Source organism: Kurthia zopfii, assembly GCF_003143955.1.
Lineage (GTDB): Bacteria > Bacillota > Bacilli > Bacillales_A > Planococcaceae > Kurthia > Kurthia zopfii.
The window spans coordinates 1-57,671 of sequence record NZ_QFVS01000012.1 but is presented as its reverse complement, the minus strand read 5'-3'; the positions used below and the strand labels follow the sequence as shown (position 1 = coordinate 57,671).

Annotated in this window: 52 protein-coding genes (1 of these 52 running past the window's edge); 47 read left to right on the top strand and 5 right to left on the bottom strand. The window is 35.3% G+C overall.

All coding sequences use genetic code 11. The features are described from left to right. Nucleotides 1–633, bottom strand: the 5' end (the start) of a protein-coding gene (gene brnQ, locus DF281_RS06340; protein WP_109349416.1) for a branched-chain amino acid transport system II carrier protein. 687 nt of this gene lie to the left of the window's left edge; 633 of the gene's 1,320 nt are visible here — the first part of the coding sequence; its start codon is at nucleotides 631–633; the stop codon falls past the left edge of the window. Nucleotides 634–934: 301 nt separating this feature from the next. Between brnQ and DF281_RS06335 the strand changes: the two genes are divergently transcribed. Both DF281_RS06335 and DF281_RS06330 read left to right on the top strand, forming a co-directional pair. Next, complete coding sequence (locus DF281_RS06335; RefSeq protein ID WP_109349415.1) at nucleotides 935–2,611, top strand: methyl-accepting chemotaxis protein; 1,677 nt, start codon at nucleotides 935–937, stop codon at nucleotides 2,609–2,611. Nucleotides 2,612–2,861: 250 nt separating this feature from the next. Continuing rightward, nucleotides 2,862–3,899 carry a glycosyltransferase family 4 protein gene (locus DF281_RS06330; RefSeq protein WP_109349414.1) on the top strand — a complete coding sequence of 346 codons (1,038 nt, stop codon included), beginning with the start codon at nucleotides 2,862–2,864 and terminating at the stop codon, nucleotides 3,897–3,899. A 405-nt stretch (nucleotides 3,900–4,304) separates the two neighbouring features. Here DF281_RS06330 and DF281_RS06320 read toward each other — a convergent pair whose 3' ends face one another. Both DF281_RS06320 and DF281_RS06315 read right to left on the bottom strand, forming a co-directional pair. After that, a complete protein-coding gene (locus tag DF281_RS06320) occupies nucleotides 4,305–5,456 on the bottom strand; it encodes an LCP family protein (protein WP_109349412.1) in 1,152 nt (383 codons plus the stop codon). A 139-nt stretch (nucleotides 5,457–5,595) separates the two neighbouring features. Continuing rightward, nucleotides 5,596–6,228: a YigZ family protein gene (locus DF281_RS06315; protein ID WP_109349411.1), complete on the bottom strand. Its 633-nt coding sequence runs from the start codon at nucleotides 6,226–6,228 to the stop codon at nucleotides 5,596–5,598. A 191-nt stretch (nucleotides 6,229–6,419) separates the two neighbouring features. On the opposite strand from DF281_RS06315, the gene DF281_RS06310 reads away from it, so the two are divergent. The 36 genes from DF281_RS06310 to fliT all read left to right on the top strand — a co-directional run bounded on the left by DF281_RS06310 (nucleotide 6,420) and on the right by fliT (nucleotide 38,635). Beyond that, on the top strand, nucleotides 6,420–7,568 hold the full coding sequence (locus tag DF281_RS06310; RefSeq protein WP_109349410.1) for a sensor histidine kinase: 1,149 nt from the start codon (nucleotides 6,420–6,422) through the stop codon (nucleotides 7,566–7,568). A 36-nt stretch (nucleotides 7,569–7,604) separates the two neighbouring features. Next, nucleotides 7,605–8,279 carry a response regulator gene (locus DF281_RS06305; protein ID WP_109349409.1) on the top strand — a complete coding sequence of 225 codons (675 nt, stop codon included), beginning with the start codon at nucleotides 7,605–7,607 and terminating at the stop codon, nucleotides 8,277–8,279. A gap of 233 nt (nucleotides 8,280–8,512) precedes the next feature. Continuing rightward, nucleotides 8,513–9,175, top strand: a complete 663-nt coding sequence (locus tag DF281_RS06300; protein WP_109349408.1) for a nuclear transport factor 2 family protein — start codon at nucleotides 8,513–8,515, stop codon at nucleotides 9,173–9,175. 130 nt (nucleotides 9,176–9,305) lie between these two features. Next, complete coding sequence (locus DF281_RS06295) at nucleotides 9,306–10,154, top strand: DegV family protein (RefSeq protein WP_109349407.1); 849 nt, start codon at nucleotides 9,306–9,308, stop codon at nucleotides 10,152–10,154. 132 nt (nucleotides 10,155–10,286) lie between these two features. After that, on the top strand, nucleotides 10,287–11,657 hold the full coding sequence (locus DF281_RS06290; RefSeq protein WP_240605518.1) for an ATP-dependent helicase ComFA: 1,371 nt from the start codon (nucleotides 10,287–10,289) through the stop codon (nucleotides 11,655–11,657). Then, the gene (locus DF281_RS06285; RefSeq protein WP_109349406.1) at nucleotides 11,654–12,241 is read left to right on the top strand and encodes a ComF family protein; all 588 of its coding nucleotides are present in this window, start codon (nucleotides 11,654–11,656) and stop codon (nucleotides 12,239–12,241) included. Before DF281_RS06290 ends, DF281_RS06285 begins: the two co-directional genes overlap by 4 nt. Before the next feature lie 69 nt (nucleotides 12,242–12,310). Further along, entirely contained in the window at nucleotides 12,311–12,724 is a 414-nt protein-coding gene (locus tag DF281_RS06280; RefSeq protein ID WP_109349405.1) for a TIGR03826 family flagellar region protein, read from the top strand. Nucleotides 12,725–12,897: 173 nt separating this feature from the next. Beyond that, on the top strand, nucleotides 12,898–13,161 hold the full coding sequence (gene flgM / locus DF281_RS06275) for a flagellar biosynthesis anti-sigma factor FlgM (RefSeq protein WP_109349404.1): 264 nt from the start codon (nucleotides 12,898–12,900) through the stop codon (nucleotides 13,159–13,161). A gap of 16 nt (nucleotides 13,162–13,177) precedes the next feature. Further along, complete coding sequence (locus DF281_RS06270) at nucleotides 13,178–13,666, top strand: flagellar protein FlgN (RefSeq protein WP_109349403.1); 489 nt, start codon at nucleotides 13,178–13,180, stop codon at nucleotides 13,664–13,666. A gap of 158 nt (nucleotides 13,667–13,824) precedes the next feature. After that, nucleotides 13,825–15,444, top strand: a complete 1,620-nt coding sequence (flgK, locus tag DF281_RS06265; protein WP_109349402.1) for a flagellar hook-associated protein FlgK — start codon at nucleotides 13,825–13,827, stop codon at nucleotides 15,442–15,444. Nucleotides 15,445–15,455: 11 nt separating this feature from the next. Next, nucleotides 15,456–16,340: a flagellar hook-associated protein FlgL gene (gene flgL, locus DF281_RS06260; RefSeq protein WP_109349401.1), complete on the top strand. Its 885-nt coding sequence runs from the start codon at nucleotides 15,456–15,458 to the stop codon at nucleotides 16,338–16,340. 69 nt (nucleotides 16,341–16,409) lie between these two features. Further along, nucleotides 16,410–16,976 (top strand): DUF6470 family protein, encoded by a 567-nt coding sequence (locus DF281_RS06255; protein ID WP_109349400.1) that lies wholly within the window; start codon nucleotides 16,410–16,412, stop codon nucleotides 16,974–16,976. Nucleotides 16,977–16,979: 3 nt separating this feature from the next. Next, complete coding sequence (fliW, locus tag DF281_RS06250; protein WP_109349399.1) at nucleotides 16,980–17,423, top strand: flagellar assembly protein FliW; 444 nt, start codon at nucleotides 16,980–16,982, stop codon at nucleotides 17,421–17,423. Then, nucleotides 17,423–17,641: a carbon storage regulator CsrA gene (gene csrA, locus DF281_RS06245; RefSeq protein WP_109349398.1), complete on the top strand. Its 219-nt coding sequence runs from the start codon at nucleotides 17,423–17,425 to the stop codon at nucleotides 17,639–17,641. The genes fliW and csrA overlap by 1 nt, the downstream gene beginning before the upstream one ends. Before the next feature lie 109 nt (nucleotides 17,642–17,750). Next, nucleotides 17,751–18,653, top strand: coding sequence for a flagellin Hag (gene hag / locus DF281_RS06240; RefSeq protein WP_109349397.1), 903 nt, complete (start codon nucleotides 17,751–17,753; stop codon nucleotides 18,651–18,653). 199 nt (nucleotides 18,654–18,852) lie between these two features. Beyond that, a complete protein-coding gene (hag, locus tag DF281_RS06235; protein WP_109349396.1) occupies nucleotides 18,853–19,755 on the top strand; it encodes a flagellin Hag in 903 nt (300 codons plus the stop codon). Nucleotides 19,756–19,906: 151 nt separating this feature from the next. Further along, complete coding sequence (locus DF281_RS06230) at nucleotides 19,907–21,640, top strand: motility associated factor glycosyltransferase family protein (protein ID WP_166636090.1); 1,734 nt, start codon at nucleotides 19,907–19,909, stop codon at nucleotides 21,638–21,640. Beyond that, on the top strand, nucleotides 21,615–21,953 hold the full coding sequence (locus DF281_RS06225) for a DUF8042 domain-containing protein (RefSeq protein ID WP_109349394.1): 339 nt from the start codon (nucleotides 21,615–21,617) through the stop codon (nucleotides 21,951–21,953). Before DF281_RS06230 ends, DF281_RS06225 begins: the two co-directional genes overlap by 26 nt. Before the next feature lie 18 nt (nucleotides 21,954–21,971). Then, nucleotides 21,972–22,949: a UDP-N-acetylglucosamine 4,6-dehydratase (inverting) gene (pseB, locus tag DF281_RS06220; protein ID WP_109349393.1), complete on the top strand. Its 978-nt coding sequence runs from the start codon at nucleotides 21,972–21,974 to the stop codon at nucleotides 22,947–22,949. 13 nt (nucleotides 22,950–22,962) lie between these two features. Further along, nucleotides 22,963–23,496, top strand: coding sequence for a UDP-4-amino-4,6-dideoxy-N-acetyl-beta-L-altrosamine N-acetyltransferase (pseH, locus tag DF281_RS06215; protein ID WP_109349392.1), 534 nt, complete (start codon nucleotides 22,963–22,965; stop codon nucleotides 23,494–23,496). A 22-nt stretch (nucleotides 23,497–23,518) separates the two neighbouring features. Next, the gene (locus DF281_RS06210; RefSeq protein WP_109349391.1) at nucleotides 23,519–24,274 is read left to right on the top strand and encodes an SDR family NAD(P)-dependent oxidoreductase; all 756 of its coding nucleotides are present in this window, start codon (nucleotides 23,519–23,521) and stop codon (nucleotides 24,272–24,274) included. Further along, a complete protein-coding gene (locus DF281_RS06205) occupies nucleotides 24,264–25,085 on the top strand; it encodes a transketolase (protein WP_166636091.1) in 822 nt (273 codons plus the stop codon). The genes DF281_RS06210 and DF281_RS06205 overlap by 11 nt, the downstream gene beginning before the upstream one ends. Beyond that, nucleotides 25,078–26,052, top strand: a complete 975-nt coding sequence (locus DF281_RS06200; protein WP_109349389.1) for a transketolase family protein — start codon at nucleotides 25,078–25,080, stop codon at nucleotides 26,050–26,052. Before DF281_RS06205 ends, DF281_RS06200 begins: the two co-directional genes overlap by 8 nt. Before the next feature lie 10 nt (nucleotides 26,053–26,062). Next, complete coding sequence (locus tag DF281_RS06195; RefSeq protein WP_109349388.1) at nucleotides 26,063–26,290, top strand: acyl carrier protein; 228 nt, start codon at nucleotides 26,063–26,065, stop codon at nucleotides 26,288–26,290. Nucleotides 26,291–26,344: 54 nt separating this feature from the next. Then, complete coding sequence (locus DF281_RS06190; RefSeq protein ID WP_109349387.1) at nucleotides 26,345–27,670, top strand: AMP-binding protein; 1,326 nt, start codon at nucleotides 26,345–26,347, stop codon at nucleotides 27,668–27,670. Then, nucleotides 27,667–28,722 (top strand): LuxE/PaaK family acyltransferase, encoded by a 1,056-nt coding sequence (locus tag DF281_RS06185; RefSeq protein WP_109349386.1) that lies wholly within the window; start codon nucleotides 27,667–27,669, stop codon nucleotides 28,720–28,722. The genes DF281_RS06190 and DF281_RS06185 overlap by 4 nt, the downstream gene beginning before the upstream one ends. A gap of 1 nt (nucleotide 28,723) precedes the next feature. Beyond that, nucleotides 28,724–29,899, top strand: coding sequence for an acyl-CoA reductase (locus tag DF281_RS06180; protein WP_109349385.1), 1,176 nt, complete (start codon nucleotides 28,724–28,726; stop codon nucleotides 29,897–29,899). A gap of 192 nt (nucleotides 29,900–30,091) precedes the next feature. Beyond that, nucleotides 30,092–30,814 (top strand): cytidylyltransferase domain-containing protein, encoded by a 723-nt coding sequence (locus DF281_RS06175; protein ID WP_109349384.1) that lies wholly within the window; start codon nucleotides 30,092–30,094, stop codon nucleotides 30,812–30,814. Next, nucleotides 30,815–31,792 carry a UDP-2,4-diacetamido-2,4,6-trideoxy-beta-L-altropyranose hydrolase gene (gene pseG, locus DF281_RS06170; RefSeq protein WP_109349383.1) on the top strand — a complete coding sequence of 326 codons (978 nt, stop codon included), beginning with the start codon at nucleotides 30,815–30,817 and terminating at the stop codon, nucleotides 31,790–31,792. Further along, complete coding sequence (gene pseI, locus DF281_RS06165) at nucleotides 31,792–32,835, top strand: pseudaminic acid synthase (protein ID WP_172461951.1); 1,044 nt, start codon at nucleotides 31,792–31,794, stop codon at nucleotides 32,833–32,835. The genes pseG and pseI overlap by 1 nt, the downstream gene beginning before the upstream one ends. Next, entirely contained in the window at nucleotides 32,835–33,968 is a 1,134-nt protein-coding gene (gene pseC / locus DF281_RS06160) for a UDP-4-amino-4,6-dideoxy-N-acetyl-beta-L-altrosamine transaminase (protein ID WP_109349381.1), read from the top strand. Before pseI ends, pseC begins: the two co-directional genes overlap by 1 nt. Nucleotides 33,969–34,032: 64 nt before the next feature. Further along, complete coding sequence (locus DF281_RS06155) at nucleotides 34,033–35,217, top strand: motility associated factor glycosyltransferase family protein (protein WP_166636092.1); 1,185 nt, start codon at nucleotides 34,033–34,035, stop codon at nucleotides 35,215–35,217. Between the two features lie 54 nt (nucleotides 35,218–35,271). Further along, nucleotides 35,272–35,637 (top strand): flagellar protein FlaG, encoded by a 366-nt coding sequence (locus tag DF281_RS06150; protein ID WP_109349379.1) that lies wholly within the window; start codon nucleotides 35,272–35,274, stop codon nucleotides 35,635–35,637. An 11-nt stretch (nucleotides 35,638–35,648) separates the two neighbouring features. Continuing rightward, on the top strand, nucleotides 35,649–37,856 hold the full coding sequence (gene fliD / locus DF281_RS06145) for a flagellar filament capping protein FliD (RefSeq protein WP_109349378.1): 2,208 nt from the start codon (nucleotides 35,649–35,651) through the stop codon (nucleotides 37,854–37,856). 24 nt (nucleotides 37,857–37,880) lie between these two features. Next, a complete protein-coding gene (fliS, locus tag DF281_RS06140; RefSeq protein ID WP_109349377.1) occupies nucleotides 37,881–38,279 on the top strand; it encodes a flagellar export chaperone FliS in 399 nt (132 codons plus the stop codon). Then, on the top strand, nucleotides 38,279–38,635 hold the full coding sequence (gene fliT, locus DF281_RS06135) for a flagellar protein FliT (RefSeq protein WP_109349376.1): 357 nt from the start codon (nucleotides 38,279–38,281) through the stop codon (nucleotides 38,633–38,635). Before fliS ends, fliT begins: the two co-directional genes overlap by 1 nt. Before the next feature lie 44 nt (nucleotides 38,636–38,679). Here the strand turns inward: fliT and fliB are convergent, their stop codons facing one another. After that, nucleotides 38,680–39,864 (bottom strand): flagellin lysine-N-methylase, encoded by a 1,185-nt coding sequence (gene fliB, locus DF281_RS06130; RefSeq protein WP_109349375.1) that lies wholly within the window; start codon nucleotides 39,862–39,864, stop codon nucleotides 38,680–38,682. Between the two features lie 151 nt (nucleotides 39,865–40,015). Between fliB and DF281_RS06125 the strand changes: the two genes are divergently transcribed. From DF281_RS06125 to prfB, 5 genes are all read left to right on the top strand, one after another. Then, nucleotides 40,016–44,767, top strand: coding sequence for a hypothetical protein (locus DF281_RS06125; protein ID WP_109349374.1), 4,752 nt, complete (start codon nucleotides 40,016–40,018; stop codon nucleotides 44,765–44,767). A gap of 147 nt (nucleotides 44,768–44,914) precedes the next feature. Beyond that, nucleotides 44,915–45,283: a PilZ domain-containing protein gene (locus tag DF281_RS06120; RefSeq protein WP_166636093.1), complete on the top strand. Its 369-nt coding sequence runs from the start codon at nucleotides 44,915–44,917 to the stop codon at nucleotides 45,281–45,283. A 131-nt stretch (nucleotides 45,284–45,414) separates the two neighbouring features. Then, on the top strand, nucleotides 45,415–45,972 hold the full coding sequence (gene hpf / locus DF281_RS06115) for a ribosome hibernation-promoting factor, HPF/YfiA family (RefSeq protein ID WP_109349372.1): 558 nt from the start codon (nucleotides 45,415–45,417) through the stop codon (nucleotides 45,970–45,972). Nucleotides 45,973–46,398: 426 nt separating this feature from the next. Next, nucleotides 46,399–48,915 carry a preprotein translocase subunit SecA gene (secA, locus tag DF281_RS06110; protein WP_109349371.1) on the top strand — a complete coding sequence of 839 codons (2,517 nt, stop codon included), beginning with the start codon at nucleotides 46,399–46,401 and terminating at the stop codon, nucleotides 48,913–48,915. 75 nt (nucleotides 48,916–48,990) lie between these two features. Continuing rightward, nucleotides 48,991–50,095, top strand: a protein-coding gene (prfB, locus tag DF281_RS06105; RefSeq protein ID WP_109349370.1) for a peptide chain release factor 2 whose coding sequence is annotated in 2 segments (ribosomal slippage) — nucleotides 48,991–49,065 and nucleotides 49,067–50,095 — 1,104 coding nt in all. Because the reading frame shifts where the segments join, the coding sequence is not laid out codon by codon here. Nucleotides 50,096–50,144: 49 nt separating this feature from the next. Here prfB and DF281_RS06100 read toward each other — a convergent pair. Further along, entirely contained in the window at nucleotides 50,145–50,702 is a 558-nt protein-coding gene (locus DF281_RS06100; RefSeq protein ID WP_109349369.1) for a competence protein ComK, read from the bottom strand. A 222-nt stretch (nucleotides 50,703–50,924) separates the two neighbouring features. Here DF281_RS06100 and DF281_RS06095 point away from each other — a divergent pair, with 222 nt between their 5' ends. The 4 genes from DF281_RS06095 (at nucleotide 50,925) to DF281_RS06080 (ending at nucleotide 57,359) form a co-directional block, all read left to right on the top strand. Next, entirely contained in the window at nucleotides 50,925–51,167 is a 243-nt protein-coding gene (locus DF281_RS06095; protein ID WP_109349368.1) for an IDEAL domain-containing protein, read from the top strand. A 143-nt stretch (nucleotides 51,168–51,310) separates the two neighbouring features. Further along, entirely contained in the window at nucleotides 51,311–53,293 is a 1,983-nt protein-coding gene (gene uvrB / locus DF281_RS06090; RefSeq protein WP_109349367.1) for an excinuclease ABC subunit UvrB, read from the top strand. Between the two features lie 7 nt (nucleotides 53,294–53,300). Further along, nucleotides 53,301–56,168 (top strand): excinuclease ABC subunit UvrA, encoded by a 2,868-nt coding sequence (gene uvrA / locus DF281_RS06085; RefSeq protein WP_109349366.1) that lies wholly within the window; start codon nucleotides 53,301–53,303, stop codon nucleotides 56,166–56,168. Nucleotides 56,169–56,231: 63 nt separating this feature from the next. Beyond that, entirely contained in the window at nucleotides 56,232–57,359 is a 1,128-nt protein-coding gene (locus DF281_RS06080) for a DUF4097 family beta strand repeat-containing protein (RefSeq protein WP_109349365.1), read from the top strand. Nucleotides 57,360–57,671 lie beyond the last annotated feature (312 nt).

Sequence of the window (57,671 nt, the reverse complement as noted above, 5' to 3'; positions counted from 1 at the left end):
CCCGAATACTAGTGCAGCAAGGAAATCCATTGTTAAGTAACCTTGTTTGAAACCTTCACCGAATGGGTTTGAAATGTAGTTTTCGATTGCTTTACCCGGTCCGTCCATTGGTGTAACGAATGCTTTTACTGCTAATGCGCCGATTACGATTAATAATGCTGGTGTTAAAACTTTACCAACTGTATCGATTAGGCGACTTGGCTTCAATGCGAAGAATAGCGTGATGCCGAAGAATACGATTGAGAATGCGATTAGCGGCCATGCAGAGTTTGCTGTGGCTTCTGATAAGTAAGGTTTAACGCCAAGTTCAAATGATACTGTACCTGTACGAGGCATTGCGAAGAATGGCCCGATTGCTAAGTACACGATTGCTGTGAAGATGACGCCGAATTTAGGGCTTACACGACCAGCCATATCTTGCAGCTCTCCACCTGATTTTGCGACAGTAATGACACCTAAAAGAGGTAATCCTACACCGGTGATTAAAAATGCGATCATCGCGATGACAAAATGTTCACCCGATTTTTGACCTAGTTCTGGAGGAAAGATGATGTTACCGGCTCCTAAAAATAGCGCGAATAACATGAAACCTACTGAAATTTTCCCCATTAATGATAGTGATTGATTTGGCATAGAAACACTCCTTTTTATTTTTTAATTAAATATTCAAAAGATTTTTGTTTTTTCTGAAAATTCAAATTACAAGAAAAAAACTAACTTCAACATCTTAACATGAAAAAGACTTAAAAGGAATAAACAATTTCGAAAATGAGTGGCATTTAGGTGTTATTGACAGAATTGTGTATTTGAAATAGAAATAATACGTATTAATAGCGTAATGTAAGTTGCGTGTAAAGGCTATGTTAAAGTCTTGTAATGACAAACTTAATCTAAAATACCTATGTTAAAGTAGGGCTTGCGGAGGTGTTTGAAATTGAAACTATGGTTAAAATTACCAATTTATCGGAAGTATTTAGTTACTGTGGGCATCACAATTGTTCTTTTTGCAGTAATGACGATTATGCTCATGTTCCAGCTTGTCGAAAATAAGAAATGGTCGAGTGAACTGGATCGCCTTTCTCAAGAAGTGAATTTATTAGAAGGTTTATCACAGGGCTACGCCAATTTGTATATCGCCATCAATCACTATGTCGGTGATCCGATGCATAATTTCGATGAGGATTACCAACAGGTGAAAGGGGAGTTGGAAAAGCAGACGAAAAGCATTCAGACGATTCCTCAAAAAGAGATGAAGGATGTTTTGACTTCAATGGATACTTCATATGAAGCGAAATTGAAAAGTTCAATTGAAAGAAAGGATAATATCGCAAAAAGAAGGCAGTTAAATGCGGTATATCATACATATAACGAGTTTGAAGGCAAAATTCGTAAGGAAAATGACAAATTATCAAATGAGCGAGCTGAAATAGTACAGAAAATGCAGCAAGCACAAAATTATACATTCATCATGTTGAGCGCTTCATTCCTTTTTGCATGTACGATTTCATGCATTTTACTAATGATGACGAATCGACAAATTAGAAGACAATTGAAGAAACTCGCTTATTCTGCGAGACAGATTTCTGAAGGGAATTTGCAAATTGCGGATATCGAAGTCGAGACGAAGGATGAGATTGGTGAAGTGACAGTGGCGATGAATGATATGAAATCACAGTTGAAATCGACGATCATTATGATTCAAAAAGGGGCGCAACTCATCTCAAATAATACGAAAACTTTGAAGGAATCTTCGGAGCAATCGTATGTTGGCGCGGAAAAGATGGAGGAGCAATTATCGGCTGTCTTGGCGGAATCGCAGGAACAGCAGGCGACTTCAGAAGGGATTGTGCAATTTGTTCAACGTTTTTCGGAAAGCTTGGAAGATATGATTATTCGTCTGGAACAAGTAGCGGCGCATAGTAATGTCACGGTCGATCATGCGAAGAAAAGCAATCAATCCATGAGCGAATCGGTGAACTCGATGCTGCGTCTTCAATCATTTATCGGAGAAGCGGATCGTGAGCGCAATGAATTGCAAGAACGTCTAAATGAAATTGTTCGTGTATCCAATTTAGTGAAGGGTATTTCCCGTCAAACGCATCTGCTCGCTCTAAATGCCGAAATTGAAGCAGCAAGAGCTGGAGAGAGTGGCAAAGGTTTCGCAGTAGTGGCGACAGAGGTACGTAATTTAGCTGAGGAAGTGAATAAGGCGGCACAGCATATCCAGAATGTATCAGGGGAGATACAGGCGCAAGGGGAGCGTATGGAAGGCTCATTTGACCAGAGTCTACATTGTTCAAATGAAACGATGGATGCAGTGAAAAATACAGCGAGTGCGATGAAGCAAATTGTATCGCAACTTAGCGAAGCGCAAATTCAGTTTTCTGCGATTGAAAATCAGGTGCGAAGAATTGAAGTAGAAAAAGATGAAACGACAACATTGATTGAACAACTCGGGCATACAATCAATCAAAGTACAGTGAAAATTGAAGATACGAATCAACTTGTGCAAATGAATAAACTGGCGAGTGAATATATTTTGCAAGATGTAGAAATGGTTTACAAAAAAGTAGATGAGATGCAAGGGTCGACGAAGCGTTTCACTGTGTAAGTTTAGTAGTAGCGTAATTTAGGTATATAAGGAAGTAGATGAATAGCAAATTTTGGGCGGAACGGAGTGAAATTTCACTAGTTTCGTCTTTACTTTATAAAGATTGAAACTTTTCAAGTATAACAATCGTCATAAGTCGGACAAGATTATACTGCATACTATTTCATTTATATGAATACGTGCTATAATACAGTGTGATTTATTATAAAATATAAAAGATTTTTTACATCATATATTAAGGAGGAAAGGTATGAGCTACCTCGCTTTAATCGGAGCATTTATCGCATCGGTACTATTAACTCCTCTTGTTAAAAAACTTGCATATCGTGTGGGAGCTGTAGACCGACCGAATCAAAGGAAGGTGCATGCGAAAATCATGCCTCGACTAGGTGGCTTGGCCATTTTCCTCGCATTTTTAATAGGAGTATTAATTTATAGACCTGAAAATCAAGCGATTATTCCAATAATCATCGCCAGTTTCATCATCATTTTAACGGGTGTATTGGATGATATGCTTGAAATTTCAGCTAAAGCAAAATTTTTAGGGCAAACTGTTGCAGCAGCGATTGTTATTTTCTTCGGAGATATTACGATTGCTTCAATCAACTTACCATTTGGTGGCGTACTTGATTTTGGTTATTTAAGTATCCCGCTTACATTAATTTGGATTGTCGGCATCACAAATGCAATCAACTTAATTGATGGTTTAGATGGTTTAGCAGCAGGTGTTTCAACGATTGCATTAATTACGCTTTCTGCAATGGCGTTCATTATGAATGATGGGTTTGTATTGATGATGGCGTTAATTTTAGCAGCGAGTTCATTTGGCTTCCTATTTTATAATTTCCATCCCGCGAAAATTTTCATGGGTGATACAGGGGCATTATTTTTAGGATTTATTATTTCCGTACTCGCATTACTCGGCTTTAAAAACGTCACTTTCGTATCTTTAGTTATTCCAGTCATAATGCTTGGTGTTCCGATTTCAGATACTTTCTTCGCCATCGTGCGTCGATTATTAAACAAGCAACCGCCGTTCCAACCGGATAAATCGCATTTACATCACCGTTTGATCAGCATTGGTTTCACGCATAAGCAGACGGTTACGATTATTTATGGTTTAGCAGCGATGTTCGGCTTGGCTGCCATTATTTTCTCAATGGCGAAGATTTGGGGCGCTATTCTACTGGCGATTGTCCTACTACTTGTCATCGAATTATTCGTTGAAGTGATTGGATTGGCAGGGTCGAAATACAGACCATTGCTCAATCTTGTTAAAAAAAAATGAAAAATGACGACGATTGATTGAACTACCTCTGCAATGTGATGGAAACATCTAAATTGCAGAGGTTTTTTGTTTTTCAGATACTGCTGGTTAAATTTTCGTTTAGGGCGATGCTTTTCGGAAGGAGTCATGGCCATTCTTTCATTTCTTGAAAAATTTGAAATGCAAAGGCAATCAATTACATCAATTTTTGTTTCCAATATTTTTTGAAGAATGGAATTTATTCTCTAGTTGACCAAAACCAATCAATGGATAGAATGTTGGCAAATTAGTAACCGTTTGGGCGTACCCGCGAAAAGCGTCGCCCAAAATGAGATTATTCGTTATTTCTAAAAGAAAGTATATAAATATAAAAAACGACCACAAAAAAAGGAAACCACCTAAGTGATTTCCTTTGATTGAGCCGAATTATTTATTGTTATCAGAGAATTGTTCTGAGCTGAAGTCTTCTCCGTTATTGCTTTTGCCACTGAAGTTAGTCGAAGCATTGCTTGGCTTTTCATTTTTCGGTGTTGCAGCATCTGTTGAAGCCTTACCTTTTGCCGCTGCATTCGCATCAGAATTTAAAGTTTGATCCTGTGGTAACCCCAATTGTTTTTGAAGTTGCTGACGAACCGATAAGACACTATCATCATTTAATTTGAAGTAGTAAACACCAGTAGACATATCATCTTGCCCTTCAAGAGCTAGTGAAGTCATTTTTGGCATGCCACCCTTCAAGTAAGAGAAGAATGATTTCATCTCGCTAAATGACATATTCGTTGTCATATTGTCGCCAATTGCAGTTAAAAGTGAATCATATTTTGTAAATGATGAGAAGTCAGTTGCTTTACTTGCGATTGCTTTAATGATCATCTGTTGACGTTCGCCACGTTTGAAATCATTATCGTAGTGACGCGTACGAGCAAGTGCTAATGCTTCACTACCATTTACAGTTTGAACACCTTTTTTCAAGTTGATTGTTCGTTTATCATTTTCATCTAATTCTTTTAAATCATAAGGAACATCTACTTCAATCCCATCAAGAGCATCAACGATTTGAATGAACGCATCGAAGTTTAACTCGTAATAGTAATCGACTGGTACATTTAATAATTTCTCAACCGTGTCGATAGTAGATTTAACGCCTGATGGTGCAGTATGAGCATGCGTGATTTTATCTTGGTAACCAAACTCAGGGATGTACACATATGAGTCACGCGGGATACTAAGAAGTTTTACACTCTTATCTTTATTGTTTAGCGTCGCAAGCATTAAAGAATCGGAACGTGAATTACCGTTACCTTGACCCCTTTTTGCGCTATCATCAACGCCGACGAAAAGGATGGAAATATTATCTTCAAGTGGTTTAACCTTTTCTTCGCGAAGGTCGGATTTTAAATGACCATTCGCATCATAAGCTTTATCAGCTGCTTGTTTGCCCACATAGTATAAGTAGAATAAGTACGAACCGGCTGCTAAAAGAATAATGAGGAAAATCGTAAGGAATATTTTCAGTCCTTTACCGGATTTCTTTTTTCTTTTCTTCCTATGGGTGCTAGGTATTTTTTGTTCTGGCATAGTTTTTCTCCTTTAAATTGAACTGGGAAACAGAAATTATATACATTAGACGATAGAGTTTTTTAAATAGTTTCTTATGTTTTGAAAAAAACACAATATTCATGATTATACTATGTGAAAATGAGTGCGTAAAATCATATTATTTTTCGAATTCTAAAAAATGATATTTTTCGACAGTAATTGTCGACTGTCCGCTTGTTAAATTTGTAATCCATTCAGAAAAACGTTCTACTGATTCGCGTTCAACATTTACTGAAAAATCAACGCCTTCTAAATATTCAATGCGATCCAGTAAGTAGTCAGAATTTCGAATTTCATGCTCAAGTTTACCGAGTAAAGTGTAGTCTACAGAAATTTTTATTAAGGCATGCAGTCGACATTCGACAATGCCGGCTGCCTCGATGCCAAGTGTAGTCGCTTTGCCGTATGCTCGCACTAAGCCACCAGCACCAAGTTTAATACCGCCAAAGTAGCGTGTCACAACAACGACAATATCTTTCAAACCTTGTTTTTTCAATACTTCTAACATAGGTACACCAGCTGTGCCGCTCGGTTCACCATCATCGTTGGCCTTTTGGATTTGATCATGTTCACCAATAAGGTAGGCGGAACAATTATGTGTCGCGCTACTATGTTCTTTTTTAATTTTTAAAATAAAGTCAAGCGCTTCGTCTTCAGATTCTGCTCTCGAGCAATGTGCGATGAACCTGGATTTCGAAATGATTAGTTCGTTTGTCCCTGTTGAAGGAATTGTTAGATAATTTTCTCTCATTAGTATCCTCTCCTTAGTAAAAAAATAATGCGATTAATGAAAAAAGTTCAATTAGAATCAATTTTTCTGTATTGTTTTGACACAAAACTGTTATAATTAAATTAGACACAGCAAATATTTATAAATATAATGTATTAATCCTGATTGGAACTATGGAATCTAATGTAACAAAAATTGTAAGGGGTATGTGTATGCCAAAAGATAAGTTCGATATAAAGTCCCTTGATTTAGTCTTTAATCGAATGGTAAAAACGATAGATGAATCAAAACATGATATTTTTACAATCAGTGAACAAAGTCGAAAAACATTTGAAGAAATGAAACTCGAATTAGAGGATATTCGTCATAAAATAAAGAATATCATAATAGAGAGCGATTTATTAGAGAAAGACTCTAAAATATCGCGACAGAAATTAGCAGAAGTATCACGTAATTTCATGGTTCATACTGAGCAAGAGGTAAAAGAAGCATATGAGCAAGCAAATCAAATTCAAATTAAGCACACACTCGTTCAATCAAATGAAAAAGCATTAAGAGAGCGACGCGATGACTTAGAGCGCAGAATGAAAAATTTGCTTGAAACAATAGAAAAAGCAGATCATCTTGTCAACCAAGTGAATGTTGTTTTAAACTATTTAACATATGATTTAAAACATGTAGGGCCTGCGTTGGAAAACGCAAAGATCAAAGAAGATTTCACTATTAAAATTATTGAAGCGACCGAAGAAGAACGGAAACGTATTTCTCGCGAGATTCATGATGGACCTGCACAAATGTTAGCTAATGTATTGTTACGTACTGATTTGATAAATCGCACATATGATGAGAAAGGTGTCGAACAAGCACTTCAAGAGATTTTATCTTTAAAAGGGATGGTTCGAGATGCTTTACATGAAGTGAGAAGAATTATTTATGATTTACGACCTATGGCATTAGATGATTTAGGCATTGTTCCAACTTTAAGGAAATATTTGCACTCAGTTGAAGATTACAACCAGGATACGACCATTCAATTTAACTCATTAGGCGAACCAATTCGATTAAAAACGAATTATGAAATTGCTGTTTTCAGACTCGTACAAGAGTGTGTAAATAACGCAATCAAGCATGGGAAAGCTACTGAAATTGTAGTTACTTTTATTTGGAAAAAAGGTCAAGTAGTCATGTCTATAAAAGACAACGGCATTGGCTTTGATCCTGGAGTGAGTAAGGAAGGTTCGTTCGGGTTAGTAGGTATGCACGAGCGTGTTGAGCTATTAAATGGTAAGATGGAATTAAATTCAACTGTTCATCAAGGTACAGTTGTGCTTGTCACAATTCCAATTACTGAAATAAAATAACAAATAGAAAAAGATTTTTTCTAGGAGGAATATCAAATGACAAAAATTATTATCGTAGACGACCACCAACTTTTCCGTGAAGGTGTAAAACGAATTTTAGATTTCGAAAACTCGTTTGAAGTTGTCGCTGAAGGCGATGATGGCATCGATACAGTACGTCTTTATGAAGAATATTCACCAGATGTCGTATTAATGGACATCAATATGCCTCAAATGAATGGCGTAGAAGCTACAGAACAATTAATCGAGAAATACCCAGAAGCAAAAGTAATTATGCTTTCAATCCATGATGACGAATCTTACGTATCTCACGCACTTAAATCAGGTGCATTAGGCTACATGCTTAAAGAGATGGATGCAGATGAAATCGTTAACGCAATTAAAATTGTTGCTGCTGGTGGTTCTTATTTACATCCAAAAGTTACACGTAATTTAGTAGCGGAATACCGCCGTCTAAGCGAACGTGAAAATAAAGGGAATTTCCATCAAACAGAAATTCGCCGTCCATTCCACTTATTAACGAAGCGTGAATGTGAAGTACTTCAATTACTTACAGATGGTCAAAGTAACCGTGCAATCGGAGAATCTTTATTCATCTCTGAAAAAACAGTTAAAAACCATGTATCAAGCATCCTTCAAAAAATGAACGTAAATGACCGTACACAAGCGGTTGTTACTGCAATTAAAAATGGTTGGGTTGAAGTCCGCTAATGATTTTTTTTGTCGGTTGATGTGACAATCTCTGAAAATTTTTCATGCTTCACTTATGTTGATCATAGGTGAAGCTTTTTTTTATGATAATAAGGAAATCAATCACCTCAACATTTACATAGTGCCGAATCTTTTTAGTAACCTTTTTGAATGAAAGTCGTTATAGTAAGTATGAAGAAATATTCGAGTGAGAAAATATTCCATGCTACAATGGGCGAGGGGGGGTTTGGGGAATGTCATTAACGAAATTAATTTTTACCTCTGTGTGTGTTTTATTGTTATCAGCTTGTGGGAATAATGTAGCTTCCGAAGATCAAAATAAGGGTTCTGTAAGTGATGGTGAGAAATCATCTACGAAACAAGTAGTAGAAAATACGGATATAAGTAAGACAGTTGAAGAAGCACAGAGACAACCTTCTTCGGCAAAACCAGAAGCTCAACAAGCGCAAAGTATTCAAGGGGATTCGAAAGATGATGAAGCTGGATATTCTGTAGTAGATGGAAAAATTGAAGAAGCTGCTGAAATTCCTGCAGAGGATAAAAAGCAATTACTCGCAGCTTTTAAAGAATATATGGACGCATTTAACGCAAAGGATCTTGAGCGATATGAAGCGATTTTAGCTCAAAATCCTGAAGGCTTTAATTTACAAGAAGATTTGAATAATGCAGCGGCAATTTTCAAAGATTTCGATATAAAAAGAACTGCAACGAATGTGACGATTACAGATTACAGTGGTAATCGCGCTTATATTTATGCCGATCTCATCATCGACGTGAAGCAAGAAAATACGGAAGCGAAAGATGAAGTGAAGCAATTAACGCAATTCGTGAAAGAAAGTACAGGATGGAAAGTTACATCACTACAAGCAATTGGAAGCGCAGCTAAAGGTGAATAATCGCAATAATCCATATGAAACGGTCACTATAAAAAGTCATTCGCGCGACTTAATAGTGACTATTTCTTTTTTATTTCCATTTCGGTCAAAAATACTTTAAAATATTCAGAGTAGGAGTGTGAACGGAAATATGAAAACGGCAATAGTAACGGATAGTACAGCTTATTTAACAAAAGAAGAACGAGAAAAATATTCAATTCATATGGTTCCGTTAAGTGTCGTAATCGATCAGCAAAGTTATGAAGAAGAAGTATCGATTACAACTGAAGAATTTTATGATAAAGTGCGCAACGAAAAGCAATTACCGAAAACAACGCAACCAGCAATCGGGAAATTTGTTGCAAAGTATCAAGAATTAGCAGAAGACTATGATGAGGTCATTACAATCCATTTATCAAGTGGAATTAGTGGTACATATCAAGGTGCTTTACAAGCGGGGGATATGGTTGAGCAAATAGAAGTATTTGGTTTCGACAGTGAAATCGCTTGTGCAGTACAAGGCTTTTATGCAATCCAAGCAGCTAAAATGGCAGCGGAAGGCAAAAATGCAAAAGAAATTCTACCTGTTTTAGAAGAAATGCGTCAAATAATGGAAGCTTATTTCATCGTAAATGATTTAGCTCATCTACAACGCGGTGGTCGATTATCAGCAGGTGCTGCTTTAATTGGCGGATTACTTCAAATTAAACCAATTTTATATTTCAACGAAAAAGTCATCGAACCATTCGAAAAAATTCGTACACGTAAAAAAGCAATGAAACGTGTTGAAGAATTATTAGCCGAAGCGGTAAGTCGTCATAATGAACTTGATGTAACGATTATTCATGCAAACTGTCCTGAAGAAGGTCAGCAGTGGATGGACGAGCTTCAAAGCCAGTATCCACAATGCTCATTTAAATTAAGTTATTTCGGTCCAGTTATTGGTACGCACTTAGGTGAAGGGTCAATCGGAATGGGCTGGTTTCGGAAAAACGCATAGAATTTCAGTATGATGTAGAATTTTTCGTTAGGCAATGTTATACTTTATGCACTAAACAATATTCCACTACTTGCATCTAGAGCTTTCACAGCTTTAGGTGTTTTTTTTATTTAACAATAGGAGGCGGTTTTTTTGCTTAAATTGCAAAGACGTCTACTACTCCCTCAAAAAGTATCACCTCATTTATTTGATCATAAACTCCAAGCCTTTTTAGTCGGACGAATTTGGATTGCCGAAAAGATGCCATTTCATCCCGATACAATTACCTACCATATCCATGCCCATTTCATTGAGCAATTTCAAGGAATCACCGAGAAGAATAGTTGTCGAAGATGCGGTAGTCAAAACCTTCAAAAATTCGATTGCAGCCAATGTAAAGGCAGTTGTAGCTATTGTTTGGACTGCATTATTATGGGCAGAATTAGTCGCTGTACGAAGCTTTTACGTTGGGTTGGCCCACCGATTCACATACAGCTGAAATCACCAATCATGACATGGCAAGGCACTTTAACTCCGAGTCAGAAAATGGTGGCAGATGAGGCCGTTCGTCATGAGAAGGATCATCTCATTCATGCGGTAACAGGTGCTGGAAAGACGGAAATTTTATTCCCAATTTCTGAAGATGCATTGCTTAAAAACCAACGAATCTGTGTGACAACACCTCGTACAGATGTTGTACTTGAATTGAGTCCGAGATTCCAAAAAGCATTCGAAAAGATACAAGTTCAGTCGTATTATGGCGGCAGTGAATTTTACAAGGAATACAGCCCGTTAATCATCGCGACGACGCATCAATTATTGCGATTTGAAGCTGCTTTTGATGTCATTATTGTCGATGAAGCGGATGCATTTCCGTATACATTTGACGAGAAATTACGCCAAGCTGTGAAGAAAGCGAAAAAAGCGAGTGGACGTACAATTCTTGTAACAGCAACCCCTACAAAGCTTGAGCGAACGCGGTTTTCACAGAGAAAATGTTATTCATTTATTGCGCGACGATTCCATGGCAAAGATTTGCCTGTGCCGAAATTTGATTCGTTGTGGCAGTATGATCGCCAATTTAATCAAGGGATTATTCCGCGAAAACTACGAAATTGGCTCATCAAATGCGTGTCGGAAAATAAGCCGTTTTTAGTATTTTTCCCGTCCGTTAAATTGATGATGGTCGCATTGCCTTTAATTCAAAAAATTGAGCATTCTATTTTGGCGGTTCATGCGAGTGATCCGAATCGAAAAGAGAGTGTACAAGCTTTACGAGATGGCAAGGTTTGCGGTTTACTGACGACGACGATTTTAGAAAGAGGCATCACGATTTTCAATTTACAAGTGGCAGTTGTAGGGGCGGAAAATCGTATTTTCGATCACGCTGCGCTCATTCAAATTAGTGGAAGGGTGGGGCGTTCAAAAGATGCACCGAGTGGCGACTTGATTTTCTTCCATGACGGCTTAACACGTCAGATGGATTTTGCGGTATCCGAGATTAAGCGGTTGAATCGACTATGAATAATTGTCTGTTTTGTGGGGAATATTTAGTTATAGAAGTTACTTGGGCTACTTTTTTATGGCGCGCGCCAAGTTTTATCATTTGCTCAAATTGTGAGGAGCAGCTCGTCTATTCTAAAAGTCCGGATGCAATTTATTTTCATAATGAATTTATGAACGATGTCATTCATCAATACAAATTTCAGCAAGATCTTCGCGTAGCACATTTTTTTGCGGCTAGTATTCGAAAGGCCATTAAGAAAAGGAAATATGATGTCGTCATACCGATTCCTATGCATCCGAAAAAGGAAATTGAGCGAACTTTTGCGCATGTCGAAACCGTTCTGAAATTTGCCAATATACCATTTCAAACGGTATTGCAGAAAGATACAGAAGAACAGCAAAGTAAGAAGTCCAAAAAAGAACGTGAGCAAGTGGCTCAATTTTTTTCACTAATTTCTGGGGCAAGTATGCGTGGCAAAAAAATAATATTAATTGATGATGTCATGACGACGGGAAAGACGATGTCACTAGCACGACAACTGTTGATGGATGCAGGAGCAGAGAAAGTGGAAATACTCACATTTATTTCGGGGCAAATGTAATCGAAAAGTAAACTCAAATCGAATTCTGTCGACATAATAAGGGAGATGCATGAATCGGAGGTAGTTTATATGGGTGAATTAAGAAATTGTCCAAAATGTAACGGTTTTTTTAATTATATTGGTGTGAGGGAAATTTGTAGTAAATGTGCTGCGAATGAAGAGGAAATGTACGAAACAGTTTATCGTTTTTTAAGAAAACGTGAAAATCGTGCGGCTACAATTGAGAGAATCGTGGAAGCGACAGGTGTTGAAGAAGATTTATTACACAAATGGGTTCGTAAAGGTCGTTTGCAACCGGCTTTATTCCCGAATCTTGGCTATCCATGTGACAACTGTGGTCATTTAACGACTGTTGGGAAGTTATGTGATTCTTGCCAATCCAAATTTAAAGGTGAATTACGAGCATTTGAAGCGGGCCAAGAATTCCGTGAGTCTGTTACGAAAAATGAGCGTGGCACTTATCTGAATGAACGCAAAAAATAAAAAAATATTTCAAAGACTATATATATAGCCTACTTCCAGTTGTTATAGGTATAAACGACTATTCATGTTTTTGTTGAGTAGTTATACTTACTCTTTTATAGGTTTCTCACTAAAACTATAGTGAATATTGCCGAAGTAATGGGTAACTATAAATGAAAAAGGAGGTCAATGATATGAAGATTAATAATTATGGTGTGAATCCAGTAAATCCTTATAAAAACCAGCAACTTAAAACTGAGGCTACTAAAAAAACAACGATGAATTTCGCGGATCAATTAGAAATTTCTTCTCAAGCAAAGGACCTTCAAGGTATTAAACCTTATTCAACAGAACGTGCAGAAAAAGTCCAAGCTATAAAACAACAAATTGAAGCAGGTACTTATAAAGTCGATGCGAATAATTTGGCGAAGAATATCGCGAATTTTTATCGCCCATAAGTAAGGAGTCAAGACAATGTCGATTGAACAAATTTTAATGATTATGGATAAGCTTAATATGATGCATCGAAGTTTATTAAAACTTGCGTATCATAAAACTGAAATTCTTCAATCTGCGAAGGTTGAGGGTTTAGATGAAACGATGAAAAATGAACAATCGCATATTGCAGCTATTTCACAATTGGAAAATCAGCGACAAGAAGCGGTCGAACAGTTTTTCAAAGAACGTCAAGTTACTTCAGCTGGAGTGGCTGTCAGTGATTTGATGAATTATGCGAGTGAAGATGAGAAGAATCAGCTTGAAGAGAAGCGAAAATCCTTGTTACTAACGGTGACGACACTTCAAAATCAAAATGATATGAATCAAAAGCTTCTTTTTCAATCATTGCAATTTGTTAATTTGACGTTAGATTTACTTCGTCCACAACCGGATCAAATCAACTATAGTTCGACTTCAGGGAATCGTAAGTCTGCTATGCAAGGGCAGTTTGACTCAAAAGCATAGAAAAAAGGTGGAGCAGGAATGTCTGCTTCATCTTTTTTTGTGAAAAGTATGAATAAAGGACGTTTTTTCAGCATTTTGCTTCAAAAAAATGAGTTATCGCCGATTAAAAGAACAGAATGTAAAACGTGATTTTTTATTAAAAGGGAGAGAATGAATAAATGGCATCTACTTTTATGGGGCTTGAGACGAGCAAACGTGGTTTATCGGTTCAGCAATCAGCTCTTTATACAACTGGACATAATATTTCCAATGCAAATACAATCGGTTATTCACGCCAAACAGTACAGATGACGCCGACGAATGGCTTCCCAGGATTAGGGATGAATTCACCGAAAATACCGGGTTATTTAGGTACTGGTGCGACTGCTGGATCAATTACGCGTGTACGCGACCAATTTATTGATAATCAATTCCGCCAAGAGACGACAAATTTAGGTTTCTGGGGTTCAAAAACGGAAGCAGTGAAGCAATTAGAGGACATTTTTTCGGAGCCTTCAAGCTATGGTTTAAATACGGCTTTTGATGATTTTTATAAAGCGATGCAAGATATTAGTACGACACCGACGAATGATGCGACGCGCCAAGTAGCGGTGGAAAAAGCAAGTCATCTTGCGGATACTTTCAACTATATCAACAAGCAATTGACACAAGTACAAGGCGATTTAAAAAACCAAATCAATGTTGAAACAAAAAATGTGAATTCAATTTTAGAACAGATTCTTCAATTGAATCAGCAAATCGCAACTGTTGAACCGAATGGTTACTTACCAAATGATTTATATGATGCGCGAGACAATTTAGTCGACCAACTTTCTCAATATGTTCCAATCACGATTACGAAAGAAGGTAATGGTGGTAATTCACAAGGGAATGCGGAAGGTACATATATTATTTCGATGAAGTTAGGTACTTCTACGAATGGTGTTCCTGATACGGTGGAGCTTGTGAACAAGAAGGATGCCGCGAAATTAACGGCGCAAACGACAACAGTTGATCCAGTTACAGGCGCCTTAACAGACAAAAACTTCACAGAAGATGAAGGGTACACACCATTTTCACAATTTAATATTGTCATGGGCGGTGGCGGTGCTGGTAAAACAGTGAGCATGGCGCAAATGTCTAAAGGAACGGGCGTATTACAAAGCTTAGTTGATAGCTATGGTCATGTGGAGAAATCAGCGGACGGATTAACTCTTTCTGCTGAATCAGGTACTTATCCGAAGAAAATTAATGATTTAAATAAATTAGCAGCGGAATTTGCGAAGGAATTTAATACTATTCATAATAGTGGATTCACGCTTGGACAAGATGGTAAGCCATCAGTTGCTGATAAGGATTTCTTCGTGACGACAGATGGCAAACCTTTCAGTGCAGCGAATCTTGCAATTTCGGATGCAATCAAAAATGATTATAGCCAAATCGCAGCTTCATCAACTCAAGGTGAATCTGGGAATGGTACGAATGCGATTAATTTAGCCAAACTTAAAACGCAAGTACTAGCTGGTTTAAACGGTGCATCTGCTCAAACTTTCTATCAAGGGATGGTTGGGGATGTCGGGGTGCTAGGTGAGCAAGCTGTACGTATGGCGAAAAACTCGGCAACATTACAATTAACAATCGCGAATAATAAAGCTTCAGTAAGTTCAGTATCACTTGATGAAGAAATGACGAATATGATCATGTTCCAACAAGCGTACAATGCATCAGCTCGTATGATGACCGTAATGGATGAAACTTTAGACAAAATAATTAACGGCATGGGCCGCGTAGGATTATAGGAGGACTTTCAATGCGTATAACACAATCAATGCTTTCGAATAATATGCTGAATAATTTAAGTAATAGTTACGGCACGATGGGGAAGCTACAACAACAATTATCAAGTGGTTCTAAGCTAACGAGACCTTCAGATGATCCGGTTGCTGCAGTAAAGGGTATGGGTTACCGTACAACTTTAGTGAAGAATGACCAATTCACTCGTAATATGAATGAAGTAAATGGTTGGTTAGATGCTTCCGATTCAGCGCTAACGCAAACGAATAATGCATTAAAACGCGTCAAAGATTTAATGGTACAAGCATCAAATGATACGAATACGGACGATGATCGTAAAGCGATGCAAAAAGAAATCGACCAAATTCGTCAACAAATTCGTGACGTAGCGAATACGCAACAAGGCGACACGTATATTTTCTCAGGTACGGACGTAAGAAAACCATTATTTGCAAATGCGGGCGCAAAAGATCCACTACCAACTTTACAAGGGAATATGAGTACGGTTGAAGTGGAAGTGTATGATGGCATCACTTTCGGCGTAAATACACCTGCGAAGGAATTATTCCAAAATATAGACTCAATGATGAATGAGATTCAACAAGAATTAGATGGCGGCGCAACTGGCGAGGGTATTGGCAAAATGATTACGAAAGTACAAACGCAATCAGATGCGGTTTTAAAAGTTCAAGCGGGCGTTGGGGCGAAACAAAATCGTGTTGATACGATGATGGATCGTTTAAGCAGCCAGAAAATTTCAGTAACGAAACAACTTTCAAATAATGAAGATGTGGAATATGAACAAGCGATTACACAATTGATCACGGAAGAATCAATTCACCGTGCAGCACTTTCTGTAGGAGCAAAAATTATTCGCCCTTCATTAGTCGATTTCCTATAAAATATATGGCGTTCGGTGCGTTTTCGATGACGCCCGGGCGCTTTCTTTCTATTGTAAAGGAGGCATACTATGAAACTTGATCGAATCCAAATTCAAACGCAAGATGCAAAACTTAATTTGAATATTTCAAAGCCAGTGCAACATATTGAACAACCACGTGCGAAGCAGACGATTTCACAACCAGCCGCTACATTACAAATTTCGCAAACAGATGCGAAACTATTAATTGATTCTTCACAGGCATATCGCGAACTCGGACTGATTTCGAATGGCGAATCGATTCGGAATTTTGCTCAAAAAGGGCAATCAGCCGTTATGGAAGGAATCGCGCGCCGAGCTTCTGAAGGAAATGCATTAATGAATATTCAACCGGATGGCGGACGTGATACAATTTCAAACCTTGCGAAGCAGCATGATACGTATGAGCAACAGCGACTAGGCATCGAATGGAAGCCTTCTGTTGGTTCAGTGAAAATTAAATATGAAGCGGGCGATTTAAATGTCCAATTCCAAACACATAAACCGCAAATCGATGTACAATTAGGAAAAGTCGTGCATGATTACACACCTGGGAAAGTTTCAGGAACGATCGTGCAACGTGAAAACGTCCAAACATCCGTAATTAAAGGAGAATAACAGATGAAAATTCAAACGAAATTTTTAGGTGAAATGACGATTGATCCAGAAAATATAATTCATTTTCCGAAAGGGATTCCAGCATTTGAAGAGGAAACAGAATTTGTCATCATCCCACTTGCTGAGAAGTCACCATTCATCATCTTACAATCAGTGAAAACACCTACAGTGGGCTTCATGGCGGGATATCCATATGATTTTAAAGCAGATTATGAATTCGATTTAGAACCATCAATTCAACAGCAGCTTGAAATTGAATCACCTGAAGATGTACTTGTCTATGGTATTTTGACATTGAAAGAGACATTGCTTCAATCGACTATGAATTTACTAGCGCCAATTGTCATTAATGCTAAAATGAAAGTTGGTCGACAAATCGTCCTAGTTGAAAATGATGCGCATCCACTTCGCTATCCATTACAAGCGAAGGAAGGAAGTGTTCGCTAATGTTAGTCCTTTCTCGAAAAGTCGGCGAATCGATTATGATTGGCGAGGATATTAAAGTAAAAGTCATCGCAGTTGACGGTGATCAAGTGAAATTGGGCATCGAAGCACCTCGCTCTGTCAAAGTAGATCGACAGGAAGTTTTCGAAGCAATTCAACAAGAAAACCGAGATGCGACACAATTTGACACTAATCTACTCGAACAATTAAAAAATTATTAAATAAGCTAAACTTTTTTGAAAGCATTTCGATATAAGTTGTGTAAGGTACAAGTACCGAGCAACCACCACAGGGACGTGGGGTAAATAAAATTCAAGGAGGAATTCCACAATGAGAATTCAACATAACATTGCAGCTCTTAACACACACCGTAACTTAGGTGCAAACCAAGCAGCAGCTTCTAAAAACTTAGAAAAATTATCTTCAGGTTTCAAAATTAACCGTGCAGGCGATGACGCTGCAGGTTTAGCAATTTCAGAAAAAATGCGCGGCCAAATCTCTGGTTTAGACATGGCTTCTAAAAATGCGAGCGATTCAATCTCTCTAATTCAAACAGCTGAGGGTGCTCTTAACGAAACACACTCAATCTTACAACGTATGCGTGAATTAGCAGTACAATCTGCGAATGACACGAACGTAACATCGGATCGTGAAGCACTACAATTAGAAATTAATTCATTATCAGAAGAAATCACACGTATTTCAAAAAATACTGAATTCAATACTCAAAAATTATTAACAGGATCATTTGGTAAAGCAGATTCTTCAGGTGGTAATGCGACACAAATTGGTGGGAAAGCATTCCACATCGGTGCAAACTCTGGTCAAAAAATCAATCTTAGTATTGGGAATATGGGTGCGACTGCACTTGGGGTTGACGCAATTAAAACGGATGTTACTGAAATTGGTGCTGCTGGAGATAAAGGTAAAGGTATAAATATCACGACTCAAACAAATGCCGATAATTCAATTTCAATTATTGATTCAGCAATTAAAACAGTATCAAAAACGCGTGCATCATTAGGGGCTGTACAAAACCGCTTAGAGCACACAATTAATAACTTAGGTGCAACATCAGAAAACTTAACAGCTGCAGAATCACGTATCCGTGACACTGACATGGCTGCAGAGATGATGGCGTTCACTAAAAACAACATCTTAACTCAAGCTGCGCAATCAATGCTTGCGCAAGCTAACCAACAACCACAAGGTGTTCTTCAATTATTACAATAATTGATGGAATCAGGCGTATGGGCAATTGCCTATACGCTTTTTCTTTTGGAAAACGAAGTGCTTTCTCAAAAGTAGCTTTTTTCTTTTAATTTTGAGTTAATAAAATGAAATTGTAGCCGATAAAATTTGTGTAAGGTACAAGTACCGAGCAACCACCACAGGGACGTGGGGTAAATAAAATTCAAGGAGGAATTCCACAATGAGAATTCAACATAACATTGCAGCTCTTAACACACACCGTAACTTAGGTGCAAACCAAGCAGCAGCTTCTAAAAACTTAGAAAAATTATCTTCAGGTTTCAAAATTAACCGTGCAGGCGATGACGCTGCAGGTTTAGCAATTTCAGAAAAAATGCGCGGCCAAATCTCTGGTTTAGACATGGCTTCTAAAAATGCGAGCGATTCAATCTCTCTAATTCAAACAGCTGAGGGTGCTCTTAACGAAACACACTCAATCTTACAACGTATGCGTGAATTAGCAGTACAATCTGCGAATGACACGAACGTAACATCGGATCGTGAAGCACTACAATTAGAAATTAATTCATTATCAGAAGAAATCACACGTATTTCAAAAAATACTGAATTCAATACTCAAACTTTATTAAATGGTAAATTTGGTAAAACAATCACATCAGCTGGTCAAGCAACTGTCGATGGAGGTAAGGTTTTCCATATCGGTGCAAACTCAGGGCAAAAAATTAACTTAAGTATTCAAACAATGAGTGCAACTGCGTTAGGGGTTAATTCTAAAATAGGAGCAATTACTTCGTTAGCTTCAGCAGGAGCCAAAGGTGCAGGCTTAAATATTACGACTCAAACAAATGCCGATAACTCAATTTCAATTATTGATTCAGCAATTAATAGAGTTTCTAAAACTCGCGCATCATTAGGAGCTGTGCAAAACCGTTTAGAGCACACAATTAATAACTTAGGTGCAACATCAGAAAACTTAACAGCAGCAGAATCACGTATCCGTGACACTGACATGGCTGCAGAGATGATGGCATTCACTAAAAACAATATCTTAACTCAAGCAGCGCAATCAATGCTTGCGCAAGCTAACCAACAACCACAAGGTGTTCTTCAATTATTACAATAATATAACGATTTGATTAGGGATTCTGTCTAAAGATGGAATCCTTTTCGTATGCGACAGAAGTCATTTATTCTTTTAAAAAAATAATATTTATTTTGGGAAATCCTAATTATTCTATAAAAAATGACGATATAAAGACTATGGAGTGATGAAAATGGAGCAAGGAAAATTTATAATCGAAGAATTTGAAGCAAAAGATGGAAATCCAATATTAAAAATAAATGAATATTATATACATAGTAAGTACAATCCGGTAAGAGAAGCAGAACAAGTGATAGCTAAAAAATATAGTCCGCATAGTCTAAATATTGTATTTGGTTATGGAAGCGGACACTATATAGATGAGCTAATTAAGAGAAATCGCTATGACGAACAAATAATCGTTATAGATCCTTTATTAGGGCGCGATGAACTTAAAATAAAGAAAGAACATGATGAAATAGTGAAAATTTCATCGGAGTTGATTTCATTTTTAGAGGATGTTTTAATAAATATTAACTCAAAGGTTCGTACAAAATTTAATGTTTATTGTACGAAAAACTATGACAAAATATTTCCGGGGTTATACAAAGAATTATTACAAAAAATTAGGGATTTACAAGAAGCAAATCGTGTGAATGATAATACATTAATGATGTTTTCAGAAAAATGGCAGAAGAACCTTGCGTTAAATTTGAATCATATGAATCGAGATGCAAGTATTGAAAACTTAAAAAATATGTTTGAGTTACCTATAGTAATTGCTTCAAGTGGTCCATCTTTGTTAAAGCAATTGCCGCTTGTAAAGAAGTGGAGAAAGAATATAATATTACTATCCTCTGGTTCTACAACAAATGTTTTGTTAGATAATGATATTTCGCCAGATTATATTGTCACAATTGATGGTGGAGATGCTAACTATAATCATTTTTCCAATTTATTGATTAAAAATGCCACCATGATCTATTCTTTTCAAAATCATCCTAAAATAAGAGATAGTTTTGAGAAACAAGCGATTATTTGTAATTTATTAGGGCATGCAGATGTGAATAAGTACGTAGATGAATTTATTGGGGAAAAAATACCATCACTTTTAGCAGGTAGTACTGTCGCAAACTTGTCATTTTCAATTGCTCAATATATATCAAGTGGCCCAATTGCATTTATTGGACAGGATCTTGCATTCACTGACAATTTGAGTCATGTGAAAGGACATAATCATGTTAAGGAGATAGAAGTTACTAATAAAGATGAGTTTGAGTTAGTGGATGGCTATTATGAGGGGAAAATTCAAACTAGTACATCTATGAATTCTATGAGGATTGCATTTGAAAGAATGATTGTCGTTCAACCACCGTCCAATGAGTTTTTTAACTGTACTGAAGGTGGTGCAAAGCTCAAAGGCTATAAACAAATTCCATTTAAAGATTTTGTTAGAAAATATGTAGTGGAAAATGAAGACGAAATGATAATATCGAATGATTTAAAATTTCCCGTATTAATGGAGAATTCGCAAGTACTTAAAAAGCATATGCAGGATTTGAAAAATACCAAAGAATTAATCAAAATATATAAGAGTTCAATTAAGACGATTGAAAATGATTCAACAATAGAAAAATTTAAAAATTCAACAATAAAAACATTAGATGCAAACGATATGGAAATATCTAGATTAAATAAAAAATTGCCAATAAGTCATATATTAATGCCAACGATTCTATCTGTTGATACACAATATTTAGAAAAAGAAAATGAAACAGAATATCAAAGATTTAATAGAGTAAAAAATCAAAATATTGATTTCTATAAAAATGGATTATTAGCAGTAGAAAAGTATTTAGAAATAGTTCAATTTGCAATTAAAGAGAAAAGAGATGAGATAAATGATTCAAATAGAAGAAGTCGTTAGTGATTACAATGATTATATTCATAGAATTCCGGCTGGTTGTAGTCAAATTGTCAGGTTTATAAATGAAAATCGGATAAGTGAAGCATTAGAAATGGTTGTCGATTTCTCTGAAGGAATAACATGGCTTACAAGTGCACGAAGCTATTTGGAAGCAGAAGGAATTACTCTAGATTGGAAAGAAAATCAAGTTACGGATTTTTTAAATGAAATCAATTCGGGACTTGAAGTTGGAGATTTTGTAATAGTATCAGATATTTTCGAATACGAGATCATTCCTTTTTTTAAGGGAATTAAAAATATAGCTTCAAATTAATATATAGGTGGGATTAAATTGACTCAATCAGCATTAAAAAATAAAACAGTACTTGTTACTGGAGGTACAGGATCTTTCGGTAAAATGTTTATTGAAAGAGCACTTGAGCAAGGTGTTAAAAAAATTATCGTTTTTTCTCGTGATGAGTTAAAACAATATGAAATGAAACAGACATTTACAGATGACAGAATTCGCTTCTTCATCGGCGATGTTAGAGATAAAGAAAGATTGTATAGAGCTTTTGATGGAGTAGATATCGTCATTCACGCAGCAGCTATGAAACACGTGGATGCTTGTGAATATAATCCTTTTGAAGCAGTAAAAACAAATATCCATGGTGCGCAAAATATTATTGATGCTGCAATTGATAAAGGTGTAGAAAAAGTAATTGCTCTATCAACTGATAAAGCTTGTAGTCCAATAAATTTATATGGTGCAACGAAATTAGCTTCGGATAAGTTATTCATTGCAGCGAATGCATATGTTGGTGAAAAACATACGAAGTTTGCAGTTGTTCGATATGGTAATGTTGTTGGAAGTCGTGGAAGTGTAGTGCCGTTCTTCAAGAAAATGCGTGAAACAGGAGTATTACCAGTAACCGATGCTCGAATGACACGTTTCTGGATTACTTTAGAACATGGTGTCCAATTTGTTATTGATAATTTATCACGTATGCATGGTGGCGAATTATTTGTTCCGAAAATCCCTAGTATGAACATTGTTGATTTAGCAAAAGCAATTGGACCAGATTGTGAAATAAAAATTGTAGGCATTCGCCCAGGTGAAAAACTTCATGAAGCAATGATTACTGAAGATGATGCAAGACATACAATTGAATTTGAGGATTATTATGTAATACAACCTGAATTTAGTTGGTGGTCTGAGGATAATAAAAAAGGTTCGAAACCTATAGCGGAAGATTTTCATTATGTAAGTAATGAAAATACTGACTGGCTAACAATTTTGGAGTTAAGAGAATTAGTAGAAATTATGTAAGGTGGAATAACATATGCTTACATTTAAAAAAATGACATTACTAGATGCAGATGAGATCTTTCAATGGAGAAAAAAGGAACACGTTACTAAATACATGTATACTAATTTAGATGAAGATAAAAATAAACATTTGAAATGGGTTAGAGATAATATTGATTCAAAAGAAAATCAATATTATGTGATTTATTCAAATGATGTTAAAATTGGACTAATTTCTTTAAACGAAATTGATTATAGAAACAATCGAGCATCATCTGGTTTTTATATAGGTGATCAAAATTATTCGTTAATAGCTAGCAGGATTTTACCATATTTCTTGAATTATGCTTTTTTTGAATTTAACTTAAATAAAATTGTAATTGAAGTAATGAGTAATAACTTAGGAATGAAAAAAATGGATCTACATTATGGTTTTAGAGAAGTCGGGATTCTTCAGGATCATATTTATAAAGATGAAAAGTACTATGATGTTGAAATACTTGAATTAACAAAAAAGAAATGGAATACTATGGTGAAATTTCATAGTTTAATTGCTAGTTTCGAATAATAAAAAGAAAAGGGTGCTGTGTATGGAGCTGCTCATTGGCAAAACTGCATTAGTCACAGGTTCTTCCGGATTAATTGGGAAAGAAATAATTAAGTTATTTGCAGAAAATAAAAGTAATATTATAGCATGTATGAGAAAGAAAAACCCAAGAATTGAAGCTGAATTTTCTAGAATTGCACAGGAAAATAATGTGGATATTCAATTTTATTATTTTGATTTAGAAAAAATAGATGAAATTAAACAATTTGTGATGAAGCTGAAGAAAAATAAAATAATAATTGATATATTAATCAATAATGCTGGATTTGCCATGGATACATTGGCTCAACTAACTACAGTTAGTCATTTAGAAAAGATGATGAGAATTAATTTTTATGGAGCTTTCGAGTTAACGAAATATGTTATTAAGCTTATGAGAAAATCAAAAACACCTTCTATTGTAAACATTTCGTCTATTGCTTCGTTAAATTCTTATCCTGGTATGATGGGGTATAGCATAAGTAAGTCAGCAATTAATGAATTTACAAAAAGATTAGCAATTGAATCTAGTGAAATTAGGAGTAATGCAATTGCCCCTGGATTCATTGAAACGGAAATGTTAGATAAAAATATTACAAATACTGATTTCCTTAAAGAAGAAATCAATCAATCCTGTATGAAAAGATTAGGTAAACCAGAAGAAGTTGCAAAAGCAGTATTGTTTTTAAGTTCAGATTTAGCTTCTTTTATTACAGGACAAATTATAAGAGTAGATGGGGGGGCATTCCGTGGTTTATAATCTTACTGAAATGTCTAAGGCGATTAGAAAAAGGTCAATTGACCTTGCGTTTTCATCGGGAAATAACGCGGCACATCTAGGTCCAGGATTATCATTAGTGGAAATATTTACAGCACTGTATGGTTATGTAATGAAAATAAGTAATGATATGACTAATTTTGAGGATCGGGATCGATTAATATTGAGTAAGGAACATGGCGTATTGTCTTACTATGCGGCATTAGAATATATTGAACTTATAGGTGAAAATGATTTAGACACATTTATGAAGAGTCATAGTGAGTTTTTGGGGCATCCTGTAATGAACAGAGCAAAAGGCATTGAGTTCACTAGTGGTAGTCTGGGGATGGGGCTTTCTTTAGGTATTGGAGTTTCTATAGCATTAAAGAAAAAAAAATCTAATTCAAAAGTTTATGTAATTCTTGGAGACGGAGAATGCAATGAAGGTTCAATTTGGGAGTCAGTTATGTCTGCAAGTATGCAGAAATTAGATAACCTTGTAGTAATTGTAGACAGAAATGGATATCAATTAGGTGGGAAAATAGAGGAGACTTTAGATATGGGGGATTTAAGAGAAAAGTTCAAAGTATTTGGATGGAATTCTGTACAATGCGATGGTCATGATGTTAATGATATTATTTCAAAAATTAAGAGTAATCAAAACAGTGATAAACCATTTGCGTTAATAGCAAATACAATAAAAGGTAAAGGGGTATCATTTGCAGAAAATAACATTGAGTGGCATCACTCGGTATTAACAAAAAATTTGTATAAGCAAGCACTTCAAGATATAGGTGTCGTATATGAGTAGTAGTAAGTTTTCTAAAGAAATTAAATTATTTTCAAGGATGGGGCAAAGAGCAGTTTTTGGAATTGAAATGCTGAAATATGCTGAAATGAATTCGGATTTAATGGTTTTAACTGCAGATGTATCAATACCTGCTGGATTGGATAGGTTTAGAAAGTCATATCCTAATAATTACTTAGATGTAGGAATTGCAGAACAAAATATGATAGGGATTGCTGCAGGACTTTCAAGTGAAGGTTTCCAAGTGTTTACGACAACTTACGCACCTTTCCAAACCTTAAGATGTCTTGAACAAATAAGAATGGATATCGGCGAAATGAAAAATAAAGTCTGTATGGTAGGTTTATCAAGTGGTATTGTATTAGGCATGATAGGAACAATGCATTGTAGCATGGAAGATATTTCAATTATTAGATCGATACCTAACATTACCATCGTATCTCCAGCAGATAGTTTTGAACTAACAAAATTATTAGAAGCAAGTTTTAATTACCCACAATCGCTTTACATTCGGTTGACGGCAGGTTCTCCGAGTCCGATAGTTTACCGAGAAGATTATGACTTCAAAATTGGGAAAAGTAATACTTTATTAAATGGAACTGATGTAGCAATTATTGGAATAGGTAGTATATTATCTGAATGTATCAGTGCTGCAAAAATATTAGAAGTACAAGGTATTTCAGTTGAAGTCATCAACATGCATACAATCAATCCACTTGATAATGAAAAATTAAATGAAATTGCGCGCGAGAAAAAATTATTAGTTACAGTTGAGGAACATAGTATAATTGGTGGATTAGGAGGCAGTATTGCTGAGGTATTTAGTTCCTTTAAGGTTAGACCACCACATTTAATAATGGGCTTGCCACATAGTTATGAAAATTCAGGTATTTACGAAGAAATGCTTAAATATTATGAATTGGATGGGGAGTCTATAGCAAGAAAAATATTTGATTATCTAGAAGAATAGAGGTCTCGTTTTGAAACTTAAAGAAATTTTTAAAGAAGTATTAGAATTGGATGAAACTGTGAATATTGAAGAATTAGAATATAATACTATACCTCAATGGGACTCTATTGGGCACATGAGCCTGATTGCTGAGTTAGAGGATGTTTTTGATATAATGCTCGATACAGATGATGTACTAGATATGAGTAGCTTTTCAAAAGCAAAAGAGATTTTAGGGAAATATGATGTAGTATTTTAGTGGCGGTGGGGTGTGGCAATTTGCTACACTTCTTTTTTTGAAAGGAGATTTTTTATGGGATTTTTTAACCTTAGCAGTTCTAAAGTCGCGGTGTTTACAAACGATGAAGTATATACTTATAATGATTTGAAAAATTTACCGTTCAATAGTGAAGAAAAAAACATTATTCTGATTTTATGTGAAAATACAATAGATATTATTTCAGAATATGTTACTGCTATGAACAGTGAGCATGCTGTCATGTTACTATCAAAAGAATTAAGCTTTGAATTATTGAAAATAACTGTCGATAAATATAAACCGAAATGGATCGTTGGTTTGAATGAATTTGATGGATATATCACTGTAGGAAAGAGATTAGTCAGAGAAAAAAATATTCCAATAGAAATTCATCCAAATCTTGCATTGTTATTAAGCACTTCAGGTACTACAGGGAGTCAAAAATTTGTGAGGTTATCGTACGATAATTTAAAATCAAATGCATTTTCAATACAACAGTATTTAAATATTAATTCAGAAGATCGTGCAATGGTAAACTTACCAATATCCTATTCGTATGGTATGTCTCTTGTAAATAGTCATTTATTAACTGGTGCCAGTATAGTAATTACAAATGAAAGTGTAATGGAAAAGACATTCTGGGATTTAATGAAAAAAAGGAATGTAACTTCATTTGCAGGAGTGCCTTTTACATATCAGATATTACAGAGAATTGGATTTGTAAATATGAATCTGCCAGATTTGAAAACTTTAACGCAAGCAGGAGGTAGGTTAAGTGAGAAATTAGTTAAATATTTTGCTGAATATGCCAAAAAGAAAAACAAAAAATTTTATGTAATGTATGGTCAAACAGAAGCATCTCCAAGAATTTCATTTATTCCGCATGATCAAGTAAAGAATAAATATAATTCAATTGGAATTGCAATTCCTGGAGGCAAATTAGAAATAAAAAATGAAGAGTTAGTTTATTTCGGCGCAAATGTAATGTTAGGATATGCAGACTGTTTAAAGGACTTAAAAAAAGGAGATGAGTTACAGGGTGTATTATATACAGGAGATACGGCTGAAGTCGACGAAGATGGTTATTTTACGATAACCGGTAGGCTAAAGCGTTTTATTAAACTTTTTGGTCTTCGAATTAATTTAGATGAGGTTGAACGAAAGCTAGAACAGCAAGTTTCTACAGCAATAGCATGTACTGGAAATGATGATAGACTCATTGTTGCAATCGAAGATGATCAATATTTAAATGAAGTAAGTGAGTTTTTGAGAGAAATATATCATTTACATAAATCTTCTTATAAAGTGAAAATCCTCACGCTACCTCGATTTACTAACGGTAAGATAGATTATGTAAAGTTAAAGGAGATGTGTTTATGAAAGAACCATTTCATTTAGAAAAAACTGAAAAGGAAATAATACTGCTTGAAAAATTGAATGAGTTATCAGAATTACATTTTAATGCATGTGAAGCATATTCTAAAATGATAAAAAAAAGCGAACAAGAAATAATTGCGAAATCAATAATTGATGTTCCATTTTTACCTGTACAATTGTTTAAGTCAATGGAATTGAAATCTATTCCAGATGAAGAAGTTGTGAAAGTATTAACGTCAAGTGGTACATCAGGTCAAACAGTTTCGAAAATTTATCTAGATAAAAATACAGCAATTTCACAAACGAAAGCTCTGGTAAGTCTAATGAAGCCAGTTTTGGGTGAGAAAAGATTACCCATGATCATTTTAGATACAAAATCGGTTTTGAAAAATCGGAAGTCATTTAGTGCTCGAGGTGCAGGGATTATTGGGTTTTCTAACTTTGGAAGAAAACATTTCTATGCTTTGAATGACGATATGACATTAGATTATGATGGTTTAAAAAAATTCATGGATGAATTTGGACATCAAAAAATATTAATGTTTGGATTTACTTTTATGATTTGGAAGTATGTTTTTAAAAAACTAAAAGAACAAAGAATAAAACTAGATTTTAATAATGCAATATTAATTCATGGTGGAGGTTGGAAAAAACTTAGCGATGAAGCAATAGATTCTTTGAGTTTTAATCAACAAATCAAAGAGCAGTTAGGAATTAGTGAAATCCATAATTATTATGGCATGGTTGAGCAAGTAGGTTCAATCTTCATAGAATGTAAAGAAGGTTATTTACATTCACCTAGCTATGCAGACGTAATTATTCGTGATCCGATTTCTTTTGAAAATGTTAGAAATGGAGTACTAGGTTTAATCCAAGTTGTAAGTGAGTTACCTAGAAGCTATCCAGGGCATTCGCTTTTGACAGAAGATTTAGGAACAATTATAGGAGAAGATAATTGTAAATGTGGTTGGAAAGGGAAGTATTTTACAGTTTTAGGTAGGATACCGAAAGCCGAAATAAGAGGATGTAGCGATACGTTTCAAGAAGGAGAATAGAATGAATATTTTTTGGCCTAAAAATGAATTGACATTTGAGGAGAATATTGATGTTTTATCGAAACAGTCGATAAATGAGCCATTTGCTCAAGAAACTCTGGAATTTATTAAGGCGTTGTCTAAACGTTTCTTAACACAAAAAAAGAAGCCAGAAATTGTAGCTTTGGGTTATTGGTTAAGGAAATCAAATATAGTTGCTATGAAGCAACATTTTTACGAAGGAAATACAGGTATACTAATAAAACCAAGAGGAACTACTTTTCACATAGCACCTTCCAATGTAGATACAATTTTTGTATATTCTTGGTTATTATCAATGCTTGCAGGTAATCGTAATGTGATTAGAGTATCTTCGAAAGCAGCAAAAAATAACCTTTTAAAAATAATATTAGAAGAATTAAAATGTAATGAAAAAATCGGAAGTCAAACAATAATATGTACTTATCCACACGATGGAAAAGCTACCGAATTAATTAGTAATAAATGTCATACAAGAGTGGTGTGGGGAGGTAATCAAACAGTTAATGTTATTAGATCTATCCCATTATCTCCACTAGCAAATGAGTTAGTATTCGCAAACAGATTTTCAATTGCAGTTTTAAATAGTAAAATAATCGAACAACTTGATAACGAGAGTTTTGAGAACCTGATTGATAGGTTTTATAACGATTCATATTGGTTCAATCAAATGGCTTGTTCATCACCTAGATTAGTAATCTGGGTAGGAGAGAAATCAGTAGAATTCTGGAATAGAATAGAACTAAAGGTGAAACAAAAACAATTTGAATTTGATGGAGCAACTCAAGTCACAAAACTGGCTACCTCTTTAATGTTAGCGAATGATCAAGATGTTAAAAAAATTGACTCAAAACCAATTTTTTCTCGAATAGAGTTATTGTCAATGAATGAAAAATTGAGAGAATCCCATTGTGGGAATGGCATATTTTATGAATATGAAACAAATTCATTGAATTCAGTTACCCATCTAATATCTGATGCAGATCAAACACTTACCTACTATGGTTTTAATGAAGAAGAACTTCAAAAATTCGCAAAAAATATTGAGTCTCGAGGGATAGATAGAATCGTCCCAGTAGGACAAGCACTCGATTTTAATAGTGTCTGGGATGGTCAAGAATTTTTAACTAGTTTTACTAGGAAAGTAGTGATTAAATGAAGTGGGTGAAGATTAGAGAAGATCATTTGAAGTTAATTTTGGATTGACGCATGATTGAGAAATTGGCTTTAAGAAAATCATATAAAAAAATGGAGAATGGCATAATATCTATTTATTTGAAATGACTAGTTCACGGTGGAATGAGTTAGGTGAAAAGTACAGAAAATATAATGCAGATGTTGAGGTGTAGATTTGAAAACAATCGTTATCGTCCAAGCTAGAATGGGATCGACTAGATTGCCTGGAAAAGTCTTAAAGCAACTGGGTAATAGCAATACACTTACATATGTTTTAGAACGGTGTAAGAAAATTGAAGGTGTTTCAGAAGTAATTGTTGCAACATCAGATTTAAACAAAGATGACGTTATTTCAAAATGGTGTGAAAAGAATGGAATAGCGTGTTTTAGAGGATCAGAGAATAATGTTCTCGATCGTTATATAAAAGCAGCTATGAATTATGAACCGGACTATATCATAAGGGTTACTGCTGATTGTCCATTTGTAGATTATCATATGGCGAGTGAGATGGTTAGAAAAATAGAAAAAAATCAAGTGGATATCTTTGACCTTAAAGGAGAGTTACCAAGAGGTTTAGCACCAGAAATAATCTCTTTCAATGCTTTAGAATATATTCAAAAAAATGGAAAAGAAAATAGACATAAAGAACATGTAACATATTATGCCTATGAAAATAAGAGTGAATTCAAAAGAAGTGATTTTGAGGTTTCTGAATATAAGAACAGGCCTTCTTTGCGAGTCACTTTAGATACGTTAGAAGATTATGAAGTATTAAATAAAATTGCTTTAAATTTTGATGATTTATTAGTGCCAAGTGAAGATGTAATAAAATACTTATTAGAGAATCCAGAAATCGCGAGAATAAATGCTCACATTGAACAAAAGAAGGTGAAATAATTGAACTTTATTATTAGAGCAGATGCCTCAATAGTTATTGGTACTGGTCATGTTATGAGATGTTTGACGATTGCGGAGCAATTAAAAAATGAAGGGCATGTAGTTCTGTTTTACATGAAAGCTATTGAAGGAAATCTAATTGAATTTGTTCAAAATAAAGGATTTTTAACAATCGACTCTTGGGAAAGAACTGATACGATAATTATCGACCATTATGAGATAGATGAAGTTGAAGAAAAAGAACTATATCAATTTGCTAATAAAATCGTGGTAATTGATGATTTAGCAAATAGAAATCATTGCTGTGATGTAATAATAGATCAAAACCTTCTTCCGAATTATGAAACTAGATATGATTTGCTAGTGCCTGAAAAATGTAAAAAACTATTAGGACCAAAATATCTAATAATGAGGAAAGAATTCATTAATATTAGAAAAAGTAGAAGAGAACGAAACGATGAACTAAAAAAAATATTAGTATTTATGGGTGGTACGGATCCTACACATGAAACTTTGAAAGTAATTGAAGCATTAAATGATTTTGAATTTACAAAGGTACATATAGTTTGTGGGGATGGAAATATTCAGAAAGAGCAAATTAAATCTATTTGTTTGGAAAAAGGTTATTACTATCATCAGCAAATTGATTATCTAGGAAGTTTAATGGAAGAAGTAGATTTTTCAATTGGTGCGGGAGGGAGCACAACTTGGGAACGTTGTTATATAGGTCTGCCTTCATCCTGCACAATTGTTGCCGATAATCAAATAGAAGGAACAAATTATTTAGAAAGCCAAGGCGTCATATTAAATTTAGGACACCACAGTAAAGTAACTGTAGAGCATTATAAAAAACTGATAGTTGATACGATTAAAAATCCAAAGAAATTAAGAAAAATCAGCGAGAAAGGTCTGCTTGTTACAAAAAGTAACGGTTCTAATAATCCTTGGTTAAATGAATTAGTGGAGTTGAATAAATAATGAATATTGGAAATTATTCAATAGGAAAAGACAATAAACCATTTATTATTGCAGAGATGTCTGGAAATCATAACCAGTCGTTAGAGAGAGCTCTACAATTGGTTGAACTAGCTGCACAATCGGGGGCAGATGCTGTTAAATTACAAACGTATACACCAGATACAATAACATTAGATATACATACTAATGAATTTTTTATTTCTAATGAAAAAGATTTATGGAAAGGTCAATCATTATACAATCTATATAAAAAAGCTTATACACCATGGGAATGGCATGAAGCTATCTTTAATAAATGTAAAGAACTAGGGATTATAGCTTTTAGTTCACCATTTGACGAAACTGCAGTTGACTTTTTAGAAAAACTGGATGTTCCTGCTTATAAAATTGCTTCTTTTGAAAATGTAGATATACCATTAATAAAAAAAGTAGCAAAAACAGGTAAACCCATTATCATTTCAACAGGAATGGCATCAGTTGCTGAATTGGATGAAGCAGTGTCAACTGTTCGAGCAGAAGGCAATAATCAAATAATTTTACTAAAATGTACAAGCACTTACCCAGCAACACCAGAAAATTCAAATATTGCTACAATCCCTCATATGAAAGAGTTATTTGGAGTTGAAGTTGGTTTATCGGATCATACTATGGGGACAGGCGTATCTGTAGCTGCAGTAGCGCTTGGAGCAACTGTAATTGAAAAGCATTTTACAAATGACAGAGCAGACGGAGGAGTAGATTCTTCCTTTTCAATGGAACCTCACGAATTAAAACAACTTGTTGTTGATACAGAGAGAGCGTGGCAATGTATAGGTAAAGTTCAATATGGACCGACAGAAGTAGAGAAACCTTCATTATTAGCACGTCGATCATTGTATATCGGTGAGGATATGAAAGCTGGAGACGAGTTCACCAAGAAGAATCTACGAGATGTAAGACCTGGTCTAGGTTTACCAACAAAATATTTTGATTTATTACTAGGGAAAAAAATAAAAGTAGATGCTAAAAAAGGTACTCCAGTAAATTGGGAGTTAGTATTATAATGCAAAAAAGAGAAAAATTCCTTCCGTATAGTACGCAATGGATCTCGGATGAAGACATTGAAGCAGTAATAAATACATTAAAATCTCCGTTTCTTACAACTGGTCCAAAAGTAAAAGAATTTGAAGAGATAGTTGCAAAATATGTTGATGTAAAATATGCTGTTTCATTTGCAAATGGGACAGCCGCTTTGCATGCCGCTTGTTATGCCGCTGGTATAGGAAAAGGGGACGAAGTAATAACAACACCGATTACATTTGCTGCGAGTGCAAATTGTATTCGATATATGGATGCCACAGTTGTTTTCGCGGATATAGATGAGAAAACATATAATATTGATTCAAAAGAGATTCAAAAGAAAATCACTTCAAATACAAAGGCAATCATTCCAGTTGATTTCACAGGCCAACCGGTAGATATCGATCGCATTATGGAAATTGCTAAAGAAAATAATCTTATTGTTATTGAAGATGGTGCACATTCACTAGGTGCAGATTATAAAAATCGAAAAGTTGGTTCTACTGCAGATATGACAATGTTTAGTTTTCATCCAGTTAAGCCGATTACGACTGGTGAAGGTGGCATGATTGTAACAAATAATAAAGATTTCTATGAAAAGTTGATTTTATTTAGAGGGCATGGAATTCAACAAACAGATTACTCGAAAAGCCAAGGTGAATGGTATTATGAGATGGTTGATTTAGGATATAACTATCGAATGACAGATATTCAAGCAGCATTAGGCATTTCTCAAATGAATAAACTAGATACATTTATTGTAGAAAGACGGAATCTTGCTGAGGTGTACCATGAAAAATTAAAAAATATTAATGGAGTTAAAGCGCCTTGGCAGTTGAAAAATACGAAATCTGGTTGGCATCTTTATTCAGTTCAATTGGATTTGCCACAGTTGAAAAAAACAAGAAAACAAATATTTGAAGAATTACGTAATAATAATATTGGTGCACACGTACACTATATTCCTGTTTATTGGCACCCATATTACGAAAAATTAGGATATGAGCGTGGACTTTGCCCGAAAGCAGAGAAGTGGTATGAACAGGCATTAACTTTACCTTTACATCCGCAAATGACTGAAGAAGATGTCAATCAAATCTTAACGTTTTTTAAATAATATGAAAAATAGAAATCCTAAACTTGTTAGTGATTTCTATTTTTGTTTATATAGGAGTGTTTATATGGAGTGGGAAGTAGAGGAAGCAAAGAATAATACTTTAACATTAAAAATAAATAATAAATATATTTATAGCAAATATAATCCCCAATTGGATGTTGAGAGGTTTATTGAATCAGAAAACATTGTTAATGGTTCGAAAGTATTGATAGTTGGTCTAGGCTTAGGGTATCATTTAGATTATTTAATAGAAAATTATCCTAATTGTATAATTAAATACATATTATTATTTCCAGAAGAAGAAGCTATCTATAAAAATCATAACGTAAAACAATTGATTGAATCAGAAAACATTTCTGTGTATACAGGTGAACCTAAATTTCTTAGAGATGCAAAAGTTATTATTCCACAAGTTTTCCTAAATGTCGTTACTGAGAAACATCCTCTTTTTACATTTCTTGCAGATATAAAAATCAGGCAAGTTTCCTTTAAAAGATTCAAAAACCAAATGGAAGAAAATTTTAATGAGAATACTTCTCTATTTAATGAAGTAGCTGTTGATTCTCCATCAAATAAAAGAGCTGCATTAGTTTCTTCAGGTCCTTCACTTAACGAAACAGTCAAATGGCTAAAACAAAATGAAGTGTTTTTTGATATTTATTGTGTAGGTTCAGCATTGAAAATTTTACTAGATCATAATATACAGCCAAAAGCTGTATTAATTACAGATGCACAAGACAATATAATTAATCAACTTGACGACAGATATAATGGGACTTTACTCGCGTTATGTACAGCAAATTATGTAGCAGTTAGAGAATTTAAAGGGATGAAAAGAATACTTTTTCAAAGCGGATATAAATTGGCGGAGGAGTTCGTAAAGGGGAAGAATCAGTTTTTATTGGAAACTGGTGGATCAGTAGCAACAACAGCATTTTCTTATATAGAAAAACTTGGGTATGAGAGCTTATTCCTATTTGGACAAGATTTAGGGTTTAAAGGAGAAAATACTCATGCGATTGGGTCTACTTCTGGACGGAAAACATCTTGTAATAATCGACTTGAAGAAATCGAAGCAAATGATGGTACAAAAATTTATTCAGTACAAAATTTACTAACTTATAAACGATGGTTTGATAGAGCAATTCCTAATTCTAAGATGCAAGTATATAACACGGCAGTATCTGGAGCAAAACTAAAAAAATGTGAAGTGTTTGATGTTAAATTAAATTCAATTGAACAACTATAAAAAAATTTATTAAGTCCGATATAAAGGAAAAGCTCTAGTGAGGTGAATTAATGTATGAAAATAGTATCTAATACATCAATAGATCAAGTATCTAATTCTCTTATCAAGAATCCACCATTGAGTAAACATAATAAATTTGAAGATGCTGAAAAAGAATTGAAAATCTCTGAAATGACAGATAATCAAGGTAAGCCAACAATTCAAGCATACCAAATAGCAGTAAATAAAATGAATGAGTTTATGGAACATAATAATAAAAACTCAAAATTTATATTTCATGAAGGTTTAGGTAAGTACTACGTGGAAGTAGTGGACTCTAAAACTAATGAGGTAATAAAAGAAATTCCACCGAAAGAACTTTTAGATGCCTATTATGAAATGCAAAAATTAATAGGGAATATTGTTGATAAATCGATTTAGGAGGATATAAAATGCCAGTAAATAACACAACTAATACAACTTCATTTTCATATTTACAATACAAAAATAAAATTTCCGGATTAGCCTCTGGGATGGATATAGATTCAATGATGGAAAAATTAATGAAAGCTGAAAGTGCACAAATGGAAAAGCTTCAAGTTCAAAAGCAAAAATATGAGTGGAAACGTGACGCTTATAGAGATGTGAATACGAAGCTTAATACATTCCAAAAAGATTTATTTGATAAATATGGCTTACAAAGTAATTGGAATTCTAAAACTTCAAATGTATCAACGAATAACTCTGTAAAAGTAGAGGCTGGTGGTAGTGCGAGCGGTAATCTATCAATTAGTGAGATTTCAATTGCAAAGAATGCTTCAAATACGTTTACTTCATCAAATGTAAGTAATGAAAGAATTTCTGGAAGTACTTTAATAAATGATATTCAAGGTTTGAGTGATCAAGGCAAATTACAGTTACAAAGCTATGCAGGTGGAACAGGTAGTGTAAATGACTTGATTTCAAAATTTGAGAGTGAAGGTATTAAATTATCATTAACGAATGGTCAATTTAAACTGACAGAACAATCAAATACATCTAAATTAAGTTCCGATGCAATTGATTCATTGAAAAATATAGGCATGACTTTTAATGATGCTGCAAAACAATCAATTCAATTAAAGAATGCTGATGATACAATTGCCACTTCGGGGTCAAAATTATCAGATTTAGGTTTGAATAGCGGAACGATTATTCTCATTGCAGGTGAAAAAAACGAAACCATCGATTTGGGTGCATTAATAACAAATAATCCTGATGCTACTATGAAAGATTTATTAAAAGAAGTAGATTCAAAAGGATTTAATGCTTCATTTATTGATGGAAAATTGGCGTTTTCAAGCAAAGATGCCAAGGAATCATTAGAAGTTACTTCGGATAATAGTGTTCTAAAGGATACTTTTTCTCCTGTATTAAAAAGTGCAACTAGTAGTACATTTGTAACTAATACTACGAATCCTACTAAATTAACAAGTAATAGTACAATTCAAGATTTACTAGGCGGTTCTTCTTCTGAAAAAGGAGAATTCACATTAAATTCAATTCAAGCTGATGGGAAAATGAAAGAAACAAAAATTACTTTTACTAATTCAGATTCAATTGATTCTTTAATGAAGAAAATTAACAGCTCAAATGCAGGCGTAACTGCTATTTTCAATAATGGGACCTTCGGATTATCTGCAAATAACACTGGTGATAATGCAGCTGGAGCTGAAATTAGTCTAGTTCAACCTAGTGGGATAGTAAATGAAGAACAAACTAAAGGGATGGCATTATTTGCGGGATTGACTGGCAAAGCAGACCTTACATTAGCGGAAAATGGTAGAGATGCAACAATGGTTGTTAACGGCGTAGAATATAAGCAAAGTTCGAATGTTTTTAAAGTAGCTGGATACGAAATAACTGCGACAGCAGACTTATCGAATACATCGGCTCCTATTACTGTTTCATCTACTCCAGATACGGAAAAAGCAGTTGATAAAGTAAAACAATTTGTTGAAATGTATAATGGATTAGTAAAGGAATTAAACGATAGAACTTCAGAAAAACGTAAACTAGGTTATGAACCATTAACAGATGCTCAAAAATCTGAAATGACTGAGGCAGAGGTAAAAAAATGGGAAGAAACTGCGAAATTAGGCTTATTAAAAAGTGACAGTACTCTAAATAATGTCTTATCCAAAATGCGAAATACTTTAACAACATACGGTACTTCTACTTCAGGATCTGCTGATGGGTCAGTTTTTGGTATAAAAGGAGAAACATTAAAGAGCCTGGGCATTTCTACATCGAAAAGTTGGGAAGATAACGGTAAACTTGAGATAGATGAAGATAAACTAAGAGCAGCCATTAATAAAGATCCAAACATCATAACGAGAGTCTTTGCGGGAGATGGAACAAAAGAAAATCCAGGTGTCGTAAGTCAACTACGAACTGCTGCTCAAGACGCGGTGAAAACAATTGAGAAATCTGCTGGTAAGTCAACATCTGCTTCAGATTTGTCATATTCACTTGGTAAAACAATTAATTCAATTGAAACAAAGATTACTGATTGGAAAGACCGTCTAAAATCAATCGAAGAACGTTATTGGAAGCAATTTTCGGCAATGGAGAATGCCATCCAAAAAGCCAATAGCCAATCAGCTATGTTTATGCAATAATATTTTTAAAAGGAGTTGTTCGGTGTGTCAGTACAAAATGCATACAATGCATATAAGCAAAATAGTGTTACAACCGCGTCCCCAGGTGAACTGACACTAATGCTTTACAACGGATGTTTAAAATTCATCCACCAAGCAAAAAAAGCGATTGAAGTGAATAATATTGAAATGCGAAATACGAATGTACAAAAAGCCCAAGCGATTATTTGGGAACTAATGAGTACATTGAAAATGGATGTGGAAGTTTCAAAGGAGATGTACAATCTCTATGAATATATGCATAGCCAATTGACGCAAGCAAATATTAAAAATGATACTGCCATTCTTGATGAAGTTGAAGGATTAACGAAGCAATTCCGCGATACATGGAAGGAAGTTATTCAAATTAATCGTAAACAACAATATTCAGGAGATTCTGTTTAATGGATGCGATTCAACAACTCGTACTCCTTTCAGAAAAACTATATGCAACATTGGAAAAGCTTGAAGAAGATAAAAACGACAAGCGAGAAAATCAAATTGAATTGATCGACAAACTGTTAGATGCAAGAGGTCAAACGATCGATGCACTTGACCCAGTTAGCGTGAAAGCTCATAAAGATTTCAAATTATTACAAGCCTTGAATGAAGGGATTTTACAAAGACTTGAATCATGCAAAGCGGAGATTGTTTCCGATATGCGCCAACTTCAAGTTTCTAAAAAATCGGAAGAACGCTATGTAAATCCGTATAGCCAACTAGGAAATCTAGATGGTACGTATTTCGATAAAAAAGAATGAGAAAACTCCGGAAAACCTAAATTTATAAGGATTCCGGAGCTTTTTTATATATTGATTAAATTGATTGTTTGAGAAGTCTGAGAATATTGTTTAGTTGAAATAATTTTTTTAACATTATTGATGTAAGTCGTATTATGAAGACAGCTCTTACTAAAGATTTGGATTGTCGCAACAATTTCTTCATTCGTATAACTAAATTTATGTCCATTACCAATGAATAATAAGCGAATTAATGAGAAATTTGTAATTAACAATGTGTAGAAAGAAATAATATCTTCTTTACTTTCATTATATTCGGCAAATGTTAAATTCACTAAATAGTTTTCCAAGGCAATTTGCAACAATTCGCTCTGATCATACTGAGTTTTATAGTTCAGTAATGATTGAGCAAATGATTCAGTAGAATCACCAAAATTAACTTCATCAAATGTGCAAGAAGCCAGTTGATTGAATCGACTTGATCGAGCAGAAAAATCCTTCAAGAAAAATAAGGTTAATGCTTTTTGGAAATCATAATTAGGTTTGATTTGAGTAGTTAAATCTGTAATATTCGCATCATCTAAATAAGCTAAATATTGACTTGAAAGGGTTTGCGCTTGAACAAAACGTTCTGCGGGTTCTAATTCTTCTAGTTTTTTCACATAAAGTCCGATTACTATTAAACGAACTTCTAATGGATGTACACGATGTTGCAAAGCACTAATCATAAACATTCGATTCGCCCAAAAATATTGATTTTGTTCATCAGATTGTCTATGTTGTGCAAAATTATATTTTGGTAACTCAGGTTCAACTTCAACGAAATCGATGCCATTAGGATTCAATAAAATTAAACGAGCTGCTTCAGGACAAGATGTATCCAAGCTTTTTTCAATCGAATCATTAATTGATTTCGCTGAACGAGGATAAATTGTACAAGTATGACACAGTGCTTCTTCACCAGAAGTTAGTTGAATTGTACAAAGATTTTCTTCATTTAACATCGAACATTTATCTTGATCATCCATTTTAAATTGGCCGTAATGATAATCGGATGTTGCCTGACGATTACGACTCACATTTTTTTGAAGTAATGATTTCAAATTTGGATTCGTTTCTTTTCTATATTTTTTGAAGCTTTTTTTATCAATGCCAATATTCCAACCTGCGCAACAAGTATCTTCGCACTCACTTCCGATGCATTTAAAGTCATCAAAGTATGTTGGCTTTAATTCTTTTACTATATTCATTCGAAAACCTCCTACATATGTACTATATCGGCAGAAATCGAGTTTATTACATTTCTTACAAAAATATTTCCCCCTCAAAATACCTAATTAAATGACGATATTAAAGTTATAAATCAAATAATTATGAACTTAAAATAGAGGAGGATTCTCCATGAAACGTCAATTGATGGCGCTTGGTTTGGCTTCTGTGTTGACTGTTCCGACTTGGTTAACAGCAGCATATCCAATCGATGCAAGTGCGAAGAAAGTAACAGTTCCTAAAAAAGTGAAAGCTGTTACTTCGAAAATTAAAGCAATCAATCCGAAGAAATCAAATTATATTAAGCAAACTCAACTAGCGAATAGTGCCTATAACAAATTATCGAAAAAAGATCGACTGAAAGTAACGAATCGCAAAACATTAACGAAGCATGTGAAAGCAATTGCTCCAACAGTAAAAAAAGTATCGAAATTAAAAAAAGATGCAGCGAAATTATCGAAATCTACCTATATGACAGCTGCGCCAAGATTATTAAAAACTTACAATGGTTTAAATCGTGCTGGTAAGGCATACACACCAGCGAGTACAGTTAAAAAAATTAACTACTATAATTCTATTAATAAGACAAATACAACTTTCAAAAAATTAACGAAATCGAGTGAGACAACATTACCTACACTGAATGATGCAGCGGCGATTAATGATTTTATATTGGCATATGAAAAATTAAGTGATAATCAAAAACGAATTTTAGGTGGCTCACAAGAGGCGATTGATTACTTATTACAATTAAAACCTCTTGTAAAAAAAGCGGTCGATTTTGATGCGAAATATAAAAAACTTGATCCAACAAATAATGCTTATTTAAAACAAGCATATGATTTGAATCTTGAATATGATGACGGCAAAGAGTCCATTTCTGTTATTGTAAAAGGTACGCCAACGATATTAACATTGGCGAAATTCACAAAATCTCATGGAGAAATTACTAGCATTCCAACGTCAAAAATTAAGCAAGAAATCGACCTGAAAGATGCTTTTGAAAAAGCGGTAAATGCACTTCCAGGAACAGGGGATCAATACAAACTTGTCAAGAATGCTGTAACTGCATATAAAAACATTAATCGCGACACTTCTGATGGTAAAAAACTACTGGGCATGCCGATTACGATTGTAGATAAAGCGGCATTAGCAACTTATAAAAAATACGAGGCAATTCCAACAGTAGTAGAAGCATTACAATCATTGCCAGATTATGATTCGAAAAATAATTTATCTACGGAAGATCATACAGCGTTAAAAGGTGCAGGTTATACGCAAGCTCAAATCGATACAATCTACAATCAAGGATTAATTAAATCTGAGGAAGTCATTACGAATTTGGATCTTGCGATAAAAAGTTATAAAAAACTAGGTGGCGATCAAAAGGATATCGTCAAACAAAAATTAACTTCTTTAAGTCTAAACTATCTTCAAGATGCGGCAGCGATTAAAAAAGGGCAAGGGATGACAAAGGCTTATAGCGCAGCATTGAAAAAAACTGATTTAGCGGGCATGATTAAAGAAGCGGATGCCTACCATGATTTAGTGAAGAAAAATGATCTTGCGATTCGCTATACGAGCGAAGCGCCTGTCATTAGTGTGGCGAGAGGAACTTACAAAACACAAATTGGACATGTGACGGAATTTGAGAAGAAGATGGAGTCGTACAGTAGTTTAACAGACCTTAAGGCGATCCAAGATGCATATAAAACGATTGAAAAAGACAAACCTTCAGGTACGAAAATGATTGCATCGAAATATGTGAAGGATTATAAACTGATTGAATCGATGATTGATATCAAGAAAAAAATGGCTAAAGTAACAGATCCTTATTCAACTAAGGAATTGAATGCGATTTTAGATAGTGTGAAGTTGTATGCGAAACTAGATCAACCGAAGAAGGAACTTGTTGATTCTTTTGAACCGAGAGTCGAAAATTTCGTAACGGAAGTGGAAAATATTAAGGCGGCGATGGCTGTCGATCAGAAATATTTAGCATTAAGACCATCTTCGAAAAACTATACGAAAGATGCTAAAGCTACTTATAATATGTATTTAGATGCGAATGCGAATGTGAAAAAATACCTTGTCAACGAAATAGGTATTAAGGGGTTACCAAATACGTATAAGACACCTCAAGATAAGGCAGATGCCTTTGAAGACGCAGTCAATCGTGTTTATAAAGAAGTTTATACGAATGTGATTACGGATGCTGAAACGATGAATAATTTAAAAAATGTGAAAAACACATATGAAAATGACATTAAGCCGTATTCAAAAATCAATAATTTAGTAGAAGCCGATGTACTGAAAAAATACAAACAACTTATGCCGATTATTGATGTGTATAATCAAATTTTTTACCTAAAACCGACTCCGAAAACGGAAAAAGAACGTGAAAATATTTTAACAGCAATTAAAGCGTATAATAAGCTCGACAAATTTGGTAAAGATGTTATTAAAATTGAAGATAAATTAAGAGTGAATCTGCCATTATTAGGGGATGAAACGGAGATTAATGAAGCAAAGAAAATTGATGCAGCTTATAAAAGAATTCCAATTTCAGATCCAGCATACGAGAAGAAAGTCTTTGAAGTTTATTTGACATACCGAAAAGCATTACCTGATGTGCAGAAATATGTACTGAAATCGAGTGTATTAATAGCAGCATCTACAAAATATAGCGATGTCATAAAAGCAGCAGATACATTTGAAAATGCACTAAAAACAATTAATTCAACGAGTAGAATCATCGATATTCACAAACTGAAAGAAATTTACGAAAAAAATAAAAAGCTATATCCAATATTAGATCAATTCATCGATCCGAAAAACTTAATGTTATATAAATCGTATTTGGATTTACTATTAATTCAAGATGTAGCGCAGACGGTTTTTGATCAACGTGAAATTAATGGGAAATGGATTAAATATGACCATTGGTTCTACGCATATAGTCAATCTCAGGATAAGGCTCAATTTGTTCGAAATATGCGAAAAGCTTTATTAATTAGTAAAGATGCTTCGGCAGTTCAATTTTCAATCATAAATAACTCCCCGAACTATGAGAGTTATTCAGGTATGCTTGAACTACCGAATGGACAGAATAAACCGATCTATGGTGCTAATGGCGTAATCATTGGTTATGATCCAGAACCTGGTTTTAAAGGTGAATATAAACGAGATGAAGTGATTTATAATCCGATTGATTGGTTAAATGAAACGCAGATTCAGAACTTACTACGCGCGATGGAATATGAAAAACGATTCAATGCATTGAAGCCAGGTAATAGAACTTATGCGCGTGAAGGTGTTGCGCTTTACAATGACTTAAATAAAGAGGGCATACCTGTAAAAATGTATTTCCTTTACAATCCACAATTAGAGCAAATTCAAAAATTATATGGCGATGCGCTCAAAAATGTAGATAAATTTGAAGCACTGGTGAAAGCACTTGATCCAAAAACAGCGACACTAACTGAAGTTGCTAAATTGAAAACTGCATACAATGAATTAAATGATGTTGCATTAACATTAGTAGATTCTTCTATTCTGAAAAAATATCAATCATATATTGCGACAGAAGAAGTGGCAGTGAAATATAGAAATTTAAGCGAAACGAATAAAACGATGGAAAACAATGCGAATATTTTAGATTTTATTAGTGTGTACAATAAACTTACGGCTGATGCGAAGAATATTGTCCAAAATGAATTGAAAAACCCAAGTTGGTTGACGACACTTCTTGCTGATGAGAAGGAAATTAAAGCAGCGCAAGCAGTCGACAAGAAATATGAAACTTTAGATCCTAAAAAAGATAATTATGAAGCGGAAGTCATTAAATTAGTTGTGGAATATGACAAGCTGCAAGATACGACGAAAAAGAATTACTCAGTGTATAGTGCAGAGCTAGATAAGTTTAAAGAAATCTATGGCGATGAAATAGCATCTTCAACTGAAAAAGATAAAAATCCGAAAATCACCGCAGATAACTTTACGAAGATGGTCAACAAACTCGATTCAGATTCAAAATATACTGAAGTAGAAGCAGCGTATGAATTGTATGTATTCTTATCGGTGCCACAAACTTATAAAGATTCACCGAAGAAAGTAGTGGGACTCAACTTTGTAGATAAAGCAGTCATTACGAAGTATCTTCAATACGAAGGACTTGTGAAAATTAAACAAGCATTTGATACAGTGAAAGATATGAATGCGAAAAACTTTTCTGTAAAAGAAAAAGATGCCATTTTAGCGTCAATTGCGGCACATAAAAAACTGTCACGTGATCCAAAAACGATTTTCAACAATGATCCTGTATTCGGAGCGATAGAGAGTTCAACTCCAGAGAAAGAAAAACGTTATTTAGTTCTCGCGACCGAAGATATTAAATATGCTGAAGAAGCCGATAAACGTTTTGAGAAAATCAAAAAAGGTAGTACTAGTTTCGTCAAAGATATGATTTATGCGATGAAATATTATAATGGAATGACCGAATTCCAGAAAAAATTCTTCACGCAAACAACGCTTTATAATACGTATAAAAAATATGATAAAGCGTCAGTTATTAAAGGAGAAGTCAATACGATTCCAGAAGCAGTTCTATCGATTGTGAATTTTGAAGATGCAGTGCGAGCTGCAATGGAAATTCACGACAAAATTAATCAATCAGAAGAAATTGAATCTAAATGGTACACAGAGATTATGGAGCAAATCGTCATTGCTTATAAGCAATATGACTTCCTGAATCGTGAATTTACTATAGAAGGTCAAAAAGTCCGCCTATTAGAGATGGTATCCAACTCAATTCGAAGCGATTATGTGATTTTGAAAAATGCTTATGATGTGAATGAATACTTGAATGGATTAAAAAAACAATAGTCAAAAGTGAGCAGTACAACAATTGTTGTACTGCTTTTGCGTTCTTATGTCACGATAAAAACACAATTAATGGTTGACTGTAGTACAAAAGTTCCTACCATTTGTTATAATAGTTTCAATAGTAGAAACAGTATGAAGGAGGTGAGTATGGTGGATTATAAAAGGTCAGAGCCTTTTCGCCATTTACTCGTAACACCTGTTGAAGTTCAATATCAATGTACAGTCAATCAAGTTGCATTTACAAGAGTGGGGAAAATTATTGATATTAGTCCAAGTGGTATTAGTTTGCTCGTACCAGAATTACTCAAAACTGAAGAACTTCAATCGCCAATCGGCCTGTCGTTTTGTTTAGATACGAAATTATTGGAGACAGCTGGGGAAGTACGTTGGAAAAAATATCATGCAGAAGGAATTCAGTATGGGGTCGAGTTAGAAGAGAATGAAGCTTTTGAGCAGTTGATTATTGAAGAGTTAAAGCTACGTCGAAAAAAAGAAATTCAAAGTCAGAAGCAGTAATAGTTTCGAGTAAGTATATTAATGCCATTTTAAAGTTTTATAAATATTCTTCATTTTTTTCTCGTTTAAAAGAGGAGTTCTAGGGGAAATGTAGAATATATAAGTTATAGGCTTATGAAGGAGGAGTTAATATGCTAACATTTAACATTCGTGGTGAAAACATTGAGGTAACTCCAGCGTTAAGAGAATATTGTGAGAGTAAAGTTGTAAAACTTGAAAAATACTTCAATGAAGACATTAACGCTACAGCTAACATCAACCTAAAGGTCTACAATGATCGACGTACAAAGGTTGAAGTAACAATTCCTATGAAGAATTTAACTCTTCGTGCAGAAGATCGAAATGACGATATGTATGTGGCGATTGATCAAATCGTTTCAAAACTTGAACGTCAAATTCGCAAACACAAAACTAAAGTAAACCGTAAATTCCGCAACCGTGAAGGCATCGGCACTTACTTCGCAAACGTTCAGCTTGACCCAGATAAGGTTGCTGCTGACGCTGAGGACGATTTAGAAATCGTTCGTACGAAGCAATTTGATTTAAAACCGATGGATGATGAAGAAGCGATTCTTCAAATGAACCTTCTAGGACATGATTTCTACATCTTCACTGATGCAGAATCAAATGAAACGAACATTGTCTACAAACGTAAAGATGGTAAATACGGATTAATTGAAACGAATTAATTTAGATTTATTTATTCAGTAAATCTATGCATATGCAAAAGGGGAGTCGTGATGAATTACATTGCGATTCCTCTTTTTTGGGGATTTTGAGGTTTTTGGTCAAAGATTAGGGTACATGACAGTAGATTTTCAATTAAGCCGAGTGACAGGTCAACCTCGAAATGTTTCGTGATTGTATTTTTCCTTAGTTATGGAAATTCATAGTAAATTACGTGGCTTTCACTGTATTTAGCAAGAAAGAATGATATACTAATTAAGTCGCTTAAATGGTGTAAAAATTACTAATAAAAGGTACAAATGACATACGATTTTTAATAAATCAGTAGTTATTACAATCGTGTTTTGAAATAACTACTTCGTTCATTTGCACGAATAACTTTAAAAATGATAAAATAAAATATAAGACTATATAGGATGTGAGATTAAATGCTTGGCATATTTAATAAAGTTTTTGATCCGAATAAACGTGAATTAAAAAGAATCGAAAAGATTGCAGACGAAACTGATTCTTATTTAAAAGCAATGGAAGAACTTTCGGATGAACAGCTGAAAGCAAAAACAGAAGAATTTCGTGAGCGTTTAGAAAATGGTGAGACTGTTGACCAAATTCAAAGCGAGGCGTTTGCAGTGATTCGTGAAGCTGCGAAACGTGTTTTAGGAATGTTCCCTTACCGCGTTCAAGTAATGGGTGGTGCTGCTCTAAACGGCGGTAACATCGCAGAAATGAAAACCGGTGAAGGTAAGACGTTAACAGGTACGCTACCAGTCTATTTAAATGCACTAACTGGTAAAGGTGTTCACGTTGTTACAGTCAACGAATACTTATCAGAGCGTGATGCGGAAATTAACCGTCCACTATATGAATTCTTAGGCTTATCAGTAGGTCTAAACTTGAATAGTATGTCAAAAGAAGAAAAACGTGCTGGCTACGCTTGTGATATTACGTACAGTACGAATAATGAATTAGGATTCGATTATCTTCGTGATAACATGGTTCTTTATAAAGAAGAACGCGTTCAACGTCCATTACACTTTGCTGTAATCGATGAGGTCGATTCAATTCTTATTGATGAGGCGCGTACACCGTTAATTATTTCGGGTCAAGCGAACCAATCAGCAGCACTTTACAAGCAATCAAATGCTTTCGTGCGCATGCTTAAAAAAGATGAAGATTACAACTATGATGTAGAATCAAAAGGTGTAACTTTAACAGAACAAGGTATTGAAAAAGCAGAGCGCGCTTTCAATATCGATAACTTATTCGACCTAACTCATGTCGGTTTGAACCACGCGATTAACCAATCTCTACGTGCCCATGTATCAATGCACTTAGATGTTGATTATGTTGTTCAAGATGGCGAAATCATGATCGTAGATGGTTTCACAGGTCGTATTATGAATGGTCGCCGTTACTCTGAAGGGCTTCACCAAGCAATCGAAGCAAAAGAAGGCGTTGAGATTCAAAACGAATCGATGACGATGGCGACAATTACATTCCAAAACTACTTCCGTATGTATGAAAAATTATCTGGTATGACAGGTACAGCGAAAACGGAGGAAGAAGAATTCCGTAACATCTATAACATGGATGTTGTCGCAATTCCAACGAACCGTCCAATCGCTCGTGTCGATCACGCCGATTTAATTTTCTCATCGATTCAAGGGAAATTTAATGCAGTTGCAAAAGATATTGCAGATCGTCATAAAACAGGCCAACCGGTACTAATCGGTACTGTTGCGATCGAAACTTCTGAGCTTTTATCTGCACTATTAACGAAATTACGTATTCCACATAATACTTTAAATGCGAAAAACCATGAATCTGAGGCTGAAATTATTGCTGAGGCAGGTCATAAAGGTGCAGTAACAATCGCAACAAACATGGCTGGTCGTGGTACGGATATTAAATTGGGTGAAGGTGTCGTAGAATTAGGCGGTCTTGCTGTAATCGGTACAGAACGTCATGAATCACGCCGTATCGATAACCAATTACGTGGTCGTGCTGGTCGTCAAGGTGACCCAGGTGCTACTCAATTCTATCTTTCACTTGAAGATGAATTAATGAAGCGTTTCGGTTCAGAAAGCATGAAAGCAATGATGACGAAATTAGGTATGGATGATACACAGCCAATCCAATCTAAAATGGTTTCTAAAGCTGTTGAATCTGCACAAAAACGTGTTGAGGGTAATAACTTTGATGCACGTAAACGTCTATTACAATATGATGATGTATTACGTAAACAACGTGAAATCATCTACAAAGAGCGTTATGCAGTATTAGAAACTGATAATATGCGTGAACTTGTTGAGTCAATGATCCATGAAGAATTACACACTGCGGTAACAACTTATACGCAAGGTGAAACGATGAAAGAATGGAACCTTATGGGCTTAGAAGCTTATGTAGGTAGCACTCTTTTACCTGAAGGCATGGTGACAATTGCTGATTTCGAACATAAAACTGCTGAAGATATCGAAGCAATGTTATTAGAGAAAATCACACAAGTTTACAACGAAAAAGAAGAAGAACTTTCAGAAGAACGTATGCGTGAATTCGAAAAAGTTATCTTACTTCGTGCAATCGATTCGAAATGGATTGACCATATTGATGCAATGGATCAATTACGTCAAGGGATTCATTTACGTGCATATGCACAAATCGATCCATTACGTGAATACGAGCAAGAAGGATTCCGTATGTTCGAAGAAATGGTTGCTGCAATTCGTTCAGAAGTTGCCCGCTTCGCAATGAAAGCTGAAATCCGTTCGAACTTAGAGCGTGAAGAAGTTGCAAAAGGCCAAGCTGTAGCTCCAAACGAATCAGGCGATTCAAAACCGAAGAAAAAACGTCCAATTCGTAAAGAAAAAGAAATCGGACGTAACGACCTTTGCCCATGTGGTAGCGGTAAAAAGTATAAAAACTGTCACGGTGCAGTCGAATAATTTTAAAAGTAAGGGGGAGGTAAGCCAAACTATGCTTTTGGCTTATCTCCCTTTTTAATTAATGGAGGAATGACAATGAGAGAACTATCTGATGTACGTAATATTCTTGATGCCACTGCCAACAAACTAAATGACTTTAGGGGGTCACTTTGACTTAGAAAACAAAGAAGCCCGCATTCAAGAAACGGATGAAATGATGTTAGATCCGAATTTTTGGAATGACCAAAATGCTGCGCAAACTATTATTTCTGAATCAAAAGGATTAAAAGAAGTTGTAAATGAATTCAAGAGATTAGTCGATGATCAAGAAAATCTTGAGATGACTTTAGAGTTATTAAAAGAAGAGCCAGACGAGTCTTTACAAGAGGAACTAGATTCTGAACTTGCTGAATTCGAGAAAGGTATTGCGGAGTATGAGCTACAAATGTTATTAAGTGGTCCTTACGATGCGAATAATGCCATTTTAGAGCTACATCCAGGTGCAGGTGGTACGGAATCACAAGACTGGGGCCAAATGCTGTTACGTATGTACACACGTTGGGCTGAGAAAAATGGCTTTAAAGTGCAAACGCTGGATTATTTGCCAGGGGATGAAGCGGGAATTAAATCGGTTACTTTATCTATTCAAGGGCATAATGCGTACGGATATTTGAAAGCTGAAAAAGGCGTTCATCGTCTTGTGCGAATTTCACCATTCGATTCTGCTGGTCGTCGTCACACGTCATTCGTATCATGTGATGTCATCCCAGAGTTCAATAATGAAATTGAAATTGATGTGCGTAGTGAAGATCTTAAAGTCGATACGTACCGCGCAACGGGTGCAGGTGGTCAGCATATTAACACGACTGACTCGGCAATCCGTATTACGCATATACCAACTGGTGTCGTAGTAACTTGTCAGGCAGAACGCTCACAAATTAAAAACCGTGAAAAAGCGATGAATATGTTAAAAGCGAAATTATATCAATTGAAAGTGGAAGAACAACAAGCTGAAGTTGATGAAATTCGTGGAGAGCAAAAAGAAATTGGTTGGAGTAGTCAAATTCGTTCATATGTATTCCACCCGTATTCAATGGTAAAAGACCATAGAACAAATGCTGAAACTGGTAATGTACAGTCAGTAATGGATGGCGATATTAGTATGTTTATCAATGCATATTTACGCTCCTTAATCGATTAATTGGAATAAAGGGTACTACGTCAATCAAGTATGACGCAGTACCTTTTTCTTATAATTTTGAAATGGCTTTACGGTCGATTTTTGTAAAATTGGCTAGATCAATGTTTTTAATTGCACGCTGATTTAATGAACTATAATGTTGAGAGATGACGTAACTTCTTGCGATTTGCGAATTTAAGCTTGATGTTGAAATTTGTGATTCAAAACTCTTATCGCCATTGAAGAAAATAGTAGCATTTGTTGCTGCACCGACCGAAAAACGCGAGATTTTTCCTAAAACGACCCATGATGTATAGGCGCGATCGGGTGAAAGCGTTGGGAAAAGAACGGTAGGTGTGTCCATAGTGCCAAGGGAAATGGGTAATTTATTTGCCGCTCCAGTAACCTCTTTAGATAGACGTGTACATTCTTCTAACGAAGTTCCAAAAGTTGAGCAACATCTGTTGATGACTCTTCTAGTTGACGCCGACACTAAATACTCACGTTGCTGCTCTGTTACTAATGTACAACGGGAATTGTCGTATAGTGTATAAGGTTCAAATACACAAATTTCATCGTTAAACTGAAAATCCTTTAAAGAAATGATTGCTAAATCTGAATTCGACATATATATACCTCCTTAGAATTATAAAATTACCAATAATTAGGTAATTCATAATTGAAGTATATTTTAATGCCTAGGAAATAGCAATAGGAATAGGAGAAAAGTTTGATATTCAATATTTCGGGTTTTTTTATTTACAGAATTTTTAAACACTTCAAGCATTTATAATTGAAAAATTACAAGGAAAACGTATATAATAGCAAAAAGGTATTCGAGGTGATGAAGATGGAATATCGTTACTCACAGCAGAATTCTCCAAACAATGAACATCCACTTAGTCAAGGGTTGCACGGTCAAGAGTTGTTAAATGACATTTACATCGATTTATTTTTGAAGCAGCTTCTCGCGGATCAGCAAATAGGATTATTGAGAGCAGCTATTGATGACGCATTAGACAAGAGAGATGAGGAAGCGTTCTTACGACATACCGAATCGTTAATTGAATTTCAACAATCACTGGAAGAATAATTTATAGAACAGATAAAAAGAGGGATTGCATCGTCAATTGCTCTTTTTTTCTGTCTATAATCAAAAATATAAAACGTACGTTCGTAAAATAAAAGCGGATATGGTAATATAAATGTACGAGAAATTGTAAGGAGGCAGCAGGAATGAATGAACAATTTGATTTACAATCCCCATACGAGCCTGGTGGAGATCAGCCGGCAGCAATTGCGCAATTAGTAGAGGGTTTAAAAGAAGGCAAGAAGTTTCAAACACTACTAGGTGCGACAGGTACGGGTAAGACTTTTACTGTTTCGAATGTTATTCAACAAGTGAAAAAACCTACGCTTGTGATTGCACATAATAAGACACTTGCTGGTCAATTATATAGTGAATTTAAGGAGTTCTTTCCGAATAATGCTGTCGAATATTTTGTCAGTTATTATGATTATTATCAGCCGGAAGCCTACGTACCACAGACGGATACATTTATAGAAAAAGATGCGAGTATTAATGATGAAATTGATAAATTGCGACATTCTGCAACATCTTCTTTATTTGAGCGAGATGATGTCATTATTATCGCTTCTGTGTCATGTATTTATGGTTTAGGTAATCCGGAAGAATATAAGGAATTGGTACTTTCATTAAGACCAGGCATGGAAATTGAACGGAATCAATTACTGCGAAAATTAGTCGACATCCAATATGACCGCAATGATATCGATTTTTCACGTGGGAAATTCCGTGTTCGCGGAGATGTTGTCGAAATTTTTCCAGCTTCAAGAGATGAACAATGTATTCGAGTGGAGTTTTTTGGAGATGAAATCGATCGGTTGAGAGAGATTGATGCGTTGACTGGCGAAGTGTTAGGAGAGCGAGATCATATCGCCATTTATCCCGCATCCCACTTCGTTACACGTGAAGAAAAGATGAAGGTTGCGATTGAAAATATCGAAGAAGAGTTGAAAGAGCGACTAGAAGAACTTCGTGAAGGCGAGCATTTATTAGAGGCGCAAAGATTGGAGCAACGTACGAATTATGATTTAGAGATGATGCGTGAAATGGGCTTCACATCAGGAATTGAAAACTATTCACGCCATCTTACTTTAAGAGAAGCGGGTGCAACACCTTACACACTCTTAGATTATCTTCCGGAGGATTTTTTATTAATCGTTGATGAGAGTCATGTGACTTTACCACAAGTTCGCGGCATGTATAACGGGGATCAAGCACGTAAAAATGTCCTTGTAGAGCATGGTTTCCGCTTGCCGTCAGCAATGGATAACCGTCCGCTTAAATTTGAAGAATTCGAAACGCATATTCATAATGCGATTTTCGTATCAGCAACACCAGGACCATATGAGATTGAGCATACACCTGAAATGGTCGAGCAAATTATTCGTCCAACTGGATTAGTCGACCCAGAAATTGATGTACGTCCAATCGAAGGACAAATCGATGACTTAATTGACGAAATTCAAGGGCGAGTTGCGAGAAATGAACGTGTATTAATTACAACTTTAACGAAGAGAATGTCAGAAGATTTGACTGATTATTTAAAAGAAATGGGTATCAAAGTTAACTATTTACACTCTGAAATCAAAACGCTTGAACGAATCGAGATCATTCGAGAACTGCGCCAGGGCGTGTATGACGTGCTTGTAGGTATTAACTTACTACGAGAAGGTTTGGACATCCCTGAAGTGTCGTTAATTGCGATTTTAGATGCAGATAAGGAAGGTTTCCTACGTTCTGAACGTTCGCTTGTGCAAATTATTGGCCGAGCAGCGCGTAATGCGAATGGCCATGTCATCATGTACGCAGATAAGATGACGGATTCGATGACGAAAGCGATTGAAGAAACAGATCGTCGTCGCGCGATTCAACAGGCATACAATAAAGAGCATGGCATTACACCGAAAACAATTAGTAAGAAAATTCGCGATGTCATTCGAGCGACTGTGGCTGCGGAAGAGACGGAAGAATATGTAGCGAAAGTAACGGACGGTAAGAAATTAACGAAAGCCGAGAGAACGGCATTGATCGAAGCTTTAGAAACTGAAATGAAAGACGCTGCACGTGCATTAGACTTTGAACGAGCTGCTGAATTGAGAGATACAATATTAGAAATGAAGGCAGAAGGGTGAGAATGAAGTGAAGAATACAGAAATAGTAGTACAAGGCGCGCGTACGAATAATTTAAAAAATATAGATGTCAAAATCCCACGAGATCAACTGGTCGTAATGACCGGTTTATCTGGTTCGGGTAAGTCGTCATTAGCATTCGATACGATTTATGCGGAAGGCCAAAGACGATATGTCGAATCACTATCATCCTATGCGCGTCAGTTTTTAGGGCAAATGGATAAACCAGATGTCGATTTAATTGAAGGGTTGTCGCCAGCCATTTCAATCGATCAAAAAACGACGAGTAAAAATCCGCGTTCAACTGTGGCAACTGTTACTGAAATCTATGATTATATGCGTCTTCTATATGCGCGTGTCGGCAAGCCAATCTGTCCGAATCACGGCATTGAAATCGCTTCGCAAACGGTTCAGCAAATGGTGGATCGTATTAAGCAATATCCAGATCGCACAAAAATGCAGATTTTATCACCGATGATTTCTGGGCGTAAAGGAACACATGTGAAATTAATCGAGGATTTAAAAAAACAAGGGTATGTTCGAGTCAGAATTGATGGCGAAATCCGTGATTTAGACGACAATATTCAACTTGATAAAAATAAAAAGCATAATATTGAAGCGGTAATCGACCGCATCGTTTTAAAAGAAGGAATCGATGCGCGTATTAGTGATTCATTGGAAACGGCTCTACGCTTATCAGAAGGTCGTGCGATGATTGATGTTATGGACGTTGAGGAGCTGTTATTTAGCGAGCATTTTGCGTGTCCAATTTGTGGTTTTTCGGTGGATGAATTAGAACCACGTATGTTCTCATTCAACAACCCATTCGGCGCTTGTCCAACTTGTGATGGACTAGGTACACAACTGAAAGTCGATTTATCATTAGTGATTCCTGATGATACGCTAACTTTAAATCAGGAAGCGATTGCCCCTTGGGTATCCGTAAGTTCTCAATATTATCCGACGTTATTAAAAACAATTTGTGATCATTTCAAAATTGATATGGATACGCCAGTAAAAGATTTACCGAAAAAGCATATGGACATTTTACTGCATGGCTCTGGTGATGAATTAATTCATTTCGTATTTACGAATGATTTTGGCAAAACACGTGCGAAAGATACTCCGTTTGAAGGGATTCTTAAAAATATTGAACGTCGTTTCAAAGAAACTTCTTCTGATTATATTCGCGAACAAATGGAAAAATATATGGCGCAATCACACTGTCCTTCATGTGATGGATTCCGTTTAAAGCCTGAATCATTAGCTGTCCAAGTCGAGCATAAACATATCGGGGAAATTGCGACTTTTTCTATAAAAGAGGCGATTTCATTTTTCGAAACACTTCAATTAAGTGAAAAAGATATGCAAATTGCAAAATTAGTTCTTCGAGAAATTTCTGAAAGACTGTCATTCTTAAATAATGTAGGACTCGATTACTTAACTTTAAACCGTGCATCTGGTTCACTTTCAGGTGGAGAAGCACAGCGAATTCGTTTAGCGACTCAAATCGGTTCACGTTTAACAGGTGTTTTATACATTTTAGATGAACCTTCAATTGGTTTACATCAACGTGATAATGACCGTCTAATCGGTACGCTGAAAGATATGCGTGATCTTGGTAATACATTAATTGTCGTGGAGCATGATGAAGATACGATGATGGCAGCGGATTATTTAATTGATGTAGGGCCAGGAGCGGGTGTGCATGGTGGTGAAATCATGTCCGCGGGTACGCCTGATGAAGTTATGAATGATGACAATTCATTAACAGGGCAATATTTAAGTGGCAAAAAATACATTCCAGTGCCGGTTGAAAGACGTAAGCAAGATGGACGTAAAATTACCATTAAAAAAGCGACGGAAAATAATTTAAAAGGTGTATCAGTCGATATTCCACTTGGTATTTTCACAGCTGTGACAGGCGTTTCTGGTTCAGGTAAGAGTACGCTAATTAACGAGATTCTCTATAAAACATTGGCGCATAAAATCAATCGAGCGAAAGCGAAACCGGGTGCAGTGAAATCTGTCGAAGGCATTGAACAAATCGAGAAAATCATCGAGATTGATCAATCGCCAATTGGACGTACACCGCGCTCAAATCCAGCTACTTATACAGGTGTATTTGATGATGTGCGTGATGTTTATGCGACTACGAATGAAGCGAAAGTGCGTGGATACAAAAAAGGTCGTTTCAGTTTCAACGTAAAAGGCGGTCGCTGTGAAGCTTGTCGTGGCGACGGTATTATCAAAATTGAAATGCATTTCTTACCGGATGTTTACGTACCTTGTGAAATTTGCCAAGGGAAGCGATACAATCGTGAAACACTTGAAGTGAAGTATAAGGATCGCTCGATTTCAGATGTTTTAGAAATGACAGTTGAAGACGGTCTGCAATTTTTCGAGAAAATCCCGAAAATCGCACGTAAGCTGCAAACAATTGTTGATGTCGGATTAGGTTATGTGAAAATGGGGCAGTCTGCGACAACTCTTTCTGGTGGTGAGGCGCAGCGTGTGAAACTTGCTTCAGAGTTGCATAAACGTTCGAACGGGAAATCGATTTACATTTTAGATGAACCAACAACTGGATTGCATGTGGATGATATTGCTCGTTTACTGAAAGTACTGCAAAGATTAGTCGACAATGGTGATACGGTATTAGTTATTGAACATAATTTAGATGTCATTAAAACCGTCGATCACATTATCGATTTAGGTCCAGAAGGCGGGGACAAAGGTGGTACGCTTGTGGCAGTTGGAACGCCTGAAAAAGTAGCTGAAACGAAAGCTTCTTACACAGGTCACTATTTGAAAACTGTATTAGAGAGAGATCGCGAGCGTATGGCAGCCGATTTAGAAAAAGCGACGAATAAATAAATTGAAACTTTTAGAATGTTGATTTCGTATAATAACTAACAAAGTACAAGGAGGCTATTTCAAATGCATGAAGAACGTAAGAGAATTTTAAAATTAGTTGAAAATGGTGTTATTAGTGCTGAAGAAGCGATTGTATTATTAGAAAAGTTAGGTACAACAACAGAACAGAAAGCTCCGATGGCCGATTCTACTAAAGAAAAAGAGACATTCCAAGGTGAATTTACGAAAGAGGAATCTAAGAAAGAAGAAGAAGACCCATTCTTAGATGATCTGAAAAAAGATTTTAATTATTTCAGCACAAAAGTGATGGATTTCGTGGGAGATGCATTGAACAAAGTGACTGGCACGAATTTCTCTACAATGGGTAAAGAAGGTGCTGTTGAATGGACAATTCCATTGGAAGGCACATTCAATAGCATTAGTGTCGATATGCCGAATGGTCAATTGACAGTACGTGATTCAGCGGATGAACGTGCTTATTTAGAAGTGACGTCAACGCCGATTTTACAAATTGGTTCAATGAAAGATCTTACAGAAGAAGAAATTCGCGAACAGTTTAATTACGCTGTAGACGGTGAAACTTTACGCATTCACCATGCGGCAAAAATGATTAAATCTGAAGTGATTGCCTATATTCCAAAAGGCGAGTACAAAAAAATCCGTGCGAACTTATTCAACGGAAGCTTCACAATGCACAATGTAGATGTGGAACAAGTTCGTGTTGAAACTAAAAATGGTTCAATCAAACTGGCGGACATTAAATTCGATTCAATCGAAGTAGAATCAGTGAATGGGAGCATCGACATTCGTGACTTAACAGGTCGTGAACTTGAAGCAGAAACAGTGAATGGCCGCGTCTATGTAGATGGAAAAATTCAATCACTTGAAGGACAATCTGTAAATGGCCATGTCGTATTAACGACACGTGACCATACTGCGAAACTTTTAAAAGGGCAGACTGTCGCAGGTTCAATTGAAGTATATATTCCAAAAGATTTGTCATTAGATGGAGAAGTTTCATCTGCATTTGGCAAAATGGATGTAAAACTGAGCGATGTAGAATTTTTACAAGAATCGAATCAAATGTTTAGTAAAACAACTCGATTCCGTAAATCTTTAGATCATTCAAGCGCACTTTCAATTAAAGGTGAAACAAAAACAGGTAGCGTAATCGTTCGCTACACTTTATAAAATACCTTGTAAGTAGAGGCCACCGTTTTCAAATGGAAATGGTGGTCTTTTTTTGTCATTTTCATATTCATTCAAGAAACAGTGCGGCACTTGTCGGCGGACAGCATTCATTCAAATGCGATTCGTTTTAAAACCTCACCATATAGAATAGAATCAGATTTTATGTTTTCTTAATTACAATTATGGTGAACTACTCGCCACTTAGCTAAACCTTGCGGTTCTTCACGCTTGAAGTGGGAGCTTCTTGGGAATAGAGCGTACTTGCAAGTGTATTTCTTTACTTGCAGCGGTTTCTCTTATTTGACCGAGCTA

Coding starts and splice junctions, on each gene's coding strand:
- hag (WP_109349396.1), top strand. CDS start 18,853: ATGAGAATTCAACATAACATTGCAGCTCTTAACACACACCGTAACTTA.
- uvrB (WP_109349367.1), top strand. CDS start 51,311: ATGAATGAACAATTTGATTTACAATCCCCATACGAGCCTGGTGGAGAT.
- DF281_RS06100 (WP_109349369.1), bottom strand. CDS start 50,702: ATGTCGAATTCAGATTTAGCAATCATTTCTTTAAAGGATTTTCAGTTT.
- DF281_RS06295 (WP_109349407.1), top strand. CDS start 9,306: ATGAAAACGGCAATAGTAACGGATAGTACAGCTTATTTAACAAAAGAA.
- DF281_RS06180 (WP_109349385.1), top strand. CDS start 28,724: ATGAATATTTTTTGGCCTAAAAATGAATTGACATTTGAGGAGAATATT.
- DF281_RS06225 (WP_109349394.1), top strand. CDS start 21,615: ATGATTCAAATAGAAGAAGTCGTTAGTGATTACAATGATTATATTCAT.
- DF281_RS06200 (WP_109349389.1), top strand. CDS start 25,078: ATGAGTAGTAGTAAGTTTTCTAAAGAAATTAAATTATTTTCAAGGATG.
- fliW (WP_109349399.1), top strand. CDS start 16,980: ATGAAAATTCAAACGAAATTTTTAGGTGAAATGACGATTGATCCAGAA.
- DF281_RS06125 (WP_109349374.1), top strand. CDS start 40,016: ATGAAACGTCAATTGATGGCGCTTGGTTTGGCTTCTGTGTTGACTGTT.
- fliD (WP_109349378.1), top strand. CDS start 35,649: ATGCCAGTAAATAACACAACTAATACAACTTCATTTTCATATTTACAA.
- DF281_RS06230 (WP_166636090.1), top strand. CDS start 19,907: ATGGAGCAAGGAAAATTTATAATCGAAGAATTTGAAGCAAAAGATGGA.
- pseI (WP_172461951.1), top strand. CDS start 31,792: ATGAATATTGGAAATTATTCAATAGGAAAAGACAATAAACCATTTATT.
- DF281_RS06255 (WP_109349400.1), top strand. CDS start 16,410: ATGAAACTTGATCGAATCCAAATTCAAACGCAAGATGCAAAACTTAAT.
- DF281_RS06320 (WP_109349412.1), bottom strand. CDS start 5,456: ATGCCAGAACAAAAAATACCTAGCACCCATAGGAAGAAAAGAAAAAAG.
- pseH (WP_109349392.1), top strand. CDS start 22,963: ATGCTTACATTTAAAAAAATGACATTACTAGATGCAGATGAGATCTTT.
- DF281_RS06155 (WP_166636092.1), top strand. CDS start 34,033: ATGGAGTGGGAAGTAGAGGAAGCAAAGAATAATACTTTAACATTAAAA.
- secA (WP_109349371.1), top strand. CDS start 46,399: ATGCTTGGCATATTTAATAAAGTTTTTGATCCGAATAAACGTGAATTA.
- pseC (WP_109349381.1), top strand. CDS start 32,835: ATGCAAAAAAGAGAAAAATTCCTTCCGTATAGTACGCAATGGATCTCG.
- flgK (WP_109349402.1), top strand. CDS start 13,825: ATGGCATCTACTTTTATGGGGCTTGAGACGAGCAAACGTGGTTTATCG.
- DF281_RS06280 (WP_109349405.1), top strand. CDS start 12,311: ATGGGTGAATTAAGAAATTGTCCAAAATGTAACGGTTTTTTTAATTAT.
- flgM (WP_109349404.1), top strand. CDS start 12,898: ATGAAGATTAATAATTATGGTGTGAATCCAGTAAATCCTTATAAAAAC.
- DF281_RS06310 (WP_109349410.1), top strand. CDS start 6,420: ATGCCAAAAGATAAGTTCGATATAAAGTCCCTTGATTTAGTCTTTAAT.
- DF281_RS06330 (WP_109349414.1), top strand. CDS start 2,862: ATGAGCTACCTCGCTTTAATCGGAGCATTTATCGCATCGGTACTATTA.
- DF281_RS06270 (WP_109349403.1), top strand. CDS start 13,178: ATGTCGATTGAACAAATTTTAATGATTATGGATAAGCTTAATATGATG.
- DF281_RS06080 (WP_109349365.1), top strand. CDS start 56,232: ATGCATGAAGAACGTAAGAGAATTTTAAAATTAGTTGAAAATGGTGTT.
- fliB (WP_109349375.1), bottom strand. CDS start 39,864: ATGAATATAGTAAAAGAATTAAAGCCAACATACTTTGATGACTTTAAA.
- DF281_RS06285 (WP_109349406.1), top strand. CDS start 11,654: ATGAATAATTGTCTGTTTTGTGGGGAATATTTAGTTATAGAAGTTACT.
- DF281_RS06150 (WP_109349379.1), top strand. CDS start 35,272: ATGAAAATAGTATCTAATACATCAATAGATCAAGTATCTAATTCTCTT.
- DF281_RS06300 (WP_109349408.1), top strand. CDS start 8,513: ATGTCATTAACGAAATTAATTTTTACCTCTGTGTGTGTTTTATTGTTA.
- csrA (WP_109349398.1), top strand. CDS start 17,423: ATGTTAGTCCTTTCTCGAAAAGTCGGCGAATCGATTATGATTGGCGAG.
- flgL (WP_109349401.1), top strand. CDS start 15,456: ATGCGTATAACACAATCAATGCTTTCGAATAATATGCTGAATAATTTA.
- hag (WP_109349397.1), top strand. CDS start 17,751: ATGAGAATTCAACATAACATTGCAGCTCTTAACACACACCGTAACTTA.
- DF281_RS06190 (WP_109349387.1), top strand. CDS start 26,345: ATGGGATTTTTTAACCTTAGCAGTTCTAAAGTCGCGGTGTTTACAAAC.
- DF281_RS06305 (WP_109349409.1), top strand. CDS start 7,605: ATGACAAAAATTATTATCGTAGACGACCACCAACTTTTCCGTGAAGGT.
- DF281_RS06185 (WP_109349386.1), top strand. CDS start 27,667: ATGAAAGAACCATTTCATTTAGAAAAAACTGAAAAGGAAATAATACTG.
- DF281_RS06210 (WP_109349391.1), top strand. CDS start 23,519: ATGGAGCTGCTCATTGGCAAAACTGCATTAGTCACAGGTTCTTCCGGA.
- fliT (WP_109349376.1), top strand. CDS start 38,279: ATGGATGCGATTCAACAACTCGTACTCCTTTCAGAAAAACTATATGCA.
- DF281_RS06315 (WP_109349411.1), bottom strand. CDS start 6,228: ATGAGAGAAAATTATCTAACAATTCCTTCAACAGGGACAAACGAACTA.
- DF281_RS06120 (WP_166636093.1), top strand. CDS start 44,915: ATGGTGGATTATAAAAGGTCAGAGCCTTTTCGCCATTTACTCGTAACA.
- DF281_RS06095 (WP_109349368.1), top strand. CDS start 50,925: ATGGAATATCGTTACTCACAGCAGAATTCTCCAAACAATGAACATCCA.
- hpf (WP_109349372.1), top strand. CDS start 45,415: ATGCTAACATTTAACATTCGTGGTGAAAACATTGAGGTAACTCCAGCG.